Source organism: Paenibacillus sp. sgz302164 (assembly GCF_056120505.1).
Genome location: NZ_JBVYOL010000005.1, coordinates 291854 through 349524 on the forward strand (window position 1 = coordinate 291854; position 57671 = coordinate 349524).

Consider the following 57671-nt stretch of genomic DNA (forward strand, 5'->3'; position numbering starts at 1 on the left):
GCGGAAGGCGTATAAGGGATCGACACGAGTACCGGTCCTTCCGGGTTGTTCCAGGCAATGGCCGACCCATTCGCCGTCAAGGTAAGCTCAATGACCGGCTTGCTGCCGATCGCCACCTGTGCCGCCGCATCCAGGCCAACCGCATCGGCTTTCCCGATCGACAACGTAACGTCCGCAGTGCCCGTTCCGGCAGAAGCTCCTAACATGCCCAAAGGTACTGCGACAGTAGCGATTTCTGTTGCTACTGTGACTTGTTTGCCACCGGCTGCCGTCAGCGCCGAAGCCGGCAGGTTGACGATATAGCGATTTACTTCCGCTGTTTTCGGCACTTCAATCAGGGCAACCCCCGCCTCTTCAAAAGCCTTGTTCAAGGCTTGAGCATCGACAGTGACTTTGGCTGATCCTGTCTCAACAACAGGGGCTCCTATTTTCACCTTGCCGGGGATGCCGCTGACAGGCACTTCCGGTTCTTTGGGCGTGTTGGCCGATCCGGTCGAGTTCGATGTACCTCCGCTATCGCCTGTACTGCCATTACCGCCGCCTACCACCGTTATAGTGCTGGCCGCTGTCATTCCCCCGTCATCAGTTGTAGCTATGATGAGCGCAGTTCCGCTGGAAACTCCGGTAACAATAACGCTTGTTGTTCCTGTTTGCGCGTTATAAACCGCATACGTCACGGAAGCTACGCTTGGCGCTGAAGAGGTGAAGCGCACCGCTTTGTTGGTTGCGTCGCCAGGTGTGACGGCGGCCTCAAGCAGCGTCGTTCCTCCGACTTGCAGCAGGGCCGCGGCCATGTTGAGCGACACGCCGGTTACAGGTACTGCGCCTGCTTCCCGGACCGTGACCTGAGCCGTGGCGATCCTTCCGCCATCGACCGTAGTCGCGGTAATCGCAGCCGTACCGCTGACGATTGCGGTCACGGTTCCCGCGCCGTCGACGGTGGCGACCGCTTCATTGCTGCTGGACCACAGGACCGTCTTGTTCCCTGCAAGGTCAGGGACAACGGTCGCCTTCAGCTGTGCGGTCTGCCCGGGTTTTAGAGCGAGAGCCTGTTGATCGAGCGTCACGCTCGTCACTTCACTTGCCGCAGGTGCGACTTCAACCGGCAGCGTTCCGTTGATTCTCGTTAGCTCCTCCGCTGTGATCGGCAGCACCGTTCCGTGTCTCGGCGCCGGTGTCGGGAAACTGTATCCGCTTGAAACCGGAGTCCATACGCCCGATGCCAGATCGGTGGTGTAAAAAGGCTTGTAGCCTCCGCCGGAGAAGTAATCGATAAACAGATACCATTTGTTTTCTCCGTTCGCCTTGAACACCAGCGGTCCTTCTCCGGCAGGGATCGTTCCTTTGCCGATCCCTTCTTTGATCGTGGTGAAGCTGCCGAATATCGAGTCGCCGGATTCCTCGAATACCATCTTGCCGTTAGGCGAAGTCGCAGCGTTGAAATCGCGCTCATCCTTCGTAAATCTGTAAATCTTCCCGTTGTTTTCAATCATGGTCGTATCAATGACCGAATATCCGGGATTGAAGTACTCCTTGGCCTCCGTAAACGTATAAAAATCCCGCGTCTTCGCATACATAATTCTTTCATTCGGACTGCCTGACTTGGCGGCATCGCTGTACATCTTCGAAGCCCAAAAGACGACATATTCCCCGGTCGTTTTGTCATAGAACGCTTCCGGCGCCCAAGTATTTCCCGCCAAATCGGAAGATACTTTAACCAGTCTTTGATTCGACCAATGGATCAAATCCGACGATTCCCAAATCAACAAGGACGTGCTGCCCGTTGTTTGCGCCCGGGTCCAATCCCCGTTGCTGTAAATATTAAGATCCGTTGCGATCATGTAAAATTTATCGCCGTCCGGGGACCTGACAATGGAAGGGTCTCTGACCCCTTTTTCACCCAGTCGGGATGTAAATACAGGTTTGCCTTGGTTCAAATTGTTCCAGTGCAGCGGATCATTTCCCTTGCTCGCCGCCATGTAGAGCTGTTCGCCATCTTTCGTGCCTTCGCCGATAAAATAGGCAAACAGATAGCCTGCATAATCCGGCTTCACGGGCAGCATCTTCACATGAGCCAAAAACGCCTTGGTGAGAACCTCGTTATTCAACCTGAGCGTTGCCGTCAGTTTGATGTCCGCATCACCGGTACCCGCGGCGGGACGCTTCACCTCACCGGTCGGCGCAACGACGGCGGAGTCCTCGGAGGACCATGAAATCACGGAGCCGAACTCGCCTTGTACAGGCAGTGTCAGATTGCCGCGGACATCGCCGATGTTGTGAACCGTCAAATTCTCCGCATCGCGTTGTAATTTCTCGGCATCCGCAAGCTGCTTGATGACCGTCACAGCAAACGTTTTGGTTGCCGTCGCTCGGCCGTTGCTGATGGTCGCCGTCAGCATGACCGTTGCGTTGCCGTCGCTGGCTGCTGGACGTGTCACCGCGCCCGTCCGGCTGTTGATCACCGCTTCATTGCTTGAAGTCCAGGTGATCGCGCTTCCGTACGAACCTCTGGCCGGGAGTGTCAAGCTGCCTTGTACGGCGCTGGTATCCCCGAGCGTCAGGTTCATTTGATCCGCCATAAACATATCGCTCAGCTTGCTTTCATAGATCGCCTGAATTTCGGACTTCTCCAACGCTCTGCTGTATAAGCGGAAGTCGCTGACGTTGCCTTTAAAATAAGGGTCGCCATAATTGGGCCACGGCTTGCCGATAAAATTCGCATCGGTCGGTTCCAGACTGCTCGGCTTTTGAGCAACGTAATCGCTTTGTACGGCTGCTCCGTCCACATACAAGGTGGCGGTTCCGGTTGAGGCAGAATAAGTTACCGCAACCTGCCTCCAGGAATTGACGGGAATCGAACTGCTCGCTACCCCGCTCTCTCCGCTCCAGTTCGTAGGCGTAATGGAGTATCTGAACCTGCCGCTCAAAGTCGGCGCGAAGTAGATGTATCCATTTTTCGTATTGCTAAATGTAGCTAGCCATTGCGGCGCCGTTGCGGTTGCATCCAGCTTCATGAAGGCCGATATCGTCAAATCGTCGACCCCCTGGAGCAGGTTGTTCGGCATCTGTACATAGGCGCCGTTGTAACCTCCGCTTAATTGCAGCGAGCTGCCGCCAATGCCCGGTCCCCAGGCTGCGCCGTTTTTGAGGATACCGTCGTTCCCGTTCCCCGATGCGTCTGCCGCGGTAGTGCCGCCGGTTTCGCCCAATTTGTACCACAGCAGCATATCATTCTTTACCGTTACAGTTACTTGGTAGGTCTCGCCTTTGTATGCAACCTTAATGACTGCCGTTCCTTTGCGGAGCCCGGTCACCACTCCCGAACCGTCCACCGTGGCAACATTGGAATCCGACGATTCATACGCGGCTGAACCCGTCACATCGTCCACAGATCCGTCCGGATGAGTAACCGTAACTTTCGTCCTGTGGGTCTGGTTGAGAAATAGCACATAGGCGCGGGAGTCCAGGCCGACCGCATCCCCCGCTTTCAAAACGGTAACCGCAATGGTTTTGCTGTCCGTCGCAGCCCCTTTATGAATAGCTGCCGTTACATGGACCGTTGTATCAGCGTCGAGCGGTCTGGTTACCTTGCCGTCAGCGGAAATAATATCCGTGCGGTCAGAGCTCCATGTGACGTTCACCCCGGCCGCATAGACAGTCGGAAGTGTCAAGTTGCCGACCACAGTCGCAGTATCGCCCAAATCCAAGCCGTCTTTGACCGCCTGAACAGCCTCGCTGTCAGTCAGGGATTCGATCCATACATTTCTGATTTCACTGGCGGATAAAGCCCGGTCATATAAGCGAAAATCCGAAATTTGCCCTTTAAAGTATTGATCCGCAGGATAAGCAGGCTTGCCGATATAGTTGGCTACGGTCGCCTCCATATCTTTGGGAGAAACCGTTACATTTTTTCTTTCTGCAATCTTGTTTCCATCTTCATAAAATGTCATGGTAGTGCCGGACACGGTCACGGCGACATGTTTCCACACCCCTTTGGCAAGGGATGAGCCTTTCGACGCGTTTTGTTCCGCGGACCACCTGTCGTTCGTCATGCTGACGCGGGAATTGCCACTTCCGTCCGTCAACATGCCGAAATATTTGGTGCCGGGAGCCGAAGCGGGGTTTTCCGCCGAACCGAACGTGAAGATCCAGTAAGGATTCTTAATTGCCGGATCGATATACACATTCGTCGACACCGTGAGGTCCGTTATACCCGACAGCATCCCGTTCGGCATCTGAACGAAGCCGTCTGTTCCGTTTAACGCGCCAGCGCCAGCGCCGTTTTTCGCCGTTCCCCACGAAACGCCGCCGCTAAGCGTACCCGCATGGCCGTTTCCGGAAGCATCGCTAACCGTTGTCCCGCTGCCCTCATTGAACTTGTACCAAAGCTTCGGACCTGTGTTCTCCGATCCCGGAAGCGGTTTCACGTATCGGACGGAAATCCACCCGACAGCAGGCTTGTCGGACCCTGCCTTAACCAGTTTGACTTCAAGCTGGTCTGTTGTCACATCCGCGGTAAATTCCTTGATCTCCCGCTTGTCGCCGACCACGTAATTTTGTAGCTTGCGGTCGTTCTGAACGTAGATGTCCATCAATCTGGTCGGCGAATCCCAAGGATCGTCAAAGCCCATTCGCACATCGTACGTGCCAGGGGGGACTTCAAATTTATAAGCGATTCCTTTCCCGTTATCATTTCCGTCATATTGACGGATCGAGAGAAACGGGTCTGTTTCATCGCTCTTGGCCCAGGTGCGCCCGTCATCCGCAACATATCCCCAGGCTGCTCCGGTGACGGGATCCTTTCCGAAACTTTGATCGGGAACCGACTGTTTCGCGCCGAGTGTAACCCCGTTTTGCACAGTGGTCGCCCCTGCATCCACAAAATAGTATAGATTAGGATCCGCAGGGCCTACCGGTGTCGCCGTTTTCACGTCGGATGCAGGGCTTGAGGAACTGCCTCTAACCGTTGTCAACGCAAAATAGTACGGCGTGCCGTTCGTCAAATTTTCAACCGTGTAATGGTTGACATTTCCCGGCACAGAGATGTGGTGGGCAAGGTTCCCTTGATCCGTGCCATACGCAATGTCATAATCGGCATGAATGGTCTCGTCAAAATACAAAGTAACCTTGGAATCCCCTTCGGCTGCGCGTTTGATCGCCGGTTGAGCGGGAACGCCGGTATCTCGCTGAACGGTAAGCCAGCTAATCAAGGGCTTATTGCTGCCCTGTTTTATGATTTTTACGTCAAGCTCTCCATCCGTAACGGAAACGCCCACTACCCGCTTCACGTCTTGGCCCGCTCCGATCAAGTAGTTGGTAAGAACTTTTTGTCCTTCCACTTCAATATCCATCACCCTGTCGGCACTATCCCAAGGATCATCGAATCCCAGATCCAGATTATACAACCCGTTGGGCACTTCAAACCGATAGGCGAGACCTTTGCCGTTGGTGCTGCCGTCGTACTGGCGAATGCTGCTCCAGCGGTCCTCGGTTAGATTGGCCCAAGTTTGCGAATCGTCGGCTTCATAGCCCCACTTGTATCCGGTCACGGGATCCGCCCCGTAAGCTTGATCCTCCACTCCGTTCATGGAACCGAACGACTCGCCGTCTTCCAATTTATCCGGGCTCGAATCCCCCGCATCTACATAGTAGAGCAGCTGCGATACATCGACATCGTGCGGCGTACCCGATACGATGCTTGATTCGGTCTGAAGGACTCCATTCGTCGCCACAACCTTGAAATAATAAATCTGATTGTTGCTGAGCCCGGTTATTGCGGCATTTCCTCCGCTCGCAGCCGCTTGATTCTGCAAGTTATCGGATGCTGTGCCGTATTGCACCGTATAGGCGGTTGCCCCGTCGACTTCCGCATATTTCAAATCGATCCGATGGTTGCCGCTGCGAACCGTATTGATCTCCGGGGCTTTCTTCAAGTCACCCGGCCTAATCACCTTCATGTAGCTAAACTGCGCATCATCCCAGCTATGCAGTCCTACCATACCGCTGCTGTAAGTGGAATCCTGCACATCAAAGATCAGTTCATCATCCAGATAGGCCTGAATATGCGAACCGTCCAAAACGACCTTCAACTGGTACAGTTGGTTCAGCTTGGCCGAGAAAGCCTTCGATTTGGCCAGATTCGTGCCATTTTTCCGCAAGAACAGCGCGTCGTTCTCGAATCCGAAGGCATAGGCATGATTATAATCCGTACCGCGGAAAACAACTCCCCAGTCGGCGCCCGGCTCGGCGTGTTTGGCCGTAACGGAGATAGTGCCGTCAATCACCTTGACATTTTTAACGGATAGCTCTCCCTGGTTGTCTCCTCCGGATTGATGTTTCAACAGCCCGTTTTCCATCTTCCATACACTGACATCCTGATTATAGGGAATCAAGGAAGCGTTCTGAAAATCGTCTTCCCACGTAACGTTTTCCGCTTGAGGCATAGCCTGGATGCTTGCTGTCGGCTGCCCCGTTCCGCCCGTGCCTACAGAAGATACGCGGAAGGAATAGATTTGACCGTTTGTCAGATGATCGATCGTTGCGGAATTCGTAAGCAGCTGCGTCGTTGTCGGCGCACCGTTCCCGGTGTTCATTTCCAAAGCATACTTGGCAATGCCCGGCACCTCCGGGAACTCCAGTTGAACTTTGCCGTCGCCCGGAACGGCGATCAGCTTGCTTGGCGCTTGAACAGTCGGGGTTACCGTCATTTCGGTAGACAAAGCGCTGTAGTCCGCTCCGTCCTGCGCCTGGATCGCCAAGTAATAGGGACTGCCGTTGGTTAAACCTGTAATGACGCCTTTATACAAACCGTCCTGACCGGCGATTTCCACTGTGCCGTTGTACGTGCCGCTGGCGGTTCCCCATTTTGCCAAATAGTGCGGAACATGAGGATCGCCGGAGAATTGAATGCCGATCCCTCCATCAACGGGATTTGCGGACACCTGCTGCGGCGGACTTAGCACTGGCGTCACGGTTGCCGTGTCGGAAGGGGCGCTTTCACCGTTCCGGTTCACAGCTATTGCCTGCATATAATACGCAGCATGATTCTCCAGCCCAAGAAGCGTGTAGCTTGTACCTGTCACAGGACCGGCAGTCATATTCATATTATCCGGAGATTTGCCGTAGACGATTTTATAGCTTTCGGCTCCTGCAACCCCGTTCAGCTTGATATCCGCCGCTTTATTCAAGGGCTTGACGGAATCAATACCCGGCCTTTCCGGCGCTTGATCCGCGGGCACATAGCTGCCGTCCAACGTTACGATGGACCTTGCGGGGATTATGTACTGAAATGCGCCGTCCGCACCCGCCGTTACCATGTCGTGCTGAGCCAGGCTTTCGCTTGCGCTCGTCACAAAAGGCGTGAGATGGTATACTTTGTTTCCGCCCGGCAATTGATTGAGTTGAACGGTAACCGGCTTATCCTCATTCGTGTAGTTCACGTAGACGGAAGTGATTTTATGATTGCCCTCATGCAAATAAGCCGAACCCATCAACCCCTTGGGGTCATTCTCCGCAAGTCCGGTCATGGCGATCCGTTTGGCCCCCGGACGAATAAATTTGCTGTAATTGCCCAATGCCCATAACATTTTGGACGCATAGATCGATTGCTGATCGCCCGGTACGCTATAATCCGTATAAATCAGACCGTCCTTATAATCTCCTTTGGACACAGCCGTCCACCATTGCCAAGCGGATGCATTCGCAACAGACAGGTCATAATGAATCGTGCGCGCTATCAAAAGCGCCGGATCGATGCCTAAGTCCCTTCCGTTCCCCTGCATTTCGCCGACATCGCCGAGAACGCAGTACTCGCTCATCCAATAGGACGAACCCGGCAAAGTACTTTGCAGATTTTCCCACAGCAGCTTCCGCAATGCTCCCAGGCGGTCCCCGTTTTTGTCGGAAACCGTATCCGACCAATAGGAGTGGGAGACGATCTTGTTGTCGATTTTGGAAGCGATTTCAGGATTACCCAAAAGATCCTTGATATATTCCCGGTACTTGCCAACATTTAATTTGTTGCTTCCGCCCTGATATTGCTGTTTGTTATCGTTAGGATTTTGGGAGGAGGCCATAAATTGCGCATATTTGGCGTCATCAAGCAGGGCCAGGATTTCGACGCCTTCAGGAGCAGTGATTTTGGTATTGATATTTCTATTCTTGAGCTCCGCATAAAGACTATTAATGACATTGATAAAATCCGTGTTGTTATAGCGGTTCGCCTCTTGTCCGGCTCCGTTCCAATCCCACGTAGGCTCGTTGATGGGGCTGACATAATTAAAATGAATGCCTGACTTATCGAAATGGTCCACAACATCCGCCAAAAAACCGGCGAACTTGCCCTCGTAACCCGGTTTCAGATTCGTCGAGCCGACGGAAGCGTCCGGCTGTGCGTGCCCGTTCTTGGTCATCCATACCGGCGGGCTGTTCACAAATGCAATAAGATCCTTAACGCCTCTGTCATTCGCAGCTTTCAAAAACCATTGCTGTCCGCCCTGCTTCGACCAATCGTAAGCGCTATTGTCATCTTTCTTGAAGCTTTCCACCCTTCTCCATGGAATCGTAATAATACTTTCATCCGTATCGTTGGAGCCGGCTCCGATATTAAACCGCCAGCTTGATAAACCGATCCCTTTGTCCTGCGAAAATAATAAATCGGCAATCTTCTCCTTGTTGCTGTCAGACCATTCCTTTCCGATCGGATCCATGGACCACGCGTCTGATGCGCCAAAGTTGTCAATGGTTTGAAAAGTTGAACTCGCATCGATGCTCACTAAAGTTCTGCTGATATCTGCGGCATGTGTAACTGTCGGTGCAATAGGACTGGCAGCTACGAGTGCGGAAGTGACCAGCGCCAGGGTGCGTTTAAACATCTTTTTCCTCCTTCAGGTGTGTATAAGAACCAGCAGCGCTTGAAAACCACAATCCGGCTAATTCCGGAAATCACCTTTATTCAAGATAATTTATAGCTATTTATAGCTGAAACCTAACCCATTCACGATATAATTTCTTCTTCGAAAATTATAATTTTTTACGATTTCAATCGTCGGTCTCTCAGGCCCGGCAATACTGTAAGCGGCAAACCTCCGCAAAATCAACGCAAAAAAAACTGCTGCCCCAACGTCTGGAGCCGCAGTTTTGCTTAATTATGGAACCATCGCCATCGTAACTCAGGCTGACCAAGGAACCCGCGCCAGAGCCGATAGCACAATCCGCCTGGCGCGTACGTGAAGAAAACCTGCAAACATATGCTTGAAAAGAAACTATTCCTGCAATTGTGCAGGCTGCCCGAGAAAGTCGCGACACTTTGTTAGGATTAGGGGAAGCAGAGGGACCCTGATTTTGGGGGAACTGCTTTTCCCCGCCAGTGCCTCTCCCGGTATAGGTCGCGGAACTGCGCAAATGGGCAAAAAGCAGCTTGATAGGGAAAAAACCTGCGAAAGTACAGGTTTTTTCCCTGAAATTGGCCTATTTTGGCGAAAAACCTGCAAAATTGCAGGAATTTTCGCTGAAAGTGAACCTGAGCCCATGTCCCCGCTGAAAAGCCTGCACAATTGCAGGAATTGTTCGTGGACAGCGATCAAAGACGCAAATTCATGTATTTTTGCAGGTTTTCTTCGTTCAGCCGGGCAGATTGTAGTTATCGCCTCTGACGCGGGGGTTTTTGGGAAGCTTGATTTTTGCAGGTTTTCTTCGTGCAGCCAAGCAGATTGCAGCTATCTCCTCTAGCGTGGGGGTTTTTCAACAGCCTGAATTGTGCAGGCTTTTCACCGCCCACATGGACGCAGCCCCCCCTCGGCGCCAGAAATCCCTGCACTCTCGCAGGCTTTTGGACGGAAGCGCCTATCAGGCGGCCCGCTCGCTGAACCGTCCGGTGCATCCCGGCTGCGTGACGACACACAGCAACGGTTGCGGCGGGATTTGCGGCATAAGTAAGCCCTACCGCGCATGATACGGCTCGTCCCCTCCGGCGGACAGGCGGTTGTCGGCTCCCCTATTTCCCCGCCATTCTGGCGCCAATCTTCGCTTGAAAATGCCCCATGACGGCATTCGGTTCTTGCGGGAACTCACCGGGATGCCTACGGACGAGTTCCGGCACGAGATGCCCTCGGCCCGTCTCCTCCAGCCGCTTGATATACCCTTTGAGATACCCCCTGGCATGGAACGGTCCGCCCTCTTTCATCACCATCCACAACGGGTCGATCGCGTCGCTGTTCCGGCGCATCGCTTCGTCATGCCACTGGTTCAAATAATAGACCGCTTCCATGCAAACGTCCCGGTGCTCGGACGCAACATTGAGCTGTTCTTTAGGGTCTTCGGCAAGATTGAACAGCATCTCTTCGTCAAACAGATGGAATCCGTCATGATAAGACCGGATGTAGATCCAATCTCGAAAACGAACGCTTCGCTGGACGACATGGGCACATTGCGAAACGACCAAATAATCGCGACCGCAGTCGGCTCCTTCTTTCAGAACAGGGGCGTAGCTGACACCGCTCCAGTCGGGCACGGCCGGCGTCCCCAGCATGTCAGCCAGTGTCGGCAGCAGGTCCAGATGGTAATGCAGGCCGTCATCTGCGATTCCCTGCTTCATGCCCGGCCAACGAATAATCATAGGAATGCGGCATGTGCCCTGATCGGCGGTCGCATGTTCGCCGTAAATGCCCAATTGCCCCATATTCTCGCCGTGATCCGCAGAAATGATGATGATCAGGTCATCCATGACGCCCTGCTCTTCCAAAGCGGCAAATAACCGGCCAAGATGCTCATCCATATAACGGATGCCGCAATCGTAACCGTCAATCATCGTTCTCATGTCGTCCATGTTTTGAATTTCCCCGGGGTGCCGTGGGAAGTTCGGACTCGTTTCATTATTGTAGGTCTTGTTCCGAAAATCGATATTCAGCTCATTCGCGCTATGGGAACCGACCATTTGCTTATGCCTTTCCAGCACTTCCTCCGTCAACCATGCCGGCAGCGGCTCATTGGCGAACGGATTGCCGAATTCCATCGGTGCGCGGTAAGGCGTATGAGGATCCCAGTAATTGATATACAGGAACCAGTCATCTTTGCCTGCGTTGCGCCCGATCCAATCCAGAGCGACCGGCGTTACATGTTCGGCCGATTCGTTGCCATATTTGCCTGTATTAAGGATTTCGTTGAATCCGGCATAAAAATGAAAAGTCGAATGTCTTTGGGCAAAAGGACTAATTAACACCGTGTTCAAGTCGGCAGCCAGTCCCAAATAAGACGGGAGCGCACCTCCGCGCGTCAGCTTGCCCATCAGCTCGCGTTCCGTCCCTTCCAGCTTCATATCGCCGGCTGTACCGCCGTGGCCTACAAGACCGTTGATGATCCCGAACTTGCCGCTCATCAGCGCCGTCCGGGAAGGCGCGCATGGCGCGTCGGATGTATAATAATTGTTAAACCGCACGCCTTCGGCTGCGATTTTATCAATATTCGGCGAAGTATTCCGATGATAACCGTAGCATCCCAGATGATCCGGGCTCGTCGAATCCAAATCCAAAAATAATATTCTCATCTACCTCAACCTCTCCATTCATCGCTAAATATCTTTGCCCCATGGATTGTTCTGATCGATAATCGGCTCTCGAGTAAGTGCTCCCGTTGATTCCCACCAGCAATCCACTTCTTCCTTGAGCAGCCGGCGGATCCCCTCGAATTTCGGCCAGTTGGCAACATTTACATTCTCATCCGGGTCCTCTTCCAGGTCATACATTTCTTCGTAGCCCTCTTCGTAATAAAACACATATTTCCATCTCGCCGTCTGCACGCCCCGGAACGGATGGAATCCCCAGTACGCCTTGTAGTGCTCGAAAAATACTTTTTCCTCCGAAGGCCGTTCCTTCCGCACCATCGCGTTCAAAAACGAGCCGCCTTCAAAGCGCTCCCGTACCGGAAGCCCTGCCGCTTCGAGCAAAGTCCCCGGAACCGCAGCGCTTGAAACAAGATCGGGAATGACTTTCCTCGCCGGATCGAGACCGGGAACATAGAGGATCATAGGCACGTTATACAGCTCCTTGTACGGAATAACACCCTTTAAGCGCAGCCTGTGTGCCCCCTGCATATCTCCATGATCGCTGGTGAAAAGAATGGCCGTATTGTCCAGCAGCCCCTTCCTTTCGAGCCGCTCCAGCAAGCGGCCCAAATTCCGGTCCATCAGGCTCAGCATGGCCCGATAGCGCTGCGCATCGCACTTCACGATGTCCTCAGTCAGCGCCGACTCGGCTTTCGAAGCCCGCTCTTTTTGAAAAGCAGGCTTCGTGGATAAATCGTCGGCATAAAAGCTGTCCGGCACGGGCATCCGCTCCCTCGGAAATGCGGCGGCATCGCCTTCAAGAAGCTCGAAGGGACCGTCCTCCGGGGAATTCGGATGCGGCATATACCACGATACCGTTAAAAAGAACGCTTTCCCGCCATCGCGGTCCCCCAAGTAATTGAGCGCCTTCGCCGTTGTCTCGGCGTCCTTGCAGCTGTGAAACCGGGGATCGCCGTTGGCTCCGTCAAGCTGCAAGCCGTCCGCCCGGTAATCGGTGATTTGAAACCCGTAATCGGCTGGAGTATTGCCGAGATGCCATTTGCCGAAATACACGGTTTCATAGCCGCAGCTATTGAATTCCTTGGCGATTCCCCAGTCGCCGGGATCCAGCATATGACCGATATTATTGACGCCCACTTGATGGGGGTATTTCCCTGTCATCCAGGTAGCTCTTGAAGGCGAACATTGGGCTGACGTGCTGATAGCCCCTGTAAACCGTGCGCCCATCTGCGCCAGCCTGTCCAGGTTGGGCGTGCGATAGCTCGAATCGGCGCAGCTCATCGCCCGCATTTGCTGTTGGTCTGTCGTAATCATGACAATATTGCGCATCGCTGCATGTCTCCTCCTTCGGCTTAACCTTTGACTGAACCTACCATCATACCCTTATTAAAGTATTTTTGCAGGAAAGGGTAACAGAGGATAAGCGGCAAGGCTGTAGCCACGACGGCGGCCATTTTGACCGGCGGCCCGTATTCGAATCCCCCGATGTCTGTCGCCATTCCAGTGTCGGATTCAAGTAAAAATTGACGCAGGAAAGCTTGGACAGGCCATTTGTCAGCATCGTTTAGGTACAAAATCGCTTGGAAATAATTGTTCCAATGAGCTACTCCATACATAAGCCCGATCGTAACGAGTGAAGGTAAAGACAGCGGCAAAATAATGCGGAACAGCAACCGCCACTCGCCGCACCCGTCAATTCTGGCCGCCTCCTCCAGTTCCAACGGAACGCTGGCAAAAAAGCTGCGCATAATAATCAGCAGGAACGGGAAAATAGCGGCGGTCAAAAATAGCGCCCAATAACTGTTCAACAGGTGCAATTGCCGCACGACGAGATAAGTGGGAATAATTCCGCCGTTGAAAATCATCGTAAACAAGACAAGCAGATTCAGCACTCTTCGCCCCTTAAGCCAGCTCTTGGATAATCCGTAAGCCATAAATACGGTGAACAAGAGGCTTATCGCCGTCCCGCAAATCGTGATCAGAAACGTATTGCCGTAAGCATGCGTGAAATTTCGATTTTGCAGCAAATAGCCGTACGAGTTCAGCGTCCATTCATGCGGGAAAATAAAAAATCCGCGCGTCATAAATTCGCTTTTTGTAGAGAATGAACTGAACAGGATGTAGACGAACGGAAAGGCTACAAATAGAAAGCAGACCAGCAGCACCGCATAAATAAATGCGTCGAAGAGGATATTTGCTTTTTTCATACTAGTAAACTCCCTCCTCGCCGAACCTCTTGGCCAAATGATTCACCGTCATGACAAGAACGAAAGCGACAACGGATTTAAAAAGGCCTACTGCGGTCGTAAAGCTGTACTCGCCTTGCTGAATGCCGTTGCGGTACACATAAGTGTCAAAGACGTCGGACACGCTAATATTTACCGAATTTTGGATCAACAATATTTGCTCAAAGCCTACATCCATGACCGAACCCAAGCGCAGCACAAACAAAATGACCGCAATGGAACGCAAGCTCGGCAAAGTAATATGCCACATTTGTCTCCAGCGTCCTGCGCCATCAACGTAGGCAGCCTCATAAAGCCCCGGGTCCACTGAGGCCAATGCGGCAAGAAACACAATCGCGCTCCATCCCATTTCCTTCCATATATTTTGGAATAAGAACAGCCCTCGGAAGTAAGCGGGATCTGTCAACAGCTCGAATCGCGGAAATCCGTACTGCACCAAAAGCTTGTTAATCCCGCCGTCCTGTGTGGCAAATAATACAACGGTGATGCCGGCCACTACGACCCACGAAACAAAGTGGGGAATATAGATGGTCGTTTGCACGATTTTCTTAACCCACGGCAATCTAACTTCGTTCAATAACAACGCGATTATGATGGGCACCGGGAAAAAGAAAAGTAAATTAATTCCGCTTAACACAAACGTATTGCGCAGCAATATCCAGAAATCATGGTCGGCGAATAGCTTGCGAAAATTGTCCAAGCCGACCCAAGGGCTGCTGGCAAATCCGCCGATCGGGTCGTAGTCCTTGAAAGCAAGGACTAGACCCCCCATCGGAATATAACGAAACAGGATAAAGAATAACAAACCGGGCAAAATCATCAAATATAACGGCACGCTGCGACTTCCAAGTTTCATCATGGGGATCGTTCAACTCCAGTAATTAGTTATTGAAGCTTTTGGTACTCGGCATTGATATCCTTCGTGATTTGGTCCCCGCCATTTTTCAACCATTCTTCCGCCGCCTGATCGACCGTATCCACAGGAGCTTGCCCCATAATAATTTTAATCATGCTCGCGAGCCATTTCTGGTCCAGATTTGGCGCAAGCTTGGTTTGAACGTCCGATACAACCGCAGCCGCCGCATTCGGCCATTTGTATTTTGCGTTATTGTCGCCAAAGGCTTGAAGCTGTTTGGCCAGATTTCCGTCATCCCACTTATGAATTTGCACTAACGGATCAAATCGGCGCATGAACCATGTAGAAAGCAGAAACGGACGATCTTTGTCATAAGCTTCCAATTTGACGAACTTGCCGTTATCCGATTTGTAATGCACATTTTCAACGCCGTTCTTGATCAGGTCATACCCTTCGTCGGACAGCATATAATCCAGCATTTTCAAAATGCGCTGCTGCTTGTCTTTGTCGATGGAATTGTTGATCACAATCTTAGATGTCATCGACAAGGTGGAGGTTCCTTGTTTCCCATCCGGGCCTTTCGGCGGAAGAAGCTGGCTCACTACTGCGCTTGACTGCGCTTTTTTCAAAGTAGGCAAGCGGTTTTGAAGAAACTCCACCGGGACGACTTCAGCAATCCCTACTTTGCCGGATGTGAACTTGTCCGCTTGATCGTTCGTTTTATTGGTGGCGAAATCTTTGTCCAGAGCTCCTTCTTGATAAAGCTTGTTCATAAAGGTAACAAATTGTTTCAGTTCCTTGGTTTGCGTCTTAAAGTTGACCAACTGATCGCCGGATTTGCTCCACTCGTTGCCCAGGCCGAATGCCGCCATGATCGGAGAAATGCCGTAAAATTTATTGTTTTGGATGCCGAACGAGAACCCGCTCGTATCTTGTTGGCCATTGCCATCCGGGTCTTGCGCAGCGAACGCCTTGGCCACTTGCGCGAATTCGTCCACTGTTGTCGGCATTTTCAATCCAAGCTTGTCCAGCCAATCTTGCCGGATAATAAACGAATCCCGCGTATCCTGAATATAGTAAGGAATGCCGAAGTATTTCCCCTTCGGATTTTCGATTTGCAATCCCTCTTCCGGTATTTGTTTGCTCAGGTTCGGATATTGGTTCAAGTACGGCTTGACATCCATAAACACATTTTTATCCCGCCATTTGACAAACTCGTTTTGCTGAACCCAGAACACATCGGGAAAACTGTTGGAAGCCGCCATAACGTTTTCCTTTTGAGCCAATGTGTCGAAAGGAACCCACTGAATTTGCAGGTCGATATTTAATTTTTCATTCAGCTTCTGCACCACCGGGCTATTGTCCGCCCATCCCCCTCCGGAAAAGCTTGACGTCATTAAAGTGACGGTCATTTTCTTATCGGTCGAACCGCTGCCGGTTCCATCCGGCTTTTGTGTATCGCTTGCTTTCCCGCATCCGGTAGTACTGACGATAATCAAAGAAGATACGGCTAATGCGGCAAGTTTTTTCACTTTTTTTCCCCCTCGGATATATGGATGTGATAAATCTCACACTACTTACTATAACAGTTCTCGGCTAGTATTTACGTTACCCTATTTTTTTGTTTATTGACTTATTTTTTTCTCACACGACGATTGAGATCGGTCCATGCGTTCGGGCCTTCGAAAATAGGGTATGCAAACGAAAGTCGAGCGGATAAAATGAATATAGATTCGGTCAATCGGGACGTACCGACTCTTCTTAAAGTTCGATCAGCAAATGAGGTGCTCCTATGTATCAGGTGCTTGTTGCGGAAGATGAATTCTGGATCCGGAATCAGGTCATTGAATTGATTGAAAGAATCGAAGGATTTAAAGTTATCGGTGAAGCAAGAGACGGCGAAGAAGCGTGGAAGTTGATGAATGAATTGTGGCCGGACGTGCTGATCACCGACATTATGATGCCGGAGATGGATGGGCTGGCACTGCTGCAAAGAGTGTATGAATATCAAGTGTCTGTCGTGCCGATCATTATTAGCGGGTATGATAATTTTTCCTATGCGCAAGAGGCGATGAGATATGGGGTTGCCGAGTATGTCCTTAAGCCGATTTCAGAAGAGAAAATAAAGAAAGCCCTTACACATTCCGTGGAATTTATGCAGCGCTCTCACCGTCACCGGGAACATTGGCTGCTCATCCATGAATTTATTCATAAGCTGGATTCCTTTGACCGGCCAAAAGCTTGGCGTGAATTATCCGAGCTGATTAAATCCGTCTTAACCGTCAAACATGCGGCACATGGCGAGAAAATGGGCATGCTGCGTATCTTGTCGGACAAGCTGTATGAACAGACCGGCCATACGGGGGAGCGAGCGGAATGGGCCTCCATCAACGGACAAGACAAGGAAGCGATTCTTAAATACTTTTATTCCTTATTGGAAAATTGGTTTCGGCATCTTGAAACCGCTCCCAGCCAAAATCCAAATCTGGTTATGAAAAGAGTTCAAGAATATGTGCAAAAAAATTATATGAAAGAAATTACACTGTCGCAAATTGCCGAAATCGCTGATTTAAGCGTCTCCCGGTTTTGCGTCATTTTCAAAAAAAATACCGGCGATTCCTTCGTCAACTATTTGAACCAATACCGGATCGATAAGGCGAAGCAGCTGCTGCTTGAGAAGGATTTGAAAATCTACGAAGTCGCCGATATGGTGGGCTTTTCGACGCTGCCTTACTTCAACCGGTTGTTTAAGACGGTAACGGGGCTTTCGCCCAACGAGTATAAGAGGAGCCTGGGAGTATGAGACAGGGCTTCTTTCGTAATTCTTCCATAGCTGTAAAAATGTATACCCTTTTCATGTGCCTTTCCATCCTGGTCGTCCTGCTGATGGCCAGTTTTTCTTACTTATTTTATAACAAAGCGGTTAAGCAGGATTTCAAAACCATCACTGGAGAGGCCTCCGAACGTCTTAGCTATCACCTTGAATTTTATTTAAAGCAAATGGCCCAATCGACGAGAACCTTGATCACTACACAGTTGGTTCAGAAGTGGCTGGAAAGCGGCGCCCCACTAACTCCGCAAGAAGTTACGGATTTGCAGAAGGAAATGGAAGTCTATATCTCTTTTAACTATCCGGAGATCGTCAATCTGTACTTGGTTTCTTCCGATAAGCGTATCATTGCCCTCAATAAAGGTGAAACGATGTACGCCAATAAACCTTGGTACTTGGAAACGCCGACGGCGCAAACCAAAACATTGCCAACGTACAGAAATTCGACGAATAATCTGCCGGTTATGAGCATGCTGATTCCCGTGTACAGTTCTCAAAATGTTTCTTTAATAGGGAACCTGGTCATTGAATTTTCCCTTGCCGAAATTAACGCCACGTTCCAAAAGTCCAATCTGGGCAAGAGCGGGTTTTTCTTTTTGCTGTCGCCGGAAGGGAATGTGATCTATTATCCGGATGAAAGATGGGTAGGGAAGGCCCGAAGCGATACGGGCCTCAACACGCTGTCTCTGCAATTGGACGGGCAATCGAGCATCCAGGAATGGAACGGCAAAAAATCCTTGGTGGATGTTACAAAATCCGGGCAAACAGGATGGAACATCGTGGCCATTGTCCCCTATCAAGAAATCGCGAGCGGATTGAATACGGCCATCAAATCTTCACTGATCACGGTCGTTATCATCATTCTCTGTCTCGTGGCGGTCATTCCGCTAGTGTTGAAAAGTTTTGTCGGACCGGTAAAAAAAATGAAATCCGCCATGGAGGCGGTGGCCAGAGGCGGTTTGAATGTTCGAGTTGAGCTAAACTCCGAAATCAACGAATTTCAAATTCTGAGCTACAGCTTCAATAAGATGGTGGAACAATTGAACGATTCGTTAAGAATGGTAGCCGAACTGGAAATGAAAGAGATGAAGCTGCAATTGCATCAACAGGAAGCCGCCATTCAAGCGCTGCAAAATCAGATTAATCCGCACCTTCTCTACAATACGCTCGGCATTATCAGCGGCATTGCGTGTTTGGAAAATAATCCGTTAACGGAAAAGCTTGCGCAAAATTTAGCCGATGTATACCGTTACGCGGCCAGTTTCGCCAATATGGAAGTCACGCTGAAAGACGAGCTCTCGATTCTTATGAAATACTTGGAAATTATTCACATTCGATTCCCCAAAAGCTTTGAAAGCAAAGTTGTCATCAATGAAAAATTTTTGGATTCCCGAATCATGAAGCTGACTCTGCAGCCCATCGTAGAGAATGCCGTGAAATACGGAATCGAGCCTCGCGGAGGGAACGGAGCTATCATCGTAACCGCCTACGCCGAGGAGCAAGACCTTATCATCGAAATTGCGGACAACGGACCCGGAATCGACGAACATAAGCAAAAAAGCTTCGAGCACGCATTGAAGTCCGGAAATGCACATGACGAAGCAAGTCAGCACGAATCGCTGGGCCTGCCCAATGTCCAAAAGCGCATACAGCTAAAATATGGCCCCGCTTACGGAGTTTCGATTCATTCCTTTCCGGGCAGAGGCACTGTAATCGGAATCCGAATCCCCAGAGCGGCCAAATGATAAGCCGATTATCTTGGTTGATGTTCTAATATTGTTTGCTTCTGTGCGATATTTGACGTTTTTAGGGAGGAAAATAAATGAAGCGGCTGTTCATTTATTACCGGTTAATCGTTCCCGGGAATCCGCTTCATTCCCTTCCAAACGTTTTAAAAACGTTGCTCTCCAGTTTACCGACAGCTCTTCCACTTCGAGAATTTTTCTAATACCTGCGATATGATCTTTCTCACGATGCATGATACGGTTCGCATAGGAAACCGTTATTGCTTTGGGATGGCGGGCAATTCTTCTTAAACAGGCGGATGCGGGTACGACTCCTTCTTGCAAAACGCGAAAATAAAAGCCTGTATAACCGGTTTCCTGCACTTTTAGCGGCATATCGGGCAAGTTGTATGTTACGGACAATTTATAACAAGGCTGCCGTGGTTGACTGACCTGCACGATCGATTCGCCCAGCTCAAATATATCGCCGATGCAGACGTCCGCTTCGAGCAATCCCCGGATCGTTAAATTTTCTCCGAATGCGCCGTATTCCAAAGTTCTTTTTAATTCCTTCTCCCAATACGGATAGTGTTCGTAAGGATAGACGCATACGGCCTTCTCCTTGCCGCCATGATGAACCAGATCCGCTTGCCCGTCCCCCTCGAAATTCAGACTCGATAAAAATAGGGATCTGTTCGCAGGCCGTTTGAATATTCCGGTTGAAATTTCTTTATGATTAAAGCTTATCTGTTGGGGTTTACCTATATTGATCGAAAGTATTTCGACATGACTCATTGGAGATCACCGCGCCTTTCCATCTGTGGATTCAAGAACCATTATCAGCCTTATTTCTCAAAACGGAACCAGCCAAAATCGAAATTGGATCCCGGCAGGAAAATAAAAGTTACTTTTTGAACGCCTGTAATCTTTTCCAAGTCGAAAACTTGCTCTTCATACCCGTCGGACTGAGTAAAATCAACAATCCGGTTGCTTTCACCTTCATGGTTCGCGAAGCGGATATGAATCGTATTTTTATCGATAGCCGATTTGCCGAACACAACAAGCCTTGTTGCGCCATCACTGGTAAAATCGAAATGTTCAAATTCCAGGGAAACGTTGTTGCCTATCCCCTCTACACTTGTTCCTGTAATTTCAAATGTATCCCCATAAATGCGGTCGCATTCCGCCGCGTGATTAAGCTCGAAGGCTCTGCTCCCTTGCCGGAAGGAAAATCCTTTAATATGCACCTTCTGACGAAGGACGAAGCAAATCGAAGAAATGCCGCGAAGTCTCTTGGACAGATGATAGGTTTCTTCTTGATACGTATTCCACTTCGTTGGTTTTTGGTAGACGACATCCGCCAAGAGTGAGCTTCCATCCTCCCCCGGCATTCCTTCCCAAATTTGCAGGGGGTACTCTTCGCTCGTTAAAGCAAAAATGGGGATGGTGATCGTGTCGGAACCATAGGGGCCGAAGTCTATTTGATGAAAGCCGACTTGAGTTTCGCCCTCCCTGCTGGTGGCTACACCTCTTTCATTCCCGTTGCCGACATCCCCCTTACTGTAATCGTAAAGGCCTGCGGATATAAAACCATAAGGATCGAGGTAAGCTGTGCCCAGCCCGACAACCGTAAATTCCAATTGCGATATGATCCTGATCTTGTCGCTGCCATTTCTGCTTGTACAGCGAAGACGGAACTCGCCGTCCCCCAGCGCGGTGACCTTTGCTTCGCAGCCGGCCGCATCCACCTTTGCGATATTGGACACAATCCCTGCAGCATCTACCACGCTCCACTCGACTTCCTGATAAGTGGTGTCAGCGGGGTGCAGTTTTGCCCTTACCTTCATTTCTTTGGCCGTTTCATCGAACCTTTGCCCGGAATCGCTAATGATTTCAATCTTGCGAACCGGTATTTCTTCGCCGCTTCCCATGCCCATGACGCACGGCAGCTCATGATTCCGGGTATTCGCGGAAATACCCGCAACTGTCCGAGCCTCAACCGGGAGAGACTCGAATTCCGCTGTCCGGCTGTTCATTCCTGCCGAAGATACTTTGATCTGAATGTTTCCGGGCGTAAGCGTCGATCCGATAATAGCCATCAACTTACCGCTGAACAACCTTCTGCTCAATCCTTTATACGGATCGTAATCCGTACTGTCCCCGTTGTCCAAACCAAGCAGCCGGCCTGCCCCAGTCACTTCAACATGCACTTGATTATTCGCATTTTCTACGGTATGCCCGTTCTCATCTTCCATTGTAATTTCTACGAAAATAAGATCTGTGCCATCGGCCAGAAGCCGTTCTTTATCCGCGGCCAAACGGATCTTCTTCGCATCGCCAAACGATTTTTGGCTGTCGGCAGCAAGAATACGGCCAGCTTCATCATAGGCTATTGCAGTTAATTCGCCGTCTTGATAAGGAATCTTCCACCAGCCGACAAGCTGCGTACCGTGTTGATGATCGATATCATGCGTTCCTACCCGAACGCCATTCAGCTGCAATTCGATTCTGGGCGCATTCGAGCAGACGCGAACGTCAATCATCTGGCCGTCATTAAAATCCCAATACGGAAAAATATGCACCATCGGCTTAGTCTTATAATCCGTCCATGCCGCCTGATAGATGTAATAGGAATCTTTCTTAAATGTAGCCGTATCGATCTGTCCAAAATAGGAGTTCTTCGTATGATACGGAGTCGGTTCACCGATATAATCAAATCCGGTCCAAATAAATTGACCAAGAGAGAACGGCGTATCCCTTTCTGCGATAATGCATGCTTCCGCCGATTTGGCCCCCCAGCTCGTCGGACTATTTCCAAGTGCGGAGCATTGTTCGTCGTCATCGGCAAGAATGGATCTTTCGAACGGGAAACGATAGATGCCGCGGCTTTGCACGACAGATGATGTCTCACTGCCATAAATAATCCAGTCTTCATGCTCCTCATGATGCTTATGATAATATTTTTCCGCATAATTGTATCCTGCAACTTTAACGATATCAGCGCATTTTTGAGCATTTTCCCAAGGCATATAATTCGAGCCGATCGTGACCCTCGCGTTCCCTTTCGGGTCATAAATCCCGACCTCGTCCATTAGCATCCTGGTTATTTCTTGCCCTCTCTCATCCGCATAAGTATCGTAAATCTCATTTCCAATACTCCACATCAGCAGGCTCGGATGATTCCGGTCCCGCATCACCCAGCTCTTCACATCGGCAGAAGCCCAGTCCTTAAAAAATCTTGAGTAGTCAAACTTGGTTTTAGGTCTTTCCCATATATCAAAAGCTTCCGAGACGACAAGTATTCCCATCTCATCCGTCAAATCCATCAATTCCGGGGCCGGCATATTATGGGTCGTCCGTATGGCGTTGACACCCATTTCTTTCAAAATATCAAGCCTTCTTTTCATCGCCGTTTTGTTAAACGCCGTCCCTAAGGCACCTAAATCGTGATGTTCGCAAACTCCGTTCAGCTTCATCTTTTTACCGTTCAGATGAAGTCCTTGGCTGGGGGACATCTCAATGCTTCGAAACCCGATATTGTGGGATATGTTTTCAATTTCACTATTCGATGCTGTCAGCTCTAATCTGGTAATCAGCCGATAGAGATTGGGTTCATCCGTGCTCCATAGCAAAGGATTCTCAACAAACAGACTTAGTCGGCTCATTGTTCGAATATCGTTTCCTGCATCGACCTTCTCTGATACGGCAGCAATCATTTGATCCTTGTACAGGATTGTGTGCGAAATTTGCACAGCTTCATGCACGCACATTTCGGTATCGACTTCGACCTGCCAGCCGTCGTCCGTCTTTTTCGTCGTTATGTAAACGCCATCCGTTGCAATATGATTGTTATCTCTTGTTTTGAGCCATACATTGCGGTAGATGCCCGCCCCCGAATACCATCTGCTGCTCGGGCTTTGGTGCACGACTTTTACGATAATTTCATTCGCCCCTTCGACGACGGCAGCTGTGATGTCATGTTCGAATGAGGAGTACCCGTATTTCCATTCTCCTGCAAACCACCCGTTCACATAGACGGAAGAATCCATATAAACACCGTCAAAGCATAGCAAAAGCTGCCTATCTTCTTTGGCGCAAATAAATGTCTTGCGATACCAGCCAATACTGTTTTCATAAAGATTAAGCGTATCATAGATAAGCCAATCATGGGGAATATCGATGGGCTCGAACGTTAGACCGGCACAATCCGTCGCTTCCAAGCCGCTTTTTGCAAATTCCCATCCATCGTTAAAAAGTATTTTCTTATTCATAACCTGCTGCCGTCCTCTCCCACCATTCCCATTATTAGACTCACTCGATTTCCCCCACCTTACACAATCTGGAAAATAGGACGTTCTTTGATATAGTGAACGGGAATATCCGGATACATGCTTGTCAGCTTGTCGGCCAGAAGCTTCATCCCCGGCTCTTCACTTTCAGCATGACCGAGGACGATCAACGCCTTGCGTCTTCCTTGATAGACCGCATCCCTCACATACTCGGGCGTTTCCCATTCCGGCCCTTCCCCGTATAAAATAAGATCCAGAGACTCTTTGTAAAATAAAGGAAGCGTATGCTGACCTCCGCCTCGGTATCCCGCAAGCAAGCCGATCCTCGAACAATTCATCCCGAGGTCGCCTTGCGTTCTTACAAAAGCAATTCCTAGCTTTTTCTTCACATATTCCGCGATTGCGCCTGCCGTATCTGCGGGAATATGCAGAACGGAGGCCGCAGCATCATGCTTCCGAATGTACGGGGTCCAATCGAGCGCCTGAATCAAGCCCTCCATGACACCATCCGGCGTATAGCGATGCCAGTAATCGTGGAACCGGAATAGCGCGATGCCCGAGGATTCCAAAATCTTCCTTTTCTCCTCGTACACCGGGTCTTCCTTATGAGCTGCGCTATCATGATGCGAGAAGAACGGCCCTTCGTGAGCAATAATCAAATTCGCTCCCCGCCGTATCGCTTGCTCGATGACCAATTGCGTAGGCATGAAGGCGGTCACAATCCCCGTCACCTCTGTGTCGGGATGGCCGAACTTCAGCGTATCGACGGTTTGCTCAAGCTTGCCGACCGGAGCTATTAACGCGTCGATAACCGTTTTTATTTTTACACTCATCGTCTGCCCTCAAGTCATTCATGTCCGTGCCGCTTCCAGGCACATCAGCCTTTCAATGCACCGACCATGACTCCTTTCACAAAGTATTTTTGCAGAAACGGATACAACAATAAGATCGGAGCCGTCGTAACGATAATCGCCGCATACTTGAGCGTCTCGGCAACGCTCTGACTCTGCATCAGTGTTGTCGTCCCGATCATATTCGCATTGTCGTTCTCCAATAAAATGTTCCTGACCACCAATTGAACGGGAAATAAATGTTGATCGCGCAGGAAGATCATCGCGTTGAACCAGCTGTTCCAATGCCCTACCCCATAGTACAAAATCATAACGGCTATTACAGGCATGGATAGAGGGATGAAAATGCGAAACAAAATGGTGAAATGCCCCGCTCCATCCAAGAAGGCCGATTCTTCAAGTTCCTTGGGAATAGCCAGAAAATACGTTCGCATAATGATTAAATTAAAAGTACTGATGGCTGACGGAAGAATTAACGCCCATAACGTATTCGTAAGTCCGTAGGACTTCACGATCAAATAGAAAGGAATAAGTCCGCCCTGAAAAAACATCGTGAATACGATGAAGAACATAATGGGCCTGCTTAATAACACATCGTCCCTCGAAAGAAAATAAGCGCCGAGCGACGTTAATGTCAGATTGATCGCCACGCCAACGAACAGGACGAAGAACGTATTTTTAAAAGCTTGAAGAAAGGTGGCATTGCTAAAAACGGCTTTGTAGCCATCCAGCGAAAATCCTTGCGGCCAGAGCAAAATGCCGTCGAACGAGATCAGCCTGCTGCCATCGCTTAAAGACGAGAACAAAATATACAGCAAAGGGTATAATGTCGCTAAAATCAATATTACCATAATTAAACAGTTGGCTGCATCAAATATCCGTTCTCCGAATGTCGGTCGGTTCATCGCGGGTCCCCCTCCTTACCATAAACTGTTCTGACTGACCCGCTTGCTGAACTGATTGGCCATCAGAAGAATGATGAAATTGATCACGGAATTGAATAACCCTACCGCAGTGCTGTATCCATAGTTAAATTCCAAAATCCCCTTGCGGTACACGAAAGTGGAAATGACATCCGCGGTTTCGTAAATGCTTGCGCTGTATAAAAGAATGATCTTCTCAAAGCCGACGTTCATCAAGTTGCCCAGCGCCAGAATGAGCATGATCATGACGGTAGGCAGGATGCCCGGCAGCGTAATATGCCAGATTTGGCGGAACTTCGTGGCGCCGTCGATCTTGGCGGCTTCATACTGCTGCTGATCAATGCCGGATATCGCGGCGAGATAGATGATCGTTCCCCAGCCTATCTGCTGCCAGATCTCACTGATCACATAGATGGACCGGAACGACTCCGGCTGCTGCAGGAACGATGCCCGCTCCCCTCCAAAGAAGGCGATCACATCATTGATCAAACCATCCGACAGGGTAAAATACCGGATAATGCCGGCGACCACTACCAGCGTAATGAAATGCGGCATGTACGTAATCGTTTGCGTAATGCGGCGGAACAGCGGACTCTTTAATTCATTCAACAGCAAAGCAAGAATAATAGGCGCCGGAAATCCGAAAAGCAGATTGCTCATGCTGAGCAAGATCGTATTTTTGATCACACGAAAAAAATAAATGCTGGAAAAGAATTCTTTAAAATGCTTAAAGCCCACCCACTCGCTTCCAAGTATCCCCTTGGCGGGCACAAACTGCTTAAAGGCGATGATCGCGCCATACATCGGCGCATAATGAAAGGCAATGTAGTAGACGATGACAGGGATCATCATGACGTACAGCCACTTGTTGCGTATGAAATCTTTCCTTAATAAGCTGGTCATTGCTCCACCTTCCTTTTGCACAGTCCCAAATCCGCTCAGAACAAAGGACCGCTGCTTGCGTCTAGCGAGCGGCGGACCCCAGCCTCGGCTTTCATTACCGCTTTAAATATCTTTCATACGCATCCTGTTGAATCTTCAGCGCGCGTTCGATACCCAAACTCTTCATTTGCTGAACGTATTTATCATAGTTGTCGACCGGCTCGGCGCCCAAAATAATTTTCAGCTCCGCCTCTTTCACCAGCGCATTAATATCGTTCATGATGCTGGCCATTTCATCCGATTCCGCCGCAGTCGGCGTCACCGGCGGCAGCAAATGGCTCGCGTGATTCGTATTTTTCCAGATATCAATCGCATCGGTCGTCTGCTTGTACTTCGTCGGCAGGTTGTTATCCTTCTGGATCATCGGGAAGTTCGTGCCATGAGCGTACTGCATCATGACTTGGTCGCTGCCGAGTCCTTTCGGATTTTTAACGACCAGATCCGTATATACAGGCTTTCCGTCCTTCATCTCGTATGTAGTGCCCTCGATGCCGAACGTATTCAGCATGCTGCCTTCCTTGGAGTAAGCATAATCCAGCCAGCGCATCGCTGCTTCAATGTTTTTGGTTTTCGCCGAGATCGCTGCGGAGCTTGTGCCCGCATACGCATTATCAAGCTGGCCGAATTCCGGCTTGGTGCCCTTTACGAGTGTCGGATACGGCGCGGCGACATAGTTTGCCTTCGGGTCGGCGGCTTGCGCGGTCGAATTGTACTTTTCGATATAAAACTGCCAACCGAACGTCGCTCCGCTCACCTGGGACGTCATTTTCTTGTCGACCGTCGCCGCATCGATCGATGCAAAATCTTTATCGATCAAGCCTTCCTTATACCACTTATTCATCGTTCGAAGATATTCCTTATATTCCGGTTCCAAGTAGCCGTAGACGACTTTGCCATTCTTGACATAGTAGTTGCCCATCACTCCATAGGCGCCCGCAAAGCCTCCGGTACGCTCTCCCAAGAACATGGTACGGAAAGTAACCGGCGCCGCAGCGTTCTTTTTCTCCTTAAACGCCTTCAGCACGGTATACCACTCATCGATCGTTTCAGGAACACCCAGCCCCAGCTCATCCAGCCAATCTTTGCGGATAATGGGCCCGCCGTACACGCGACCGGCTTCCGAACGAATAAACGGGAATGCATAATACGTGCCGTTATCCGTTTTGATCATTTTATCGATCTCCGGATTATCCTGCAGCGCTTTCTTCAGGTTGGGCGCGTATTGATCGATGTAATCGTTAAGCTTCAAAATATAACCTTGCTCCACCGCCTTCTCCGGTCCCCCCGGATATTGAAGCCAAGTATTCAGGAATATGTCCGGCAGCTCCCCGGCTGCCAGCAGCAGGCTGAACTTTTGGTCTTTCATCGGTGTGCCGCCTAGATGCTTAATGGCGATTCCGGTACGCTTTTGGTATTCTTCATCAATCTGTACTTTCTCGGGGATGCCGCCAAGCGATTCCGTCATATAAGTTAGTTCGATATTTCCCTGCATCGGATACGTAAAGTTTGCGTTCTTGCCGCTCGTATTTGCCGCCGGCGCCCCTTCATTGCTTTGGCCTCCGGTGCATCCCGCCGCCATCAGCGCGAAACTTGCAATGAGAGCTGCGGAACTAAGGAGCTTGCCTTTGCTTATTGATTTCATGATGAGCCAATCCCCCTGATCATTTGATTTGTGCCTTGATTAACCGCTTTCTCAATGTAATCCAAGCGCCCGATGCCGGCAATGTTCAATTTCGCAACTCGGTTGACGAAATGCAAAAAAAGACGATTGTCAATTTGACTTCTATCGTCTTTTTGGTTAATGCCGGTTTTTGCTGATCATGGCAAACTTTTATATCGGCCCGGCGTTATGCCCTCATACTTTTTGAACACCCGGATAAAGGCGCTGCTGCTGGTAAATCCGACCTTAAGCGCCGTCTCGTCGATCGAGGCCCCTTCATCCAGCAGCAGCTTCGCCTTACTGATTCTGACCTGGCTAATATAGTCATGCAGCCCTTGACCGGCATGCGCCTTAAATACTTTGGACACATATTGGGGAGTGATGCCGAAGTGCGCCCCGATCATGGAGACGCTTAGATTGTCATCGGAGAAGCTGGCTTTCACGTACTCTTCCACCTGACTGCCTATGCCCATATTGCTCATTTGGGACATTTTTGCATGGGCACGCTCACAGACTAGAGATACGATCTCCAGAAGCTCCTGCCTGAATTCGGCGCGAGTGGAGCAGCCCAGCAGACGCTTGACCGGACGCCGCTCTTCCCACATGGCCGATTTGCGCGTATCCAAAGGAATGGTCTTCATCATCGTACTGGCCAAGTCAATCATAGCGCATTTGATCATTTCAATTGAAGATTGATGGCTAAATATACCCTCGATCAGATCGTCCATCAGCTCGATCGCTTTGTGCACATCACCGCTCTTGATCACATTGATCAAGATGATCTCATCATTCATGGAATAATAATAATCCGTGTCCTCTTGTTTAATATCCCCGTACCAGATAACCCCGTCCTCATGAAGCAGCAAGCTGTATTCCCGAGCTTCAAGCGCCTGAAGGAAACCTTGATGGATTCCTTTGAGCCCGTTTTGCAATTCGCTCCCTGCGACAACGAAGGACAGACGGTAACGCTGCTCGATGAACTCAAGCGCCTCCGAGAGCGCTGCCTCGACATCCTCTTTCCAACATCCTGCATGCTCCGGATTCACATTCACAATGGCTCCCAACATACCGTCCAAATCCGCAAAATGGATGCCGTGCCGGGGCCGAATCAGATCCATCACAATATTGGAGACAATAAAATGCGACAATTCCAATGACATTCTCTTGCCAACTTGGCCCAACTCCATATGAAACAACAGTACGGAAAACTGCGCCGACGTCCATTGCAGACGGTAAATTCCCGCCGCTTCTTCTATGGACAGCGATTCTTCCGCATGCCCCTTTAACAGTCGCGACAAATAGTAGCCCTGAAGCACTCGAACTTGCTGGTACTGCTGATTGTTCATATCGTCCCGCTCCCGCAAAGTCGCCAGCACGCTCTCGCGGATAAAGGCATACTCGTCCTTACCGTCCCCCTCGCTCACCTTCTTGAAGCGTGAAAATACATGGACCAGCTCGCGGACGGGACCATAATTTTTCCGGGCAAAATAGGAAATCACTCCGGCTCCGATAAGACAGCAAATCAACAGCCCCAACAGGTTCAGGTTGCGGATTTCTCTGGCACGCTCCCAGAATACATCGGAAGGAAATACGCTTACATACCGCCATGCCGTAGTATCCGAGTCCACAAACGTAACCATGCTGTCGGAGCTGCGCAAAGATTGAAAATACGTTTTCGGCACGGTTTCGCCATTGCGGTTCTGGAACAAAATTTCATCATTTTGATCGATAATAAAAATTCTGCCCCTGTTCACCCAATCCACGTTCTCCAGCAAATGCTGTATATTGTTTCTGTTGATCGGCATCATTAACGTCCCGTCTTGCCTTCTCTCGGCTTTATTCGTTAACGCTTCCATAAAGACGACCGTTTCTCCCGGCTTGTCCGACTCGTTGACCGGCATCAACCGGTATTTCTTGCGGTCAGGTTCCCTTACGCCAGCCAGCCAATTGTCATAGGTCAATTGCGGGGACCGGTGGTTCACATCGTAGAACAACTTGGCTTCCGCATACGTTTCGTTCGTCAACACCTTATCCAGCTTGACCGAATAAATGTAAATTCCGTTAATGAAATCGTTAATGGATTTGTATTTGCTGAGTTCCTGTCCGGTTTTGTAGATTTGAAAAGCATGCTCAGGCTCCGCATCGTCATCGAGCTCCAGATATTTTTTGATATCCGGATGAATCGAGAGCTGAGCGGCCAGCTTCTCCGTTTGTTTCAGCTCATTATCAACAATAAATTTAACTTGATTCAGCATCGCATTGCTGGCCCGGCGAATTTCATATTCGACAATTTGTTTCGTTTGCAAATAGACGACCGCACTGACGATCAGAGGAATAATCATAATCACAGCGTAGGAAATGATCCACTTAAACGCTACACTATTGCTGAATTTTAAAAAGGTCCGCATATCCGACGCTCCTCATAATAAACACACAGCTTAGAACCATTTTGTATTTCATTATATCGGATCATGCGGTCGATTCAATGAAACCATTTTGGAATTGGATCGACAATTTCGCAACAAACGGAATCTACAATATGAAATCCGATCGGCAAATTGCAAACAAGAGGAGTTGCACGGGACCTTTTTGCCGCAAATAGATCATCCTGCATCAAAAAAAATCACCCTGCGGGTGACTGACGAATTCCCCCCGGGAACATGGATGCCCGACATCGCCAACATCACCGGCCATTCGCAGACTTTGTAAAAACTTGCCCATATCAGCACAGCCGTGCACGGAAAATCGGCGAAAGTCAGGCAGTTGAGAAGCTCGCGCGCAGAGCCTGGCCGCCCGGCTGCCTGGCTGCCTGGTTGCGCGGAGAAAGCCTGCGAAAACCCCCATGACGTCGTGGACGTCACCCCACAGAATGAAAATAATCAGGACTACTGCGTTCTATTTTCGTATAAAGTGCAGGTTTTGCTCGTTGAGACGCATGCAAACGTGCAGGCTGCCCGAGAAAGTCGCGACACTTTGTTAGGCCTAGGGGGACAGCCACTTTTCCCAGCGGCGCCTCTCCCGGTGCAGGTCGTGGAACTGCGCAATTGGGAGGGAAGCAGCTTGGTAGGGAGAAAACCTGCAATTGTGCAGGCTGCCCGAGAAAGTCGCGACACTTTGTTAGGCTTAGGGGGACAGCCACTTTCCCAGCGGCGCCTCTCCCGGTGCAGGTCGTGGAACTGCGCAATTGGGAGGGAAGCAGCTTGGTAGGGAGAAAACCTGCAATTGTGCAGGCTGCCCGAGAAAGTCGCGACACTTTGTTAGGCTTAGGGGGACAGCCACTTTCCCAGCGGCGCCTCTCCCGGTGCAGGTCGTGGAACTGCGCAACTGGGTGGGAAGCAGCTTGGTAGAGAGAAAACCTGCAAAAGTGCAGGTTTTTGCGCTGGAAACGGTTCGTTTGGAGGAAAAGCCTGCAATTGTGCAGGAATTTCCGCTCCCGATGGGGTTGAGCTTGAATATGAGCGAAAAAAACTGCAGATTTGCAGGAATTTTTCCCAGCAAGCGCTTTCAGGTGCAAAAAGATGTACTTTTGCAGGTTTTCTTCGCGCAGCCAGGCGCTTTGTGGCTCGACAGCCTGACTTTCGCAGGCTTTCTCCCGGACCGGCCTGGCAAGCGGCCTCATGGCCACCCGCCGTGCAGCGCCGGAGAGGCGGCGGAGAGGCGGCGGAGAGGCGGCATCAGGAAAGAGCCGCTGTGCCGACGCCAGCCGGTACAACCGCACCGCGCGCGCAGTTCCCAGCGCGCGGTGTTGCGCTGCATGACGGCGGTCGGTCGACCACATGGCCATGTCGTGCACAAACGTCCTGATAGCGCCGGAAAATTGTGCGAATACCTCCTTCATGACGCCGGGCCGCCGATGTTCCTCGAGTCTTCGCTTGCCAAAAACCGGGACCCCATTAGAGTCCCGGTTTTCTTGTATACGAACCCCTCAGGTTCTCGACTGGGGTTCAGGAAAGCTTATGAGCCCATCTGCCAACCGCTGCCACTTGCGAATCGTGGAAATCTGTTCGAAATTTCATACAGAAATTGCACTGATTTCGTAAAATCGAGAAATAGGTATGAAAAATCGAACAGAATCGTGCCTACAGCGGTAAAAATGACTTTGTATGCGAAAAATCATACAGAAAAGCGCAAAAGGGACTGCAATAGGCCGTCTCATGACAAGCAGTTACAACAGGTCATGACTTCGTCATAGCCCTGTGTATCCGCGCTCCGCCATGATTGACATCCATCGCCAGAACCGTTTCCAGCTCCGCTTTCGCTTCTTCCATTTTGCCGAGACCAAGCAGGCCGAGGCCTCTCATAAATCGGCAATGAATTGTGTTGCGCTTGTCCAAATCGTCCTCGAACACTAGGAAATCCGGCAAAGAAACCGCGAAATAGTCAAATTTCACGTCATCATGCAGATGCTTTTCCGCATAGTCGATCAGCTTGTTGAACCTGCGCTTCGCTTCCTTTTCTATGCCCAGCTTGTTCCAGGCGAGTCCCTGATAAAAAATCATCTCCGGCGGCTGATCGTTGTAATACATCGCGCTCGTCGGTTCCTCCAAGCCCTGAGACGCTCGGCGGAAGCACGCTTCCGCTTCGGCCGTCTTAGACATGCCCTCGAGAGCAAGCCCCATGAAGTAGTACACATGATTCTCCTGCGCGCCCTCCAGCTTGCCTTCGCCCAGGTTATCCGGATACACAAGCGCCGTTTGCAAACGGTCAAGCGCTTCCGCAAACCGACCCTCCGCCAAGTTCTGCTTAGCGGCTTCCACATGTCCCAGCACATGCTGGCCGGTGACCTTGCCTTCGCCTCCCTCCCACGGGTGGAAGTTCCGAACGTCCAGCGCCTGCAGAGCTTCCCGGTGCCGCCCTAATTGGTTGAGAAGCGTTACATACTCAACATACAAATCGTCGCGTTTCTCAACAAGCGGCATATGCGCCTGGAGGGCACATAAACGCGTCTCAGCCGGATGGCCCAGCCTCTTATAAAGCTGATCCAGCTCGTAGAATACGCGGGCATCGTCCTGCCCGAGGGCAAATGCGCGCTCCAGCGATTGCAGGGCGCGTTCCGAATCGCCCAGCTTGTTATAAAACGCGAGCGCCAAATTGCGGTGAACGGTCGCGAAAGCGCCGTTAGCTTCGCGCGAGGCCTTCCAAGCCCGGACGGCATCGTAATGCCGTTTCTTGTCGTAGTACCAGTTCCCCAAATAATAGTTCGCCTTGTCATCCGCAGCATTGGCGGAAACCGCGCTTTCCAGCGCCAGCAGCTCGAACAGCGTGTTGGGAAAGCAAAGGCCCGGCGCCGCCGTCTGCCCGGCCGCCCGATGCTGCGAAGCCAACTCCGGATGGCCGGAAAGCTCGTGCAAATAGGCAAGCGCGTAGTGAACCGTCGGATAGGCTGCTGCCGAGGCGCTCGGCGCGATTCGGTTCAGCACCTCAATCGCTTCTTTCAACAGCCCGGCGAACGCATAATCGGACGCCAAGTTCAAATAATTGTGCGCACTGCCGCGCAGCAAACGCCGCAATTCCTCGCCGGCCTCCAACGACCCGGCCTCATCCCCGGCTTCTTGCAACGCCAGCATAAGCTCGTTTCCGGCGCCGAAGTCGGCGATATCGATCTGCAGCGTTTCTCTCGCAAAATCGGCAGCTTCTGTCCGGCATCCCCGTCTCCGCAGCAGCGCCGCCTTGAGATGGCGTGCCTTGAAATTATGGGCGTTTCGGACCAGAGACTTGCCGACAAGCTCGAAAGCCTCCTCGATCCCCCCCTGGGATGCGGCAATCTGGGCGAGCGTAAAGAAGCCGGCGTCCTGCCAGGCTCCCGACCACGTCGCCTTGTACAAAGCGGCAAACGCCTCGCGGTTTCGCCCCTGCAGCTTTAGCGACAGGCCAAGCTGGTAGTAAGCCTCGCCGTCATACGGATTCGCGTTGCGCCAGTTCAGCGATTTTACTGCCGTGCGAAAATGCTTTTCGGCCTGGGAAAACTGCCCTCGCCGCAGCAGCAGCGTGCCGTATGCGATATTGATCCGAATATCGCTCTCATCCCGCTTCAAGCCTTCCAAATAGTAAGCTTCCGGCTCGAACGTCGCGTGACGGTACTGCTCAAGATGCAGACCTGCCAGGTAAAGCTGTTCATTCGTGCGCAGTTCATGCGGCTCCGGCAAAGGTTTGGCGGCTTCCGGCACTTCTTCGATGGACGGCGCTGCGGGCCGGTAGGAAACCAACAGCCGTCCATCGGCGCTATGAACAGTAATGGTTAACTCATGCGCTTGGTCGTCATCCTCCAGGGGAACAGCCAATTCAAAGGTGGATAACGGGGATAGCGCCGCCGTTTCTTTGAAGTAGGACCGCCGCTTCCCTTTCAGCTCAATGACCGCTCCTTCGTAGAGCGAAGTCGCATAGGCCTGAGCGAGCGCTTTGCGCGTCCGGTCGTCGACCTCCAGATTGACTGCCGCTTCAATGGTCGCGTTTTTGACAACACCGATGTTCTTGTAAGGCATAAAATATTGGGTGAACGATTTCTCCTCGTAAGGCGCAAGCCAGGTGAAATCGGGCTGATTGTCCGTGAAGACGCCGGTCATCAGTTCAATATACGGACCGTCTTCGTCCGTCAGATTGCGGTCCCAGGCTTGGCCGAACTCGCCATTGCCCCAGGTCCACTGCTTTTTGCCCGGAGATACGTGATGATTGGCCACATGCAGGAGACCGGCCCGAACGCCGTGATCGTACCCGCCTACAAAGTTATAATCGGACTTGTAAGCCATATAGGAGGTCGGCACCGGAATATTGCGATAGCGGGAAATATCGACGCCTGCGGAATAATCCATTTTGTAATACGTGCCCGTAGCAATCGGAAATCGGGATACGTCACGTTTGCCGTGATCGAATACAGCGGTAACATCGGGTGGAAAAACGGACTGCGTATGATCGTTAACCGCCACCGCAGGGTTGGCCCACCAGAGGAAAGTTTGCGGCTCCGCTGTCCGGTTGTACAGACGGGCCGATATTTCCAGATATGCCTTGCCCGGATACAGGGTAAAGCCGGCCGTCATTTTCGTGCCGTACATGCGGTCGATTTCGCTTACCCACACCGTTGCGCTGCCGTTCTTGTTCTCCTCAAGCTTGTACTCGACCGGACCGTACGTATTCGGACGGTGGTGCTGCGGCCAATTGAATTCGATCCCGCCTGAAATCCAGGGTCCGGCCAATCCGACTAAGGCAGGCTTGATGACCCGGTTGTAATAGACAAAGTCGTATTGATTGGTCTTGTCCAGCGCCCGGTAAATGCGCCCGCCCAGTTCGGGCATAATCTCAATACGAACATACTCATTCTCCAAAATGGCCATGCGGTAGCTTTGGGGCCGTTTCTCATCTTCAATCCGGTCAATGACCGGGTGCGGATAAACTTTTCCGGAGCTTCCCTGATAAACCCGCTTTTCCAGAAACATCGGATTGCGGTCAGGCTCTCCGACGCCGTAAGTCGGGATGACGACATCCTCTTCCCATATTCGGACCCCTTGGAACGATTGCTCAGGTTGTGCGTATAGCGTCAAAATAAACCCTCCTTCAATTGATCGTATATGTGTACGGCAGCCGCCTTCATTCGCCAATAGACCGTTTGCAATTACCGATGGCAGTGAATCGGCGCATGGGAGTCTGTCCGACGGAGTTCATCGGACAGACTCCTGGGAGGTCCGCAAGGGACTTGCTCCCGGTGAGTCCGGCGGTCCCGATCAAGCTTCCGCGACGAACCCTTCGCCGATCCCGCCGGTTCCGAGCCGGACCGATATCGACCAGTCCCAAGCTTCGCCGGGCTGAACGACCTGCGCCGTGCCATTGTCTCTCGCCCGGTCAAGACTGTCGTAGAAGCCGATCGACGGCTCCAATGCAATCGCATTGCGGTCGTTGCCCATTCCCTCGTCGATCCAGATGCCGAGATAGGGAACGCGGGCCGGATCGCATTCCATGCGGAGCCAGTTCCCGCTTATTGCACCGGTCAGACCGCACCAGCCCTGCTCATGAATGCCGGGCACATAATACTTGCGGCCGTTCCCCGTCTGCCGTTCCGTTACCAGCGATTGCTCCGCCCACGGATAGGACCGGCCGGCGGTTTGGTTCAAGCCTCCGAAGACGCAAAGCACCTCTTGGACGGAAGGAGGCAATACGAGATTCGTCGGCTCCGAAACGGCGAACTGCGGATGCGGCACCCAGAGAAACGGCAGCGGATCGCTGCCCTGATTCGCAACGCTGTAGTCCATCCGCAGTGTATCGGCGGCGGCAAAAGATAGCTTTCGCGTAAGCCGATAAGGCTTCGCCAAGCCTTCCACCGAGCAGGAGACCTGTTCTCCGGTGTACGAGTAATCCCAGGGCAGCGCCCACACTTCGCCATGGTCGGGCAGCGGACAGCGCCCCTCCGCATCCGCGAAGCAGGGATTGATCGTCGGGAAGCATTCGTCCCACCCGCTCATATCCGCTTCGCCAAAGGGAGAGCCGTAGGCCGGCCGGAGCAGCTCGCGGCTGCCGGCGTCCACCAGCCATTCCCTGTCCGCCGGTTTATAGCGCAGCGAGACGATTTTTGCCCCCAGCCCGGGAATCAGTTCAACGCGGATTACTTTCGTTTCCAGCACAAGCGACAGCCAGCCTCGGTAGGCGGACGTCCATACCCGGACATTTTGGCTTTTATCCTTCATGAGGGTCAACCTTTCTGCAGCGTAAGTTCGTATACAGGCACGGCGGCGATGCCTTTCAATTCCGCGATCGACTCCTCCGCGTTCTCGCTCCAGCCAGCCATCGTCGTATGGCTAGCGACGGTGCTGCCCTTACGGATCGGCGAGATATAGAGGTACATTCCTTTCTGAAGCAGCCTCTCGCTGAATTGCTTCAGTCCGATTTCCCACGTTTTTCCATTGCTAAAGTTATCGTTAATCAAATCGCCGTCGATAAAGGCGTAGCCGATATCTCCCGTGTAATCGATCCGCAGCAGCGCCTCCTTGATTCCGACGAAGGCATTCGGCGAAAACGAAAGCACGGCCTTGTCATCCTTCACCCGTTTGAGCTCAAAACCGATTTCCCGGCGAGGCACCCGGAACCGGTACGCCGTAAAGAGCCCTTCCTGCTTTCGCTCCAGCAGTTCGCCTCCGTTGATAAGGCCGAGCCCGTCAAAATCGGGAAATACGCGAAGCGCAATTTCTTCCGCTCCGGTCGCTTCCAGCTTCACCTGATCGCCGCTGACGAGCAGATTGCAATCCGTAAGAATAACGCGTTCGCTTCCCCAGATTGCTGCCTGCCAGAAGCCGAGGCTCTCCTCGTCGGTGAGCGTAATCAGGCGCACACTGCGTCCGGCAGCGGACGTTAGCAAGATAGGCGCGGCATTCCCCGCAGCGGGGCGTACAACCGTCACCCCATTACGCTCGAAAATCTCCGCCGATCCGGCTTCAAAACCTGCCAGCGAGGAAGTTTTAAAGGCATATTCCGGCAGCATCCCCTTCGGCGAAGCGAAGAAATAATAGGAAGCCCCGTCAACTTCCAGCCGGGTGATCAGTTGCGCCATGGCATGTTCCAGCATGATGCCTTCCAGGTCAAACCGATAGGGCAGCATCGCATAGCTATCCGGGTCCAACGTCAGAGCTCCTTCAGCGGGAAAACGAATCTCCCTATCCTTGGTGACAACGGTCACGCCGTCCGCCACGCTCAGAGCGTGTGTCTGTACATGGTCCTGATAGTTGTTCAGGAACAGGAGCCCCGAGCCCTCAGACGCCCGAACCGCGCAGCGCAGCGTATCCGTATCGGCCGGTTCCATCTTCGACGTATCGCCGGGCAGTATCGTCTTGGTCCGGCACAGCCATTTCTCGAAAGTCCGGAAAAAATAATGCTGCAGCCGCGTACGGTGATACGATTCGCGCACTTGGCCGAATTCCCCGATGCAGGCGTTAAAGTCGTAGGAAATTTTCGGCGTTGCCAGATCGTTGAGAAACACATCGCGCTTCCCGGTCGGGTTCGAGCCGCCATGGTACATATAGTACCCGATCAAATTGCAGCCTTCCGCCACCTTGATGCCGGTCATCGCCGATACACTGACATAAGGAAAATCGAAACGGTATTTATAAAACGGCGTCATCCCGCCGCCCATCTCGCAGCAGGCATACGGATAATCCTCGGGCGTGTATCCCGGCTCGAAATTGTAGCTGACCGGAATGTGATTGTTATGTTTGTCCCGGAATATATATTCCGGCGTCGCCGGATGCTCGCGCATATCGCCGAAACGGTCATGCTCGTAATAAATCCAGGGCCAGTGGGAATACCCGCCCCAAAGCGGCAGCATCTCGGCGGCCGGGGCGTTGGCGCCTCCCCAAGCCGTACAAGTGTACAACGGCGTGTCGATGCCGGCTTCAATCGCCATTTCTTTCAGCTTCAGCATATGAGCTTCGCCGTCCTCCCCGCGCGTCAGCCACTCATTGCTGATGCCCGTCGTCAGAGCCCATTGCGCGGCAGAGTGGCCGTGCTCGTTCTCAATCTGCGTGCCGATAATCGGCCCGCCCTGCTTGAACAGCAATCCCTGCACCTGCGAGCTGATTTGCTCATAAAGCCGCTTGGCGAAGAATAAATAACCTTCGTCATTGGAGCGCACATCGAAGGGCCGGCCGAACAGCCAATCCGGCAAGCCGCCGTTGCGGATTTCCCCATGATCGAAAGGCCCGATGCGGATGATGACGTACAGGCCATGCTTGCCGCAAAGCTCGACGAACCGCCGCAGATTTCGGCGTCCGCCCCATTCGAATACACCTTGAATTTCCTCGTGTACATTCCAAAAAATATAGGTGCAGACGATGTTCACGCCGCCCATTTTTGTTTTGACAATCTCGTCTTCCCAAGCATGCTCGTCATACCGGCTGTAATGAAATTCGCCGCAGATGCCAAAAAAAGGATGGCCGTTTTTTTCCATAAAGTAGTTGTTAAAGCGAATGTGCTCGCCGGTCGGGCTGCTTCCCTGCATGTAGTTTTTATCCACATCAATCGCTTTAAAATCCTGACTGGCGTCAATACGGTACGCTGCCATTTAAAATTTCCCTCCTCGCTTGTCGCTATCCTGAAAAAAAGGCAAAAGAATAGACTCTCCCGAACTGAGAGAGAGTCTTTATCCAATTGCAGCGCCGGCTACTTCTTGTTGGCCAAGAACGCGGCGGCCTGTTTCTCGACCTCGGCTTTTACCTTGTCAATGCCTGCTGCTTTCAGCTTTTTGTCGAGCGTGTCAAACGCCTCGTCCACATTTTTCACGGCTCCGAAATAAATCGGCTGGGCATATTGAGTGGACACGTTTTTCAAATTGGCGACTTCGGTTTTGATGCTTTCCGAGTTAAAGGTGAATCCCAGGTATGGCACAGGCTTCAAATAATCTTTGATTTTGCCGTTCAGTGCAATATAGCTGTCCGTCCAGGTCGCCATCGGCTTGAACAAATCTTTGTTCACGAACCAGAAGCCAGCTGCATCCGGAGGATACGTATTGGATTCGCTGGTCACGCCGGCAGGCAGGCCGATTTTGCCGTCGCTTGTAATCATATAGTTCTTGCCTTCAACGCCGAAATAAGCCAGATATACATAGGCAGGGTCTTCCATCAATAAATCAAGCGCTTCCAGCGTGCGTTCCGGATTTTTCGAGTTGGCCGCAACCGCAATCCCGTTGTTGATCCAGCTCGTTTGCGAAACTTTGCCCGACGGATACAGCATTGGCTTGACGTAGACGTCGATGCCCTTCTCCTTCGCGCTCGTCATGACGGCAGCGACATCGATGGAGTTGCCGAAGGCAACGCCCGTTTTTCCCGCTACAAAATTATCCTTGGAACGCACCTTGTTGGCGTAAGGGTTCTTGTTAATGTAGCCTTTGTCATACCAGTCCTTCATGACAGTCGCCGCATATTTCTGAGCGCTCAGGAACGGCTCTTCCGTCATGCCGACGATCTTGCCGGTCGAATCGTCAAAATCGGAGGTGATCCCTTGGGCCATCGGATCGCCGGAATCGAAAGGCGCCCCGGCCCAACCGACCTTCTCTTGCAGCAAGGTTTGATACGGTGTCGGCAAATCGTATTGCGACTCGAGATTCAGAGGAATCATGTCCGGGTAATCTTTTTTCACTTCCGCCAAATACGGTTCAATGTCCGAGAACTTTTTAAATTCCTTTATGCCGGCTTTGTCCATAATGTCTTTGCGGAACAGCGCCACATTGACCTTGCGGTCCGGCGTCGAGGTCGGCACCATGAACACATTGCCGTTCACCTTGGCGGCCGTAATCGCTTCCGGCGGCAGTTTGGCCATATGCTTCGGCATATAGGTTTTCAACATGTTCTCATCCAGCTTCAGGAATGCGTTTTTGGTCGCTTCAGACACATAGAAGTTCCAATCGGCGGCAAAAACAAAATCCACATCGGCGCCGGAAGCAAGCATCAGCGGATATTTGGACGCTACGTCTCCCCAACCGATATAATTGATTTCCAGCGTAGCGTTGATATCCTTCTTAAGCTTGGCGTTGATCGCGCTGAGCACCTCCGGCATCCCCTTGGGCGCTTCGCCGAGCAAGTAGCCGACGATCTTCACTTCTTTGGAATGATCGATCTTGCTCGTCGACGCACCGGCGGCGGCGGTTTGACCGGGAGCCTCCGACTTTGCCGGACTGCTCGAAGCATTGTTGCTCGAGGAACAGGCCGACAAGAACATCGCAGACGTCAGCACCAACGGCACAGAGAGCAGTGTAAACTTTTTGAGACTTTTCAAAATAAAGACCTCCCTTTTTTGATAAAATTTATATAAATCCCCTAACGGGAGATTTGCCATAATGCCGTGCCGTTTAGCCTTTGACAGCGCCGATCGTGACACCTTTGACAAAATATTTTTGGACAAACGGGAAGACAATCGCAATCGGCACCGTCGTAATGACGGTAAGGGCCAGCTTGAATGTTTCCTTCGGATCGTTGGTCGTTACGTGCTGGGCCATCGCAGACGAGAGATTGATCGAAGACAGCATTTTGTAGAGCAAATACTGCAGGGTGACATACTGCGGTTTGTCTGTAAACATCATCGCTGTCCACCAATCGTTCCAGTAGGCGAGTGCCGTGAACAAACCGATGGAAGCCAAAGCCGGTTTACTAAGCGGAAGCACCATTTGGAAAAAAATCCGGAAGTCCCCCGCCCCGTCAATGCGCGCCGACTCGACAAGCGGCTCGGGTATACTGCTGCTGATGAAACTTCTGAGAATCAGCACATACATCACGTTAAACATCGGAACGAGCAGCAGCACGAGATAAGTGTTTTTCAAATGAAGATCGCTGCTGATCCACAAATAATAAGGGGCCAGTCCCCCGTTGAACAGCGTCGTGAAGAACAGAAAGAACGCCAAACCGTTGCGGTACTTCACTTCTTTGCGGTACAGCACATAAGCTGCCATCGTCGATATTAAAAGGGAAATCGCTGTGCCGATGACTGTCGTGAGCAGCGTCACCTTGAATGCGTTCAGCACGTCTTCCGGATAACGGAAGATGAGCCTGTATGCTTCAACGGAGAAAGAGCGGGGCCAGAACCAGTATCCGTCCTTCAGCACCGAAGCCTCGGAGGAAAAGGAGCCCGCCAGCATGACGATAAAAGGAATCAAGCAAAATAGAGCAATCAGACTGACCAGCGTGTAGGAAATCGATTGAAACAACCGGTCCTGCTGCGGCCCGCCTTTTTTCATAGCAGGCCGGTTCGCGGCAGGAACCGCCGCTTCATAGGACTTAACATTGGCTTCCATGTACGTTCACTCGCTTTCTGCAGGATAGGCCTAGGAGTCTGTCCGACGGAGCTGCTTTTGTGCATACCTTCCACGGACTTCATCGGACAGACTCCTAGAACAGGGCTTGCTCAGGCTCATAACGCTTGACCAGATAATTGGCGGTCAGGATGATGATCAAGGTCAGCACCGATTGATAGAAGCCCACGGAAGATGCCATGCCGAAGTCCAGAGATCCTACCAGCGAGCGGAACACCAGCGTGTCAATAATATCGGTTGCGTCCATCAGCGACCCGTTGTTGCCGATCAACTGGAAGAACATATCGAACTCACCGCGCATAATCCGCCCAAGTCCGAGCAGAAGCAGAATAATCATAGTCGGCTTGAGAAGAGGCAGCGTGATTTTGAAAATTTTCTGGAACCGCGTTGCGCCATCGATCGTCGCCGCTTCATAAATCTCCTGATCGATACCGACGATCGCCGCCAGGTACAGCACACTGCCGAATCCAACCCATTTCCAGACATACAGGATCGGCAGGAGCAAATACCAGTACGAGCTCGTGGAGTAAATGTCGATCGGCTCCATGTGGAAAAAACCAAGTATCCGGTTGACAATGCCGTATTCGTAATTCAGAAAGTTGTAGACGAACGCGGAAACCGTGACCCAGGAAATGAAGTAGGGGAGAAACATAAAAGTTTGCGCTATTCTTTTAAACCAATTCGTGTAAATTTCGGAAATAAGCACAGCGGACAAAATCGAGAATACGGTATAGACGCCAAGAAACACGGCATTGTAAACAATCGTATTTTTCGTCACGAGCCACGCTTTGCCTGAAGAAAAAAAGTAATGAAAGTTCTCCAGTCCGTTCCAGGGACTCAGAAAAATCCCGTCTTTGTAGTTAAACTCCTTGAAAGCCATCACAATGCCGGCCATCGGCACATAGGCAAAGACGATAAAATAAATGGCGATCGGGAGAAACATCAAATATAACGGCCATCTCACCCGAAGCTCGCGGATTACGCCCAAGTCCATCACCCTCCATCCCTTTTCTCAAAACAACTTTTATCTATGTCTTTATTGTAAAGGGACGGCAGCTTCGCAAGTAGCGGTTAAACCTATGAAAACCTTTGAATTTCTAAGCTTCGATCTGAGCGGGCAGCCGAATCAGGACTCGGGTCCCTTTGCCGGGTTCGCTTTGAAATTTCAAACCGTACACCGCACCGTATGCGATCCGCAGCCGCTCCTGGATATTGCGGACGCCATAGCCGCCTCCTTTGCTCCCGCTGCTTCTCTCTTTAAAGATATGGTTCATCTGCTCGGCATCCATCCCGACGCCGTCATCCGCGACTTCAATGAGAAGATCGCCGTCCTCCAGCCAGGAGGAGATGCATATGGCTCCCTCCTCAGGCTCCTTCTCCATAATGCCGTGGAGAATGGCATTTTCCGCAAGCGGTTGCAGCAGTATTTTCGGAACCCGGTAATCATACAAATTTCTGGATACTTCCATCTGCAGGCGAATACCGCCGCCAAAGCGCATATTTTGAATGCGGACGTACGCCTCCATATGCTTGAGCTCATTCCCCAGTGTGACGTATTCCTTTCCGCTGGAAAGACTCAGTTTGTAAAAGACCGCGAGCTCGTCCACAACCCGCGAAATATCGGAGGCGCCCGATTCAATCGCCATGACATTAATCAAATCCAGCGTATTATATAGAAAATGCGGATTGATCTGAGCTTGCAGCGCCTGCAGCTCCTTGTTCTTGACTTCCCTCCCGAGCAAAAACGTTTCGTCCATAAGATTGGATATATTATTGGCCATTTCATTGAAATTGCGGGTCAACTCGCCGATTTCATCCTCACTGACCGGCAGATGCGCCGAAGGGAATCTTCCGTTCTTCACCATGCGGATATGTGCGATCAGCCGGAGAATGCGCTTGGTCGCCCGGTTGGTAACCAGATAGGACAACGGCAGCATTAAAGGCACAATGAGAAGAAAAATCCATATCGTCCGATTCCGGGCCTTATTGCTGGAGGCCAAAATATCCGAATAGGGAACAATCATCGCCACCACCATATCCGTGCGGGGAATTTCCTGCACACCGAGCAAATAGCGCTGACCGCCAATCGAATAGCGGTCGTTCCAATCGTTCGCGTTCGGGGAGCTCTTATACTTATTAATGATCGCATCCGATTGTTCGGACGTAAGGGGAAAATGCTTGGAGGCGCTGAGCACTTCCCCGCGCTTGTTAAACAACAGAGAGAAGGTATTTTGGGTTAGCACAGCATGATCCAAAACATTCTGAATGCCGCTTTTCGTGACGCGCGCACGAACCAAACCGTCGAATTGCTGAAGGTTATGCGAATTAGGGATTTTGCGGATCACGCTTAGCTCCTGGGGATCGGCGTCGCCATCCAACACGGAAGAAGGCAGCCAGGTAATCACGGCATTCTCGTTTGCAAAATGTTGGAACCATGGCTCATTCTCCAACTTCCTGATACTGAGAAAGTCAGGATTTTCCGTCGCTCCGGCCAGTCCTTGTTTCATATAGAGCTGAATCGTTTCGATATCCTCATTGTATCGAAACTGATTCACCAACCGGGACAATTGGAGCGCATTCATATGCCACAAATTCACGTCGAGATAAGGCGTGGAATCCGCGATCACATTTTCCTGCACCAGGTTGTTGAAAGCGACAAAGTTGAGCACTTCCGTAATGGCCTGGCTTTTGTATTGAAGGTAGGAATTGGTTTCATCCAGCATCTTGCGCGCCAAATACAGCGCATTATCCTTGCTTTCCTGCCGGTTTGTTTGGATATTGATAAACAGGAGTATCAAAAAAGGAACCATGATGACCAGCACATAGGAGGAGAACAGCTTGTAACGAATGCCCAGGTTTCTGAAAGATAGCCGTCTCTTCATGAGTCACACTTTCCCTGTCATTTTCGACAGCTTCTCCCTGTATTCGCTTGGCGTCACGCCCGCATATCGTTTGAAGAAGGTCGTGAAATAGTTCGCGTCTGCAAAGCCTAACCGGGAAGCCACCTCCAGGAGCTTCATGTCTTGACCGCGAAGCAGCTCCTTCGCCTTATCCAGGCGTGTTTCGGTTATGAATTCCTTAATGGTCTGACCGCGCTGCTTCTTAAAATAAGAGCATAGATACGTCTCGCTAAGCTTGACATGCTGTGAAATCGCATGAATGCCAAAGCCTTTCTCATGAAAGTGGGCAAGTGTAAAACGGATAATCTCCCTCAGCTTTCCCGTGCCCGCAGCGCCGTCATCCGCGCTCATGTCAAAAGACTCGACGGAGGACAGCAGATAAGCTGCCAGCAAATCCAGGCTGGGGAGCCGGTCAATTTCTTTCCAGATATACCGCCGCTCGGCATTATCGGAACGCTCGGTTACGCCAAGCTGGGCCGCGGTCTCCATGATCGCGAGCAGCATTTGGAAATAGGTATCCTTGACCCGAGGGATATCAAGATCCTGCACATCTTTGACGCGGGCTGTCCAGCGGCGGATCGTCTCCTTCACCAGATCGATGTCGCCTTTGCGAAGTTCGCTGCGCAGACGGCGTATTTCGTCCCAATCCGTATGAAGCGGAACGCTCGGACTCAGCTTGTCGGCAAACACGGGGGCCTGGCCGTTCGTATAAAATTGAAAACTGACAGCATGAACAGCCTGGCGGTACGCATGCGGGATGTCCATAAGCTCCGCGGCTGCTCCCCCTACCCCCAGCCGCAGTTCGATCATCGGACCTGCCATCCTTTTGAGCTCAGCCTGCATGTCTTCGATCCACTCCCGCCCTGCCTGATAGGAACTTCCATAACATCCGGGCAATATGAGGACAAGGGCATGAGAGGCGTCAAAGCCGGTCAATACCTGATGCGACCGAAACGACGGATGCCGGCCAATCGTGACCAGTATGCGCTCTTGCACCATAACCGGGTTCTCGGGATGATCCGTTGGGCTCCAGAATAGCGTGGCAACAGCCACCGTGTAGGGGCCGCTGAGGGGAAGGAGAAAGGTTTCCCGATTTTGCAAAGCCTGCAGCGTATGCCCGGCCGAGGGACTGGAAACCAGCCTTCTGACCATCTCTTGCCGCAAAATCGGCAGGCTGCGGTCCAAATCCGCCTGCAGCAATCCGTATGTCTCGGCCTTCTTGATCTCCTCGCGGCGCAGCTGCACCGCCTCCTCCACAGTTCGGCGCACCTCTTCCAGATTGATCGGCTTCTCCAAATATGACAACGCTTTCAAATGAATCGCCGATTTGAGATATTCCTTGTCGGAAAAACCGCTTAGGAAAATAATTTTGCAGGCCGGATCTTCTTGCCGATAAGCTGCGGCGAAATCAATGCCGTTCATTTTGGGCATGCGCACGTCGCACAGAATAACATCCGGCCGCAGCACCTTGGCCACATCGATCGCGACTTGACCGTTTTTGGCGGTCTCCACTTCGGAAATTCCGATCTCCTCCCAATGTATATAATGCTGCAGCAGGTCCCGCGTACGGTTCTCATCGTCTACAATCAACAATTTCATGATGGTTATCTCCTTTATGCTTCATTCCGGCAAAGGACTAACAGGGTATCAATATAATAATAGTTGATGACACCGGATGATCAAAGAGGATAAACTTTGGATTTTCTTTTTATTCTTCAGCACCCTCTCCGAGTGCCCCTGCTCTGGCATGAATATGCATGCAAAAAGACGCTCCCAATCCCACTTGTATAGTGGTTTTGGAGGCGTCTTTTGGGACTTTGTCGTTCTTCAATAGTCTGTGTTTCGAATCTCTCAAGCCTCAATCAATCAATTCTTGACGAAGGACCAATCATCCACCCTCACCCAGTTGTTGGCGCCCGCTACCGAGAAAACGCCGATTTGCGCCGATCCGTTTGTAACCGCAACGTTAGGTATGGTCACCTGCGTCCAGGAACTGATTGCAGAATTGATCGGATAATCAATTTCGGCGCCCCCGTAATTTTTCACAAAAATCTGGGCTGTTGACTGACCGCCGCTGCTTCTAACCCATACTTTCAAGGTATACGTGCCATTGGGCAGATTGGAAAGATTTTGATAGCGGCTTGCGCTGTAGGCACTCGATGCCGACTGTGTCGCGGCCCAGTTTCCGGTATGTCCGCCGGAAACATTGGAATTCGGGTCCGTCGACACATTACTCCAGATCAGCCAACCGGCCAATGCATTCTGCGAGACGCGATCCGCCTCGTAACTTGGATTCATGACGTAGTTGTTACCGCTTCCAACACTCCATGTACCGGCCGCCGCATCCAGGTTAACCTGACTCAACGAGTTGAGGGTTGGCGTCGTACCGTTGAAGGAAAGCGGCAGCCACTCGTTGTATCCGATTCCGTTGCCCGCGAAATCGCTCCAGCGGTCTCCGCCGAACAGCACAGTCGTGCCGGATGTCCCTTGAACCTTGATGAACATGGAGGTTTGCGAAACATGGGAGAAATCGGCATCGGTGCCGTTCATGACGGATTCACTCGAATACGGCCCCTTTATATTCGTGGCTGTAATGTAATAGGTATGGGAAGCGTTCCAGCCATGCAGGTCTGAAGAGCACAAATAATAGACTCCGTTATATTTGAACATAGCATTTCCTTCGCGGCCGCCGGAAGAGCTGTTGAACACATTCGTTGCCGGCTCGACGTTCAAATAATCGGAAGCCCGCAGCTCGGAGACATAAAGGTGGCTTCTCCCGTTGGTGTTGCTGAAAATCAGATAAGCCTTGCCATCGTCATCGACAAACGTCGACTGATCCCCCGACATATTATTGACGACATTGCCGATAGAAGTCTGAACATGATCGAAAGTAAATGTACCCGTAGGCGTGTCGCTTGTAGCAAAGGCGATTCCGCTTCCGGCCGGACCTACATATTGCGTAATGAGGACGTATTTTTGCGTATTCGTGTTGTACACGACGCCAAGTCTGCCTAACCAGCTGGCATCCCAAGTCGAGCCGTCCGTCGCGCCCGTGATGACATTTCCACAGAAGGTCCAATGAACCAAATCCGTGGAGGAATAACAAGTCACCGCGCTGAACTTCGTATCGCTGTTCTTCTTCGTCGGATTATTGTAATAAGTGACCGCGCCGTTGTATTTCACCCCATACCAATAATACGTACTGCCAACTTTAAGGACGTTGCCTCCCTGGGAGTATATCGGATTGTTCGAGGTGTCCTTCCAGAATTCATCGTTATTTAAGGTTTGGCTGGATGCACTGACAGTTGCCGCTCCGATCAAAACTGAAGCGAGCATGATAAGAAGATAGCTTTGAATAACGGAGACCCATTTCATGCTTCTTTTCATGATAACCTTCCCTTCACTTGAATTATTGGATGCTTTATTCATAAAATCAAAACTGCCGCCTTCGCTCCTTTCTTGATTATTTTTATTTCAATTCCAAATATAAAACGCTTTCATTTTTAATGACATATGACAATCCTTCGATTTCCTTTGTAAAGTTATTTGGATACAAAAAAAGAGTGACTTCAAATGACCGCTAATTGCGGTATAAAGTCACTCTTTTTGAAATTATGCGGCAGCGCCGCTAACAGCTTTAGATTTTAATACACGTCACGTTGGTAACGTTTTTGCTCTTGCATATCATTTAAATACGCTTCGGCTGCTTCACGGTTCATCATACCTTCTTTTTCAATTACATCAATAAGCGCGTTGTGGACATCTTTCGCCATGTTTTGCTTATCTCCGCAAACGTAGAAGTATGCTCCTTTTTCCAGCCATTCAAATAATTCTTTGCTGTTCTCAAGCATTTTATGTTGTACATATACTTTTTGCGCGGCATCGCGGGAGAACGCAGCCTCTATTCTTGTCAATACCCCGTCTTTTTGATATTCTTCCAACTCGTCCTGATAAAGGTAATCCGTCGCTGAACGCTGGTCTCCAAAAAATAGCCACGATCTGCCTGTTCCTTTATTCACCGCACGTTCCTCGATAAAGGAACGGAATGGCGCAATGCCTGTCCCAGGACCAACCATAATAATATCTTTATCCGAAGACTCCGGCAGATGAAAGTGTTTATTGGGCTGAACGAATACCGGAAGCGTATCGCCTTCTTGAATGCGTTCTGCAACTAATACAGAACAAACCCCTTTTCGTTCGCGTCCGTGAGCCATATAGCGGACAGCGCCGATCGTTAGATGCACTTCCTCAGGATGAGCGGCAATGCTGCTTGCAATCGAATAGAGCCGCGGTGTCATTTTTCTTAAAAGAGCGACCATTTCCCCGGCCGAAGCTTTCCATGGACCGAAATCGCGCAACATATCGAGCAAATCACGCCCATTGGTATATTCTTTCAGTTGGTCGGCATTTTCAGCTAACAAAAGCTTTCGCAGCTCTTCGTTTTCTGTGAATTCCACAGCCTGCTGCAAAATCTTTTTCGACAACAGCGTAATTTCAAAATGAGCGGTTAACGCTTCCTTCAGCGGAAGTGTATCGCCTTCCTTATTAATTATAACTGGCGTTTCTTCATCCCACTTCATTTCCTCAAGAAGGGAAGCCACTAATTCCGGATCGTTTTGAGGGATAATACCAAGAGCATAGCCTGGGATATAGGAAAGGTCAGATCCTTTTAACGACAACTCGATATGTCGAGTTTCTTTACTCGAACCGGCTCCATTTAAATTTACATTTTTGAGAACTTTCGCTTGAAACGGATTTGTCCTTGAAAATGTTGCAGGGCCCTTTGAGACATCTGTTGATTGCATAGTCTTCACCTCAAAAATTATATTAATCTAGAATAACACAAGAAGTAAAAATAATACATGTTTTTTGTATGACAATTGTGGCTCCCCATGTAAAACAAAACAAAAGGAGCTGCGCCGAGACAGCTCCTTTTGATGCTTTCCTATAATACCATCTGCATAAATCGCAGAAGGGTCAAAGTCTTTCGCTATTTTTTAATGATTGAGCAACCAGCCATTCCATAATCGTTGTCTTTTTCCCGTTTATTGCAGCTATGCATTCGTTGTTATACACATAAATCCAAGACCAATGACCATTGTATTCGTATGGCGTGCCATCCGCTTTCTTGTACAAGCCCGTAGTATCATGTACATTTTCAAACAAGGAGATTTGAACATTTTGGGCTCCCGCTTGGATTAACCGGTCATACGTTGGATTGACGAAGTTAGCCGGAGGCACGATCGGATCTGTTTTTGCAGCCGTGAACCAGATTGGAAGGTTTTTCATTGTCTGAATATCCGCATCACTTATAAGTGTATCTTTCAATGCTTCACAGGTTGGGAACGCAGCTGCAAAGTAGTTGGGATAATCGCGAATCATCAGCATGGTCATATACCCGCCGTTGGAGTCGCCGCCGATATATATGCGATCAGTATCAATATCTTTATGTTCGGCAACATAATTTTGAATCAAAGCCATCAGCGATTTCTCATATTTTGAGGTGCCGTCCCCAAACCCCGTTAAACCATCCATCCAAAAAGTCGGTGTCTGAGGCGCTAGCACATAAGCTCCATTAAAATAGGATTGCATCTCTTTTGAGGCGAAATTGACCGCCTTGTTTCCGGCAATAGCAATGGTTGGATCCGTTCCTCCTTCTCCGGCGCCATGCAACCAAATGATTAACGGATTTTTTTTGTTGTCTTTTGCCGGCACATAGCTTGCATACGTCAAAGTGATATTATCGTTGGTTGCTTTACCGGTTGTAAACTCATCTACAAGTTTCCTGGTTCCACCTGCAAACGTATTCACAACTAACCCTGAAATTTTTCCCGATGGTGTATGAATGTCTTTCTGTTGAGTAATCGTATAGTCGTTCGTAATCCATGCATTAAATCTTGTTCCGGCCAAATCATAGTTAATACCTGAACCTAAAGTTATACTCGGACCAATCTGCATTTCCAGAACGACATAGTTCCCCATTTTGACAGCAGGATTTCCCTTTTTATCAGCAGCGTATGCTTTAGTGACTACCCGGTCGCCTTCCTCTAAAAAAGGATTTTTCAATCTACTGTCGCTTCTAACTACATGCACTTTGAAAGTATCCGGTGTTACCGAACCCTTGGGTATCGGTTTGCCTACATCAATAACCAACTTCGTAATTGCCGGGCCCCAATCTTCGATTTCCGTAACAGTCCGATAAGAGTTTGATTGTGTCTGTTGCTTAGCCATCGCATTCATGCCAAATGAAAACGCCATACAAATTGCTAAAATACTTGTTATTGCAGCTTTGTAATTTTTGCTCCATTCATTTAACATGTTTCTACACCTCCCGATTTTATGATGGTATATCCTTTGAAGCGCTTACATTTTATATTATAATAAAATCCTTGTAATATCCCGACTTATTGATATTAAAATTCCGACATCAATACCGATTATACATCGCAGCGGCGGAACTTCGTTTATTTGGGTATTCGTTCAATAAAGCGTTCAATGGTACCGTCGAATGGAAAGTCCCTATTTTTGATGCGTTCCTTTAAATGAGCCAATTCTTGTTTTGCCCTCTGAATCAATTCATCCGGGTATGAAAATTTTATTGAATTACTTTCAAATTCATCTTCGTCAACAACCTTCCACTCTCCGTTTCTCTGGACTAGATCAAGGTCTAAATCCACAAAAGACACAACATTTCCGTTGATTTGGGCAGGCTGATTGATATTGCAGTAATACTGATTAATTTCCCCATCTACAACGTCAGCACTAACCGTAAACCACAATTCCGACGAAAAGAACTCTATAGTCCAGTTTTCCATAGTAAAAATTTTTTGCTTAGTAAAATGCTGCAATTGCCTTCCCTGCTCGCCAAGTACAACCATATACGTGCTTGTCTTCTCTAGAAGTCGAGTATTCCATTTATAATGCAGACGATTTCCGTATTTCATTGCTTGGATAGTGATCTGTTGATTATTCATGCTTTAACCTAATCATGATTATCATATGAATTTTCACCTTTCTTAGCCCATGCTATAGCTTTCTTGACCCTATCATGATATTCGTACACCCACAAAAAGCATCACTTAAAGTAAGCTTGAATCTTATCAAATAATGCTTTCTCCGCATAGGTGCTCAAAGAGAACATACTATAAACCCTACTTAAATGCAAAATAGCCTTAGTAGCCAGGAACTGCGATGATTTTTCACGAACATCAACAGGTATTTCGGGATAGGCTTGAATACAAGACATAAGATGATTGGCTAATTGTTGAGCTACTTTATTTAGATATTCACCTTTTATCGTCTTAGCATCATATTTAGGCAAGATCCTCTCATCGAAAGTCTGCCATAAACCTGATTGAAATTGTTTTGTGAATTTTCCACCAGCGTTTTTTTCTCCCAGCCCAAATGAATCATTTGCTGAACTCATATCGTTTGCACCGGTTTTTTCGTTTTTTGAAGAACCTTTCGCTTTCGTGCCACTAATCTTGGGAATCAGTGTATTTGGCAAGCTATTTCTAAGCAATATATACTCCTTAATTAGATTTTGAACAACCGATCCTTTACGAAGATCGGAAACAGTACCAGGATTTGAATAATCGTTGTTGTTACTTATGTTAGTAATTGCCGCGTCTATTTGTCCTTGTTCTGTTGCATCTGCCTTCTTATAATTTGGAAGCTCTCTAATCGCATCACAAAGATTAAGAAGTGCAATAATCGCTGTCTGAAAACTTTTCCCGTGTACAGCGTGAATCGCAGCATCTTCGAAAACGACAAATGCCGTACTATGAGCACCTCCTGTTGTTCCTTCCCCTCTTTCAATACTTACTTTGCTAATAATAGGATTCAAAGGATCTGTAACATCATCAAACTCTACATTCGTCATCAAGCGTTGAACATAAACTTCACTACCAGCACCAGAGAAAACATTTTTAACCATTCGCTGTACAGCTTGATTGCCGATTGTCTTATGTAAGAGGTGGGTATTTGAAATTAAACTATGAAGAGAATCAACATTAGATTGACTAGCAGCCGAACGATCTGTTGTTTTGTGTAGTCTTGTTTGAAATTCGTTCATTCAATTTCACCATCACTTTTCCAATAGATCATCGTCAAATTGTTCCAGCAAATCCTGCCGCGCATTTTCCTCATTAGCCCTAGCAGGAACTAGCCAAAGATAGCATCCCAAATTTGCTTTAAAACATGTGGACTGCTCTCTTGAGGATAAAATATTATTGTAATAAGCAATGTTAACAGTATTGCCCCTGAAACAAAAGCAGAGCGATTCAAATATCTTGTTTTTATAAAACTAATAACTATTACTGTGCTGTTTAAAAGAAATACAAACGGTAAGTAAATAATTCTACCAAGACCAGTATGAGGAAAAAACGCGATTAGTAATGTAATCATAAGTATTGAAGGTAAGATTGCTAATAGATACTTATCTACACTACTTGTCTTATTCCATTCAGGTAATATTCTAAGAAAAGTATTGTTACAATTGAGGCAGGTGCTCACATAGGGAAAAACTAAAGGAATCAAAGCAAATAATGCTTCATAATTAATCCCTCCGATAAAAAAAAGGAAGGTTAAAAATATGTAAATAGATAATAATATTCTGGTTAAAATAGAATCTGTTTGTTTTATTTTGTCACTGTTACAAGTTGGACAAGCCTTCATGCTAACCTCCGGGTTAGTTGAATGATTTCACCACTCTATATTCGCCAATGCCATTTCCATATCCTGCTAAGTTGTGAGCGTGACATAGATGAGATTTCGTCAAAAATCAACGCATCGTTTTATTGACTGATCAGTCTAGAATGTGTATGATGTATATCATACGAAAGGAGGCTAGGTCTGAAATTGGGAAGAGCCAAGGAGTTTGATCCCGAAAGTGTTCTCCGAAAAGCAACAGCTGTATTCGGGTCCTACGGTTATGAAGGCACCTCATTAACCTTACTGTTAAACGAGCTAAACATAGCGCGGCAAAGTTTATATGATACCTATGGAACCAAACATGATTTATTCGTCTCAGCGCTGAAATTTTATGTTCAACAGAAAACAGAGGCTGGCATCAAACTGTTGAATGAATGCACCAGTGTGCGGCAGGGCTTGGAACAACTTTTCGGAGAAGCCGTTCGGGTACTAACAGACGGGGAACGCCGCAATGAATGCTTTATTATCAATAGCGCAATCGAGCAGTCACCACAAAATCATGAAATTGCAGCATTTATAAAGGCCAGCACCAAGCAAATGGAGGACGCTTTTCACGAAGTGCTCGTACGCGGACGCAATAATGGTGAATTTCGGCATGCCGAAGAGGAATTACCCGGCTTGGCCCGTTTTCTGAATTATTCTCGCCTGTCACTGACCTTCACGGCTAAGAGCGGTGCCAGCGCGGAAGTGCTGCAAGAGTTAGTGCGTACGACATTAAAAGTTATAGATTAATGTCATCACAGGATCACGGTTCTCTGGTTGGACTTGCGAAATGAACGCTTAGGCGTTTATTTTTTCATCTTTTTAGACCGATTAGTCTAAATAATAGTTCTGAACTTTTTAGGAGGAAATAAACATGATCGAAGATAAACCTTTAACACTCATAACAGGAGCCAATGGTAAGACGGGCAGTCGGATTGCGGCCTTGTTACGGGAGAAGCTGTATCCAGTTCGCATGGCAGGCAGAAAAAAGCAAGCTTCTATTCATGGCGACGATTATGTTCACTTTGATTGGTATGATTCCTCGACGTTTGCTGCCGCGCTGAAGAATGTGAACAATGTATATCTTGTTGTGCCTGGACTGGACATGAATCCGGAGAAGGTGATGATTCCCTTTATTAAGGAAGCGCTATGGGAGGGTGTTAAGCGATTTGTTCTGCTCAGCAGCGCTTCCATAGATGAGGATGGTCCAATATTTGGCAAGGTACATCAAACCTTGAAGGAGCTCGTTCCCGAATGGGCTGTGTTGCGGCCGTCATATTTTATGGAGAATTTTACAGAGGGACCACACAGAGAGACGATAAAGCGGAGTAAGAAAATCTTTAGTGCTGCCGGTAACGGGAAAATCGGGTTTGTCAGTGCAGATGACATCGCAGCAGTCGCCGTCCATGCACTTACAGATGTTGTACCCCATAATACAGCACATATCATTACGGGGCCGGAGACATTGTCCTATGGGCAAGTTGCTGACATCATCAGTCGATTCCTTGATCACTCCATACAGCATCAGTCGTTATCTGTTGAAGAACTGAAGTCGAGACGGTGAAAGAGATATATTGGATTACTTTTTCTGCGCTAGTGCTAGTGTATTTTCTTAAGTATCTTTTGCGCCTCAACATCTAATCCAACATACTGTTCATATTCTGTAGAATGTAATGAAAATCTTTCAAGTCCCGTTCTTAAATCTTCAATAATATCAAATTCCATTTCTGCTACAATAAATGATAAACAAAAATAAATCCAATCTACGTCTCCGCCACTCAGTATTTTTCTTATTTCAGGTAATGAATCTCTACCAAGATTAATCAATATATTGGCAATGTCCCTTGCAATCGGCCAGTTCATATCCTGTGTCCATTCAAATAACTGCGGAACAATTGACTTCAAGGATTCTTTGCTTAATTTCTTCAATTCGTTCACAGTTTCAAAGTCAAACTTATCTCTGGGAATTAATTTTTCTATGTTCGCCAACTCCAACTCTATCTTTAACAATGCAATAAGTCTTTTTATTTTCTGCGACCAATATATAGCAAATGGGAAGACATTCCCAAAACCGCAGGTTCTTTTGCATTTTTAATGAGTAAGTTTAGTAATTTAGAGTATTCATTTTCATCTTGCTTCCAGTAATCCCATTGTTCCTGATTTAAAACTGCTCCCATATTTGTTGAACCAATTAAGTCCACGAATTCAAAACCATTTGATTCCATAAACATTCTGATCTCCTCAATATTGAAAAAATATGCTCCTGTGAATCTCCCTTCATCACTATGGTTGAAAATTCCAGTATCTAAGAAATCGTTTATAGAATCCATATTATCATTGGGCTTCCAGTGAGTAGGGTGCAAGAGAGAATATAATACATGGTTTATTCTTGATCTAAATGCTACGAACACATATCCGTCTTTCTGTGTAACCCGGTGTAATTCTCGAACTGCTTTCACACGTTCCTCTTCTTTTTGCAAGTGGTAAAGTGGACCAAGCATTAACGAAGCGCTGAATGATTGGTCAAGGAACATAGATAAGTTTTGTGCATCAGCAACGAAAAAACCATTAAATTTTCCCATAAATCCGAGTTCACTTGCTTTAACTTTAGCGATTTCAACAAGAGTAGGAGTTAGGTCGGTTAAAGTTACTCGAAAGCCTTTTTGGGCTAAATACATTGAATATTTTCCTGGTCCAGCCCCGTTGTCTAAAATATGACCACCTTTCGGTAAATATTTATTTATAAAATGCAAATTAATCAAAAATTCTAATGGTTCTCTATCCAACCTACTCCATTCTTTTTCTCCAAAGCCAGTGTAATAGTCAATTACTGAAGTCATGTTGTCACTCCCTTTTAATGTTTTTATTAAAATAATTTAAAAAACCTCCATCCTATAAAGGGACGAGGTTTATCTCGCGTTATCTGTATCGCTTTTCAGTTATTCTTTTCGACGCTAACTCCTTGATTTCTTCATCTTCGTCAAACGATAATATTTGTAAAACCCTCAATGTAGCTTTCTTGTTATGAACAATTCTTTGTCTGATCGAAGTGTCTTTATCATTCGCAAGTTTCAATTGAAGCTTTTCAGACAGTCTATTCTTTGAAGCAACCATGTGCCTAACTCTCGATTCAGGATCATCAGACAAGATTTCAAGTATCTCTATTGGAACAGTTTTGTTTTGTGCTACCCAAAATTTCATATCCGAATATTTTTCAATAGCTGCAAGCCAAACCTCCAATGGCGCTTCATCCCAAGCTGCTCTAAGATATTCCTCAGGATTTTCACTGTTTCTCAATTTCACAAACTCTTCGGCAGAATTTATCACATTATCAACCCCAAGGATAAAGTTGCTCTTTTACTCAGTACAATTCAATTTGGATTTAAAAGTCTACTTGTTCTGCGGTGATTTCAAGAAAAGCATCATCTTCTTCATGCCAATTTGCAAAAATAAACTTGCGTAATGGTTCATCTTCCTTCATTTCACTTATAGCATAAAGCATCATACCAATTGGTCTGTTGGAATGGATTGTTTTTACGCCGTAAAATCTCACGACTATCGCTTCGCCGTCAAAGCTTCTTAAAGATACGGTTAGATTTTGGTTTTCCCAATGTATTCCTTCAATCTTGCTGTCATGTACCCTATAATCCCCTATGTAAGCAATAAACTGTTTTTCTTCCATAGTAAATTTCTCCCTTATAAAATAGTGCTTTCATTCGTACAAATGGATTCATTACACTTATCGAATATCATTTCAAAATCACCTTGGGTTATTAGATGTTCAATCACTTCTTCAATGCGATTACGACTACACTCATCTACAAGTAGCATGTCACTTCCCCAATAGTACTTTCCATGTAAGCATTCGCCAGTATGTTGATTCTTTTCAGCAAGCGTTTGAATGTTTTTGTATGTATAAAATGAAGCAACCCATCTTGAGCCATCTTCAAACATGACTATTGCATCAGTGTTATCATCATGGATGTTCCACTCTCCTTCAGCCCACTGTTCCGCCTCAATCCAAATGGAATACTGCTTGTTTTTCATCGAAGCCCCTCCGATTAATGAATTCATTTCAAAATTAATAATCACTGTATCACTCATCGTAGAGCTGCAGGAACGTATTGTTCCATTAGTGGGGAAATCATCAAAGTACTATGGAAAAGAAAATCTTCATCCATGCTCCTCTAATCAAATCCTGATTTTTATTCATTCATATATTCTATCAGACATTTTCCAATGAATTCTTTGTAATTTGGTAATTCTTGAAGTAGCCATACTTTACCTAAATCAGAAGGCATGTAGATAACATTCTTACTTTCAGTAAATTTACTCGCCCAGCTAATAATACCCTCGGAATTCTCATAACCTAAAAAGTAAACTGGTTCTACTGCTTTCTTTAAAAGAGGCTCGATTAAT

39 protein-coding genes (2 of these 39 running past the window's edge) are annotated in these 57671 nt (G+C 49.2%); 6 read left to right on the forward strand and 33 right to left on the reverse strand.

The window, feature by feature from the left end; translation table 11 throughout:
* Nucleotides 1-8873 carry the 5' portion of a glycoside hydrolase gene (locus AC0LWT_RS10850; protein WP_474681256.1) on the reverse strand. 697 nt of this gene lie to the left of the window's left edge, so the window shows 8873 of its 9570 coding nt (coding positions 1-8873); the start codon lies at nucleotides 8871-8873; the stop codon falls past the left edge of the window.
* Nucleotides 8874-9342: 469 nt separating this feature from the next.
* Between AC0LWT_RS10850 and AC0LWT_RS10855 the strand changes: the two genes are divergently transcribed.
* Nucleotides 9343-9729, forward strand: coding sequence for a hypothetical protein (locus AC0LWT_RS10855; protein WP_474681257.1), 387 nt, complete (start codon nucleotides 9343-9345; stop codon nucleotides 9727-9729).
* A 265-nt stretch (nucleotides 9730-9994) separates the two neighbouring features.
* On the opposite strand, the gene AC0LWT_RS10860 is transcribed toward AC0LWT_RS10855, so the two are convergent.
* Genes AC0LWT_RS10860 through AC0LWT_RS10880 form a run of 5 tightly spaced genes read right to left on the reverse strand, consistent with a single transcriptional unit; the run spans nucleotide 9995 to nucleotide 16194 of the window.
* Complete coding sequence (locus AC0LWT_RS10860) at nucleotides 9995-11542, reverse strand: sulfatase family protein (protein ID WP_474681258.1); 1548 nt, start codon at nucleotides 11540-11542, stop codon at nucleotides 9995-9997.
* A 24-nt stretch (nucleotides 11543-11566) separates the two neighbouring features.
* Nucleotides 11567-12889: a sulfatase family protein gene (locus AC0LWT_RS10865; RefSeq protein ID WP_474681259.1), complete on the reverse strand. Its 1323-nt coding sequence runs from the start codon at nucleotides 12887-12889 to the stop codon at nucleotides 11567-11569.
* A gap of 23 nt (nucleotides 12890-12912) precedes the next feature.
* Nucleotides 12913-13767 carry a carbohydrate ABC transporter permease gene (locus AC0LWT_RS10870; RefSeq protein ID WP_474681260.1) on the reverse strand — a complete coding sequence of 285 codons (855 nt, stop codon included), beginning with the start codon at nucleotides 13765-13767 and terminating at the stop codon, nucleotides 12913-12915.
* A gap of 1 nt (nucleotide 13768) precedes the next feature.
* A complete protein-coding gene (locus AC0LWT_RS10875) occupies nucleotides 13769-14665 on the reverse strand; it encodes an ABC transporter permease (RefSeq protein ID WP_474681261.1) in 897 nt (298 codons plus the stop codon).
* 26 nt (nucleotides 14666-14691) lie between these two features.
* Nucleotides 14692-16194, reverse strand: a complete 1503-nt coding sequence (locus AC0LWT_RS10880) for an extracellular solute-binding protein (protein WP_474681262.1) — start codon at nucleotides 16192-16194, stop codon at nucleotides 14692-14694.
* 260 nt (nucleotides 16195-16454) lie between these two features.
* Here AC0LWT_RS10880 and AC0LWT_RS10885 point away from each other — a divergent pair, with 260 nt between their 5' ends.
* Both AC0LWT_RS10885 and AC0LWT_RS10890 read left to right on the forward strand, forming a co-directional pair.
* Nucleotides 16455-17465, forward strand: coding sequence for a response regulator transcription factor (locus AC0LWT_RS10885; RefSeq protein ID WP_474681263.1), 1011 nt, complete (start codon nucleotides 16455-16457; stop codon nucleotides 17463-17465).
* Nucleotides 17462-19237 (forward strand): sensor histidine kinase, encoded by a 1776-nt coding sequence (locus tag AC0LWT_RS10890; protein WP_474681264.1) that lies wholly within the window; start codon nucleotides 17462-17464, stop codon nucleotides 19235-19237. The genes AC0LWT_RS10885 and AC0LWT_RS10890 overlap by 4 nt, the downstream gene beginning before the upstream one ends.
* Before the next feature lie 90 nt (nucleotides 19238-19327).
* Here the strand turns inward: AC0LWT_RS10890 and AC0LWT_RS10895 are convergent, their stop codons facing one another.
* The 7 genes from AC0LWT_RS10895 to AC0LWT_RS10925 all read right to left on the reverse strand — a co-directional run bounded on the left by AC0LWT_RS10895 (nucleotide 19328) and on the right by AC0LWT_RS10925 (nucleotide 30289).
* The gene (locus AC0LWT_RS10895) at nucleotides 19328-20011 is read right to left on the reverse strand and encodes an MOSC domain-containing protein (RefSeq protein ID WP_474681265.1); all 684 of its coding nucleotides are present in this window, start codon (nucleotides 20009-20011) and stop codon (nucleotides 19328-19330) included.
* A 50-nt stretch (nucleotides 20012-20061) separates the two neighbouring features.
* The gene (locus tag AC0LWT_RS10900; RefSeq protein WP_474681266.1) at nucleotides 20062-23487 is read right to left on the reverse strand and encodes a glycoside hydrolase family 2 TIM barrel-domain containing protein; all 3426 of its coding nucleotides are present in this window, start codon (nucleotides 23485-23487) and stop codon (nucleotides 20062-20064) included.
* 59 nt (nucleotides 23488-23546) lie between these two features.
* Nucleotides 23547-24338, reverse strand: coding sequence for a Nif3-like dinuclear metal center hexameric protein (locus AC0LWT_RS10905; RefSeq protein ID WP_474681267.1), 792 nt, complete (start codon nucleotides 24336-24338; stop codon nucleotides 23547-23549).
* A gap of 44 nt (nucleotides 24339-24382) precedes the next feature.
* A complete protein-coding gene (locus tag AC0LWT_RS10910) occupies nucleotides 24383-25261 on the reverse strand; it encodes a carbohydrate ABC transporter permease (protein ID WP_474681268.1) in 879 nt (292 codons plus the stop codon).
* 15 nt (nucleotides 25262-25276) lie between these two features.
* Nucleotides 25277-26182, reverse strand: coding sequence for an ABC transporter permease (locus tag AC0LWT_RS10915; protein WP_474681269.1), 906 nt, complete (start codon nucleotides 26180-26182; stop codon nucleotides 25277-25279).
* A 94-nt stretch (nucleotides 26183-26276) separates the two neighbouring features.
* On the reverse strand, nucleotides 26277-27863 hold the full coding sequence (locus AC0LWT_RS10920; protein WP_474681270.1) for an extracellular solute-binding protein: 1587 nt from the start codon (nucleotides 27861-27863) through the stop codon (nucleotides 26277-26279).
* A 176-nt stretch (nucleotides 27864-28039) separates the two neighbouring features.
* On the reverse strand, nucleotides 28040-30289 hold the full coding sequence (locus tag AC0LWT_RS10925) for an AraC family transcriptional regulator (protein WP_474681271.1): 2250 nt from the start codon (nucleotides 30287-30289) through the stop codon (nucleotides 28040-28042).
* Nucleotides 30290-31182: 893 nt separating this feature from the next.
* Between AC0LWT_RS10925 and AC0LWT_RS10930 the strand changes: the two genes are divergently transcribed.
* Complete coding sequence (locus AC0LWT_RS10930; RefSeq protein WP_474681272.1) at nucleotides 31183-32073, forward strand: hypothetical protein; 891 nt, start codon at nucleotides 31183-31185, stop codon at nucleotides 32071-32073.
* Here AC0LWT_RS10930 and AC0LWT_RS10935 read toward each other — a convergent pair.
* From AC0LWT_RS10935 to AC0LWT_RS11000, 14 genes are all read right to left on the reverse strand, one after another.
* Complete coding sequence (locus tag AC0LWT_RS10935; protein ID WP_474681273.1) at nucleotides 32057-35416, reverse strand: DUF5107 domain-containing protein; 3360 nt, start codon at nucleotides 35414-35416, stop codon at nucleotides 32057-32059. The two genes, AC0LWT_RS10930 and AC0LWT_RS10935, sit on opposite strands and share 17 nt — an antisense overlap.
* A gap of 180 nt (nucleotides 35417-35596) precedes the next feature.
* The gene (locus AC0LWT_RS10940) at nucleotides 35597-36553 is read right to left on the reverse strand and encodes an aldose epimerase family protein (RefSeq protein WP_474681274.1); all 957 of its coding nucleotides are present in this window, start codon (nucleotides 36551-36553) and stop codon (nucleotides 35597-35599) included.
* A 5-nt stretch (nucleotides 36554-36558) separates the two neighbouring features.
* Nucleotides 36559-38919: a beta-galactosidase gene (locus AC0LWT_RS10945; RefSeq protein ID WP_474681275.1), complete on the reverse strand. Its 2361-nt coding sequence runs from the start codon at nucleotides 38917-38919 to the stop codon at nucleotides 36559-36561.
* A gap of 98 nt (nucleotides 38920-39017) precedes the next feature.
* A complete protein-coding gene (locus tag AC0LWT_RS10950; protein ID WP_474681276.1) occupies nucleotides 39018-40628 on the reverse strand; it encodes an ABC transporter substrate-binding protein in 1611 nt (536 codons plus the stop codon).
* 73 nt (nucleotides 40629-40701) lie between these two features.
* A complete protein-coding gene (locus AC0LWT_RS10955; RefSeq protein ID WP_474681277.1) occupies nucleotides 40702-41640 on the reverse strand; it encodes a carbohydrate ABC transporter permease in 939 nt (312 codons plus the stop codon).
* A 94-nt stretch (nucleotides 41641-41734) separates the two neighbouring features.
* Nucleotides 41735-42652: an ABC transporter permease gene (locus tag AC0LWT_RS10960; RefSeq protein ID WP_474681278.1), complete on the reverse strand. Its 918-nt coding sequence runs from the start codon at nucleotides 42650-42652 to the stop codon at nucleotides 41735-41737.
* Between the two features lie 103 nt (nucleotides 42653-42755).
* On the reverse strand, nucleotides 42756-44540 hold the full coding sequence (locus tag AC0LWT_RS10965; protein ID WP_474681279.1) for a cache domain-containing sensor histidine kinase: 1785 nt from the start codon (nucleotides 44538-44540) through the stop codon (nucleotides 42756-42758).
* Nucleotides 44541-44543: 3 nt separating this feature from the next.
* Entirely contained in the window at nucleotides 44544-46157 is a 1614-nt protein-coding gene (locus tag AC0LWT_RS10970) for a response regulator (RefSeq protein WP_474681280.1), read from the reverse strand.
* Between the two features lie 267 nt (nucleotides 46158-46424).
* Nucleotides 46425-47945 carry a family 43 glycosylhydrolase gene (locus AC0LWT_RS10975; protein ID WP_474681281.1) on the reverse strand — a complete coding sequence of 507 codons (1521 nt, stop codon included), beginning with the start codon at nucleotides 47943-47945 and terminating at the stop codon, nucleotides 46425-46427.
* 257 nt (nucleotides 47946-48202) lie between these two features.
* Nucleotides 48203-49363: a sulfite reductase subunit alpha gene (locus tag AC0LWT_RS10980; RefSeq protein WP_474681282.1), complete on the reverse strand. Its 1161-nt coding sequence runs from the start codon at nucleotides 49361-49363 to the stop codon at nucleotides 48203-48205.
* Nucleotides 49364-49535: 172 nt separating this feature from the next.
* Nucleotides 49536-50816, reverse strand: coding sequence for a prolyl oligopeptidase family serine peptidase (locus AC0LWT_RS10985; RefSeq protein ID WP_474681338.1), 1281 nt, complete (start codon nucleotides 50814-50816; stop codon nucleotides 49536-49538).
* Between the two features lie 206 nt (nucleotides 50817-51022).
* Nucleotides 51023-51532, reverse strand: a complete 510-nt coding sequence (locus AC0LWT_RS10990; RefSeq protein WP_474681283.1) for a DUF402 domain-containing protein — start codon at nucleotides 51530-51532, stop codon at nucleotides 51023-51025.
* Between the two features lie 101 nt (nucleotides 51533-51633).
* Nucleotides 51634-52632, reverse strand: a complete 999-nt coding sequence (locus AC0LWT_RS10995) for a hypothetical protein (protein ID WP_474681284.1) — start codon at nucleotides 52630-52632, stop codon at nucleotides 51634-51636.
* Nucleotides 52633-52721: 89 nt separating this feature from the next.
* A complete protein-coding gene (locus AC0LWT_RS11000) occupies nucleotides 52722-53234 on the reverse strand; it encodes a hypothetical protein (protein ID WP_474681285.1) in 513 nt (170 codons plus the stop codon).
* 183 nt (nucleotides 53235-53417) lie between these two features.
* On the opposite strand from AC0LWT_RS11000, the gene AC0LWT_RS11005 reads away from it, so the two are divergent.
* Nucleotides 53418-54002 carry a TetR/AcrR family transcriptional regulator gene (locus tag AC0LWT_RS11005; protein WP_474681286.1) on the forward strand — a complete coding sequence of 195 codons (585 nt, stop codon included), beginning with the start codon at nucleotides 53418-53420 and terminating at the stop codon, nucleotides 54000-54002.
* A 124-nt stretch (nucleotides 54003-54126) separates the two neighbouring features.
* The gene (locus tag AC0LWT_RS11010) at nucleotides 54127-54816 is read left to right on the forward strand and encodes an NmrA family NAD(P)-binding protein (RefSeq protein WP_474681287.1); all 690 of its coding nucleotides are present in this window, start codon (nucleotides 54127-54129) and stop codon (nucleotides 54814-54816) included.
* 35 nt (nucleotides 54817-54851) lie between these two features.
* On the opposite strand, the gene AC0LWT_RS11015 is transcribed toward AC0LWT_RS11010, so the two are convergent.
* From AC0LWT_RS11015 to AC0LWT_RS11040, 6 genes are all read right to left on the reverse strand, one after another.
* Complete coding sequence (locus AC0LWT_RS11015; RefSeq protein ID WP_474681288.1) at nucleotides 54852-55262, reverse strand: DUF5071 domain-containing protein; 411 nt, start codon at nucleotides 55260-55262, stop codon at nucleotides 54852-54854.
* Nucleotides 55263-55276: 14 nt separating this feature from the next.
* A complete protein-coding gene (locus AC0LWT_RS11020) occupies nucleotides 55277-56092 on the reverse strand; it encodes a class I SAM-dependent methyltransferase (RefSeq protein ID WP_474681289.1) in 816 nt (271 codons plus the stop codon).
* A 79-nt stretch (nucleotides 56093-56171) separates the two neighbouring features.
* Complete coding sequence (locus AC0LWT_RS11025; protein WP_474681290.1) at nucleotides 56172-56549, reverse strand: hypothetical protein; 378 nt, start codon at nucleotides 56547-56549, stop codon at nucleotides 56172-56174.
* 85 nt (nucleotides 56550-56634) lie between these two features.
* Nucleotides 56635-56934, reverse strand: a complete 300-nt coding sequence (locus tag AC0LWT_RS11030) for a hypothetical protein (protein WP_474681291.1) — start codon at nucleotides 56932-56934, stop codon at nucleotides 56635-56637.
* 14 nt (nucleotides 56935-56948) lie between these two features.
* A complete protein-coding gene (locus AC0LWT_RS11035; protein WP_474681292.1) occupies nucleotides 56949-57299 on the reverse strand; it encodes a hypothetical protein in 351 nt (116 codons plus the stop codon).
* A 158-nt stretch (nucleotides 57300-57457) separates the two neighbouring features.
* Nucleotides 57458-57671, reverse strand: the 3' portion of a protein-coding gene (locus AC0LWT_RS11040; protein ID WP_474681293.1) for a hypothetical protein. 176 nt of this gene lie beyond the right edge of the window; the window shows 214 of its 390 coding nt (coding positions 177-390); its start codon lies beyond the right edge, outside the window — the gene reads right to left on this strand; its stop codon occupies nucleotides 57458-57460.

What these genes read in the sequence shown, in the direction of transcription:
- AC0LWT_RS10860 (WP_474681258.1), bottom strand. Translation starts at nt 11,542, where the DNA reads ATGAGAATATTATTTTTGGATTTGGATTCGACGAGCCCGGATCATCTG.
- AC0LWT_RS10865 (WP_474681259.1), bottom strand. Translation starts at nt 12,889, where the DNA reads ATGCGCAATATTGTCATGATTACGACAGACCAACAGCAAATGCGGGCG.
- AC0LWT_RS10870 (WP_474681260.1), bottom strand. Translation starts at nt 13,767, where the DNA reads ATGAAAAAAGCAAATATCCTCTTCGACGCATTTATTTATGCGGTGCTG.
- AC0LWT_RS10875 (WP_474681261.1), bottom strand. Translation starts at nt 14,665, where the DNA reads ATGATGAAACTTGGAAGTCGCAGCGTGCCGTTATATTTGATGATTTTG.
- AC0LWT_RS10885 (WP_474681263.1), top strand. Translation starts at nt 16,455, where the DNA reads ATGTATCAGGTGCTTGTTGCGGAAGATGAATTCTGGATCCGGAATCAG.
- AC0LWT_RS10890 (WP_474681264.1), top strand. Translation starts at nt 17,462, where the DNA reads ATGAGACAGGGCTTCTTTCGTAATTCTTCCATAGCTGTAAAAATGTAT.
- AC0LWT_RS10895 (WP_474681265.1), bottom strand. Translation starts at nt 20,011, where the DNA reads ATGAGTCATGTCGAAATACTTTCGATCAATATAGGTAAACCCCAACAG.
- AC0LWT_RS10900 (WP_474681266.1), bottom strand. Translation starts at nt 23,487, where the DNA reads ATGAATAAGAAAATACTTTTTAACGATGGATGGGAATTTGCAAAAAGC.
- AC0LWT_RS10905 (WP_474681267.1), bottom strand. Translation starts at nt 24,338, where the DNA reads ATGAGTGTAAAAATAAAAACGGTTATCGACGCGTTAATAGCTCCGGTC.
- AC0LWT_RS10910 (WP_474681268.1), bottom strand. Translation starts at nt 25,261, where the DNA reads ATGAACCGACCGACATTCGGAGAACGGATATTTGATGCAGCCAACTGT.
- AC0LWT_RS10915 (WP_474681269.1), bottom strand. Translation starts at nt 26,182, where the DNA reads ATGACCAGCTTATTAAGGAAAGATTTCATACGCAACAAGTGGCTGTAC.
- AC0LWT_RS10920 (WP_474681270.1), bottom strand. Translation starts at nt 27,863, where the DNA reads ATGAAATCAATAAGCAAAGGCAAGCTCCTTAGTTCCGCAGCTCTCATT.
- AC0LWT_RS10925 (WP_474681271.1), bottom strand. Translation starts at nt 30,289, where the DNA reads ATGCGGACCTTTTTAAAATTCAGCAATAGTGTAGCGTTTAAGTGGATC.
- AC0LWT_RS10940 (WP_474681274.1), bottom strand. Translation starts at nt 36,553, where the DNA reads ATGAAGGATAAAAGCCAAAATGTCCGGGTATGGACGTCCGCCTACCGA.
- AC0LWT_RS10945 (WP_474681275.1), bottom strand. Translation starts at nt 38,919, where the DNA reads ATGGCAGCGTACCGTATTGACGCCAGTCAGGATTTTAAAGCGATTGAT.
- AC0LWT_RS10955 (WP_474681277.1), bottom strand. Translation starts at nt 41,640, where the DNA reads ATGGAAGCCAATGTTAAGTCCTATGAAGCGGCGGTTCCTGCCGCGAAC.
- AC0LWT_RS10960 (WP_474681278.1), bottom strand. Translation starts at nt 42,652, where the DNA reads ATGGACTTGGGCGTAATCCGCGAGCTTCGGGTGAGATGGCCGTTATAT.
- AC0LWT_RS10965 (WP_474681279.1), bottom strand. Translation starts at nt 44,540, where the DNA reads ATGAAGAGACGGCTATCTTTCAGAAACCTGGGCATTCGTTACAAGCTG.
- AC0LWT_RS10970 (WP_474681280.1), bottom strand. Translation starts at nt 46,157, where the DNA reads ATGAAATTGTTGATTGTAGACGATGAGAACCGTACGCGGGACCTGCTG.
- AC0LWT_RS10975 (WP_474681281.1), bottom strand. Translation starts at nt 47,945, where the DNA reads ATGAAAAGAAGCATGAAATGGGTCTCCGTTATTCAAAGCTATCTTCTT.
- AC0LWT_RS10980 (WP_474681282.1), bottom strand. Translation starts at nt 49,363, where the DNA reads ATGCAATCAACAGATGTCTCAAAGGGCCCTGCAACATTTTCAAGGACA.
- AC0LWT_RS10985 (WP_474681338.1), bottom strand. Translation starts at nt 50,816, where the DNA reads ATGGCGTTTTCATTTGGCATGAATGCGATGGCTAAGCAACAGACACAA.
- AC0LWT_RS10990 (WP_474681283.1), bottom strand. Translation starts at nt 51,532, where the DNA reads ATGAATAATCAACAGATCACTATCCAAGCAATGAAATACGGAAATCGT.
- AC0LWT_RS10995 (WP_474681284.1), bottom strand. Translation starts at nt 52,632, where the DNA reads ATGAACGAATTTCAAACAAGACTACACAAAACAACAGATCGTTCGGCT.
- AC0LWT_RS11000 (WP_474681285.1), bottom strand. Translation starts at nt 53,234, where the DNA reads ATGAAGGCTTGTCCAACTTGTAACAGTGACAAAATAAAACAAACAGAT.
- AC0LWT_RS11010 (WP_474681287.1), top strand. Translation starts at nt 54,127, where the DNA reads ATGATCGAAGATAAACCTTTAACACTCATAACAGGAGCCAATGGTAAG.
- AC0LWT_RS11020 (WP_474681289.1), bottom strand. Translation starts at nt 56,092, where the DNA reads ATGACTTCAGTAATTGACTATTACACTGGCTTTGGAGAAAAAGAATGG.
- AC0LWT_RS11030 (WP_474681291.1), bottom strand. Translation starts at nt 56,934, where the DNA reads ATGGAAGAAAAACAGTTTATTGCTTACATAGGGGATTATAGGGTACAT.
- AC0LWT_RS11035 (WP_474681292.1), bottom strand. Translation starts at nt 57,299, where the DNA reads ATGAAAAACAAGCAGTATTCCATTTGGATTGAGGCGGAACAGTGGGCT.